The sequence below is a fragment of the Tsukamurella strandjordii genome, from assembly GCF_039525985.1.
Classification (GTDB): Bacteria; Actinomycetota; Actinomycetes; order Mycobacteriales; family Mycobacteriaceae; genus Tsukamurella; species Tsukamurella strandjordii.
The window spans coordinates 279,076-336,746 of sequence record NZ_BAAAII010000002.1 but is presented as its reverse complement, the minus strand read 5'-3'; the positions used below and the strand labels follow the sequence as shown (position 1 = coordinate 336,746).

At 70.1% G+C, this 57,671-nt stretch carries 49 protein-coding genes, 1 tRNA gene, 1 other RNA gene and 1 pseudogene (2 of these 52 only partly in view); 28 read left to right on the top strand and 24 right to left on the bottom strand.

Annotated features, from left to right (window positions below):
- The 3 genes in view from ABD108_RS02380 to ABD108_RS02370 are tightly spaced (at most 10 nt apart) and all read left to right on the top strand, a layout consistent with a single transcriptional unit that may run on beyond the window.
- Positions 1–400, top strand: partial view of a hypothetical protein gene (locus ABD108_RS02380; protein WP_343929138.1) — the end only. 956 nt of this gene lie to the left of the window's left edge; the window shows 400 of its 1,356 coding nt (coding positions 957–1,356); its start codon lies off the left edge, out of view; its stop codon occupies positions 398–400.
- 10 nt (positions 401–410) lie between these two features.
- On the top strand, positions 411–1,127 hold the full coding sequence (locus ABD108_RS02375; RefSeq protein WP_343929137.1) for a response regulator transcription factor: 717 nt from the start codon (positions 411–413) through the stop codon (positions 1,125–1,127).
- Positions 1,120–2,184 carry a sensor histidine kinase gene (locus ABD108_RS02370; protein WP_343929136.1) on the top strand — a complete coding sequence of 355 codons (1,065 nt, stop codon included), beginning with the start codon at positions 1,120–1,122 and terminating at the stop codon, positions 2,182–2,184. Before ABD108_RS02375 ends, ABD108_RS02370 begins: the two co-directional genes overlap by 8 nt.
- Here ABD108_RS02370 and ABD108_RS02365 read toward each other — a convergent pair.
- The 3 genes from ABD108_RS02365 to ABD108_RS02355 form a co-directional block, all read right to left on the bottom strand.
- Positions 2,135–3,169, bottom strand: a complete 1,035-nt coding sequence (locus tag ABD108_RS02365; RefSeq protein ID WP_343929135.1) for an NAD-dependent epimerase/dehydratase family protein — start codon at positions 3,167–3,169, stop codon at positions 2,135–2,137. The two genes, ABD108_RS02370 and ABD108_RS02365, sit on opposite strands and share 50 nt — an antisense overlap.
- Before the next feature lie 83 nt (positions 3,170–3,252).
- On the bottom strand, positions 3,253–4,779 hold the full coding sequence (locus ABD108_RS02360; RefSeq protein ID WP_343929134.1) for an acyl-CoA synthetase: 1,527 nt from the start codon (positions 4,777–4,779) through the stop codon (positions 3,253–3,255).
- A 124-nt stretch (positions 4,780–4,903) separates the two neighbouring features.
- Entirely contained in the window at positions 4,904–5,509 is a 606-nt protein-coding gene (locus tag ABD108_RS02355; RefSeq protein WP_343929133.1) for a hypothetical protein, read from the bottom strand.
- 38 nt (positions 5,510–5,547) lie between these two features.
- On the opposite strand from ABD108_RS02355, the gene ABD108_RS02350 reads away from it, so the two are divergent.
- From ABD108_RS02350 to ABD108_RS02340, 3 genes are read left to right on the top strand one after another with little or no spacing between them, the layout of a single operon-like run.
- Entirely contained in the window at positions 5,548–5,988 is a 441-nt protein-coding gene (locus ABD108_RS02350; protein WP_343929132.1) for a nitroreductase family deazaflavin-dependent oxidoreductase, read from the top strand.
- A gap of 35 nt (positions 5,989–6,023) precedes the next feature.
- Complete coding sequence (locus ABD108_RS02345; RefSeq protein ID WP_220656198.1) at positions 6,024–6,878, top strand: TIGR02569 family protein; 855 nt, start codon at positions 6,024–6,026, stop codon at positions 6,876–6,878.
- Positions 6,866–7,552: a sirohydrochlorin chelatase gene (locus tag ABD108_RS02340; protein ID WP_220656197.1), complete on the top strand. Its 687-nt coding sequence runs from the start codon at positions 6,866–6,868 to the stop codon at positions 7,550–7,552. The genes ABD108_RS02345 and ABD108_RS02340 overlap by 13 nt, the downstream gene beginning before the upstream one ends.
- 4 nt (positions 7,553–7,556) lie before the next feature.
- Here the strand turns inward: ABD108_RS02340 and ABD108_RS02335 are convergent, their stop codons facing one another.
- Positions 7,557–7,847 carry an MGMT family protein gene (locus ABD108_RS02335; protein ID WP_220656196.1) on the bottom strand — a complete coding sequence of 97 codons (291 nt, stop codon included), beginning with the start codon at positions 7,845–7,847 and terminating at the stop codon, positions 7,557–7,559.
- A gap of 3 nt (positions 7,848–7,850) precedes the next feature.
- Positions 7,851–8,615: an alpha/beta fold hydrolase gene (locus ABD108_RS02330; RefSeq protein WP_343929131.1), complete on the bottom strand. Its 765-nt coding sequence runs from the start codon at positions 8,613–8,615 to the stop codon at positions 7,851–7,853.
- An 85-nt stretch (positions 8,616–8,700) separates the two neighbouring features.
- On the opposite strand from ABD108_RS02330, the gene ABD108_RS02325 reads away from it, so the two are divergent.
- The 3 genes from ABD108_RS02325 to ABD108_RS02315 all read left to right on the top strand — a co-directional run bounded on the left by ABD108_RS02325 (position 8,701) and on the right by ABD108_RS02315 (position 17,523).
- A complete protein-coding gene (locus tag ABD108_RS02325; RefSeq protein ID WP_343929130.1) occupies positions 8,701–11,979 on the top strand; it encodes an ATP-dependent helicase in 3,279 nt (1,092 codons plus the stop codon).
- Positions 11,972–15,295 carry an ATP-dependent DNA helicase gene (locus ABD108_RS02320; protein WP_343929129.1) on the top strand — a complete coding sequence of 1,108 codons (3,324 nt, stop codon included), beginning with the start codon at positions 11,972–11,974 and terminating at the stop codon, positions 15,293–15,295. Before ABD108_RS02325 ends, ABD108_RS02320 begins: the two co-directional genes overlap by 8 nt.
- A gap of 122 nt (positions 15,296–15,417) precedes the next feature.
- Entirely contained in the window at positions 15,418–17,523 is a 2,106-nt protein-coding gene (locus ABD108_RS02315; RefSeq protein ID WP_343929128.1) for an alpha/beta fold hydrolase, read from the top strand.
- Between the two features lie 14 nt (positions 17,524–17,537).
- On the opposite strand, the gene ABD108_RS02310 is transcribed toward ABD108_RS02315, so the two are convergent.
- Positions 17,538–17,939: a DoxX family protein gene (locus ABD108_RS02310; RefSeq protein ID WP_343929127.1), complete on the bottom strand. Its 402-nt coding sequence runs from the start codon at positions 17,937–17,939 to the stop codon at positions 17,538–17,540.
- Positions 17,940–18,045: 106 nt separating this feature from the next.
- On the opposite strand from ABD108_RS02310, the gene ABD108_RS02305 reads away from it, so the two are divergent.
- Positions 18,046–19,146 (top strand): potassium channel family protein, encoded by a 1,101-nt coding sequence (locus ABD108_RS02305; RefSeq protein ID WP_220656190.1) that lies wholly within the window; start codon positions 18,046–18,048, stop codon positions 19,144–19,146.
- Here ABD108_RS02305 and ABD108_RS02300 read toward each other — a convergent pair.
- Entirely contained in the window at positions 19,143–20,015 is an 873-nt protein-coding gene (locus ABD108_RS02300) for a TIGR03621 family F420-dependent LLM class oxidoreductase (RefSeq protein WP_343929126.1), read from the bottom strand. The genes ABD108_RS02305 and ABD108_RS02300 overlap by 4 nt on opposite strands.
- 110 nt (positions 20,016–20,125) lie before the next feature.
- Between ABD108_RS02300 and ABD108_RS02295 the strand changes: the two genes are divergently transcribed.
- On the top strand, positions 20,126–21,364 hold the full coding sequence (locus tag ABD108_RS02295) for an HNH endonuclease (RefSeq protein WP_343929125.1): 1,239 nt from the start codon (positions 20,126–20,128) through the stop codon (positions 21,362–21,364).
- A gap of 4 nt (positions 21,365–21,368) precedes the next feature.
- Here ABD108_RS02295 and ABD108_RS02290 read toward each other — a convergent pair whose 3' ends face one another.
- A complete protein-coding gene (locus tag ABD108_RS02290; protein WP_343929124.1) occupies positions 21,369–22,187 on the bottom strand; it encodes a sulfurtransferase in 819 nt (272 codons plus the stop codon).
- Between the two features lie 14 nt (positions 22,188–22,201).
- On the opposite strand from ABD108_RS02290, the gene nudC reads away from it, so the two are divergent.
- Positions 22,202–23,107 carry an NAD(+) diphosphatase gene (nudC, locus tag ABD108_RS02285; protein ID WP_343929123.1) on the top strand — a complete coding sequence of 302 codons (906 nt, stop codon included), beginning with the start codon at positions 22,202–22,204 and terminating at the stop codon, positions 23,105–23,107.
- Here nudC and ABD108_RS02280 read toward each other — a convergent pair.
- Positions 23,104–23,343, bottom strand: a complete 240-nt coding sequence (locus ABD108_RS02280; protein ID WP_220656185.1) for a mycoredoxin — start codon at positions 23,341–23,343, stop codon at positions 23,104–23,106. The two genes, nudC and ABD108_RS02280, sit on opposite strands and share 4 nt — an antisense overlap.
- 94 nt (positions 23,344–23,437) lie before the next feature.
- Between ABD108_RS02280 and ABD108_RS02275 the strand changes: the two genes are divergently transcribed.
- Positions 23,438–25,531 carry an ATP-dependent DNA helicase UvrD2 gene (locus ABD108_RS02275; RefSeq protein WP_343929122.1) on the top strand — a complete coding sequence of 698 codons (2,094 nt, stop codon included), beginning with the start codon at positions 23,438–23,440 and terminating at the stop codon, positions 25,529–25,531.
- A gap of 609 nt (positions 25,532–26,140) precedes the next feature.
- Complete coding sequence (locus ABD108_RS02270) at positions 26,141–26,395, top strand: WhiB family transcriptional regulator (RefSeq protein WP_220658431.1); 255 nt, start codon at positions 26,141–26,143, stop codon at positions 26,393–26,395.
- Between the two features lie 51 nt (positions 26,396–26,446).
- Here the strand turns inward: ABD108_RS02270 and ABD108_RS02265 are convergent, their stop codons facing one another.
- From ABD108_RS02265 to ABD108_RS02255, 3 genes are all read right to left on the bottom strand, one after another.
- Positions 26,447–27,763 carry an ABC1 kinase family protein gene (locus ABD108_RS02265; protein ID WP_343929121.1) on the bottom strand — a complete coding sequence of 439 codons (1,317 nt, stop codon included), beginning with the start codon at positions 27,761–27,763 and terminating at the stop codon, positions 26,447–26,449.
- A 16-nt stretch (positions 27,764–27,779) separates the two neighbouring features.
- Positions 27,780–28,673, bottom strand: coding sequence for a hypothetical protein (locus ABD108_RS02260; protein ID WP_343929120.1), 894 nt, complete (start codon positions 28,671–28,673; stop codon positions 27,780–27,782).
- Positions 28,674–28,791: 118 nt separating this feature from the next.
- Positions 28,792–30,129, bottom strand: a complete 1,338-nt coding sequence (locus ABD108_RS02255; protein ID WP_220656181.1) for a zinc-dependent metalloprotease — start codon at positions 30,127–30,129, stop codon at positions 28,792–28,794.
- An 83-nt stretch (positions 30,130–30,212) separates the two neighbouring features.
- On the opposite strand from ABD108_RS02255, the gene ABD108_RS02250 reads away from it, so the two are divergent.
- Positions 30,213–31,229: a YlbL family protein gene (locus ABD108_RS02250; RefSeq protein ID WP_305111955.1), complete on the top strand. Its 1,017-nt coding sequence runs from the start codon at positions 30,213–30,215 to the stop codon at positions 31,227–31,229.
- Here the strand turns inward: ABD108_RS02250 and ABD108_RS02245 are convergent, their stop codons facing one another.
- Positions 31,230–31,832 carry a PPA1309 family protein gene (locus tag ABD108_RS02245; RefSeq protein ID WP_220656180.1) on the bottom strand — a complete coding sequence of 201 codons (603 nt, stop codon included), beginning with the start codon at positions 31,830–31,832 and terminating at the stop codon, positions 31,230–31,232. It lies immediately after the preceding gene.
- Positions 31,833–31,913: 81 nt separating this feature from the next.
- Between ABD108_RS02245 and ABD108_RS02240 the strand changes: the two genes are divergently transcribed.
- The 3 genes from ABD108_RS02240 (at position 31,914) to ABD108_RS02230 (ending at position 35,633) form a co-directional block, all read left to right on the top strand.
- The gene (locus ABD108_RS02240; protein WP_305111954.1) at positions 31,914–34,865 is read left to right on the top strand and encodes a UPF0182 family membrane protein; all 2,952 of its coding nucleotides are present in this window, start codon (positions 31,914–31,916) and stop codon (positions 34,863–34,865) included.
- Between the two features lie 111 nt (positions 34,866–34,976).
- Positions 34,977–35,050 (top strand) — tRNA-Met (locus ABD108_RS02235).
- A gap of 100 nt (positions 35,051–35,150) precedes the next feature.
- Entirely contained in the window at positions 35,151–35,633 is a 483-nt protein-coding gene (locus ABD108_RS02230; protein WP_343929687.1) for a sugar O-acetyltransferase, read from the top strand.
- 257 nt (positions 35,634–35,890) lie between these two features.
- Here the strand turns inward: ABD108_RS02230 and ABD108_RS02225 are convergent, their stop codons facing one another.
- The 7 genes and pseudogenes from ABD108_RS02225 to hisN form a co-directional block, all read right to left on the bottom strand.
- Positions 35,891–39,376, bottom strand: coding sequence for a tRNA-guanine transglycosylase (locus ABD108_RS02225; RefSeq protein WP_343929119.1), 3,486 nt, complete (start codon positions 39,374–39,376; stop codon positions 35,891–35,893).
- 162 nt (positions 39,377–39,538) lie between these two features.
- Positions 39,539–40,192 carry a response regulator gene (locus ABD108_RS02220; RefSeq protein ID WP_220656174.1) on the bottom strand — a complete coding sequence of 218 codons (654 nt, stop codon included), beginning with the start codon at positions 40,190–40,192 and terminating at the stop codon, positions 39,539–39,541.
- A 52-nt stretch (positions 40,193–40,244) separates the two neighbouring features.
- Complete coding sequence (locus ABD108_RS02215; RefSeq protein WP_343929118.1) at positions 40,245–41,399, bottom strand: sensor histidine kinase; 1,155 nt, start codon at positions 41,397–41,399, stop codon at positions 40,245–40,247.
- Between the two features lie 85 nt (positions 41,400–41,484).
- A pseudogene (locus ABD108_RS02210) lies at positions 41,485–42,847 on the bottom strand (cryptochrome/photolyase family protein).
- A gap of 93 nt (positions 42,848–42,940) precedes the next feature.
- Positions 42,941–44,179 carry an acyl-CoA dehydrogenase family protein gene (locus tag ABD108_RS02205; RefSeq protein WP_220656171.1) on the bottom strand — a complete coding sequence of 413 codons (1,239 nt, stop codon included), beginning with the start codon at positions 44,177–44,179 and terminating at the stop codon, positions 42,941–42,943.
- 33 nt (positions 44,180–44,212) lie between these two features.
- Positions 44,213–45,589, bottom strand: a complete 1,377-nt coding sequence (locus tag ABD108_RS02200; protein WP_220656170.1) for an acyl-CoA dehydrogenase family protein — start codon at positions 45,587–45,589, stop codon at positions 44,213–44,215.
- A gap of 134 nt (positions 45,590–45,723) precedes the next feature.
- Positions 45,724–46,521, bottom strand: a complete 798-nt coding sequence (hisN, locus tag ABD108_RS02195) for a histidinol-phosphatase (RefSeq protein ID WP_220656169.1) — start codon at positions 46,519–46,521, stop codon at positions 45,724–45,726.
- A 79-nt stretch (positions 46,522–46,600) separates the two neighbouring features.
- Between hisN and ABD108_RS02190 the strand changes: the two genes are divergently transcribed.
- From ABD108_RS02190 to ssrA, 8 genes are all read left to right on the top strand, one after another.
- Positions 46,601–46,993: a hypothetical protein gene (locus ABD108_RS02190; protein WP_220656168.1), complete on the top strand. Its 393-nt coding sequence runs from the start codon at positions 46,601–46,603 to the stop codon at positions 46,991–46,993.
- A 2-nt stretch (positions 46,994–46,995) separates the two neighbouring features.
- Positions 46,996–48,111: a peptide chain release factor 2 gene (gene prfB, locus ABD108_RS02185; RefSeq protein ID WP_220656167.1), complete on the top strand. Its 1,116-nt coding sequence runs from the start codon at positions 46,996–46,998 to the stop codon at positions 48,109–48,111.
- Positions 48,101–49,030, top strand: a complete 930-nt coding sequence (locus ABD108_RS02180; protein WP_343929117.1) for a mechanosensitive ion channel family protein — start codon at positions 48,101–48,103, stop codon at positions 49,028–49,030. The genes prfB and ABD108_RS02180 overlap by 11 nt, the downstream gene beginning before the upstream one ends.
- Positions 49,027–49,530, top strand: a complete 504-nt coding sequence (locus tag ABD108_RS02175) for an Rv3103c transmembrane domain-containing protein (RefSeq protein WP_343929116.1) — start codon at positions 49,027–49,029, stop codon at positions 49,528–49,530. Before ABD108_RS02180 ends, ABD108_RS02175 begins: the two co-directional genes overlap by 4 nt.
- Positions 49,531–49,557: 27 nt before the next feature.
- Positions 49,558–50,247: a cell division ATP-binding protein FtsE gene (gene ftsE / locus ABD108_RS02170; protein WP_220656164.1), complete on the top strand. Its 690-nt coding sequence runs from the start codon at positions 49,558–49,560 to the stop codon at positions 50,245–50,247.
- Between the two features lie 39 nt (positions 50,248–50,286).
- Positions 50,287–51,192, top strand: coding sequence for a permease-like cell division protein FtsX (ftsX, locus tag ABD108_RS02165; protein WP_220656163.1), 906 nt, complete (start codon positions 50,287–50,289; stop codon positions 51,190–51,192).
- 101 nt (positions 51,193–51,293) lie between these two features.
- On the top strand, positions 51,294–51,773 hold the full coding sequence (gene smpB / locus ABD108_RS02160) for an SsrA-binding protein SmpB (protein WP_220656162.1): 480 nt from the start codon (positions 51,294–51,296) through the stop codon (positions 51,771–51,773).
- A gap of 339 nt (positions 51,774–52,112) precedes the next feature.
- Positions 52,113–52,483, top strand: a transfer-messenger RNA (tmRNA) gene (gene ssrA, locus ABD108_RS02155).
- Between the two features lie 267 nt (positions 52,484–52,750).
- Here ssrA and ABD108_RS02150 read toward each other — a convergent pair.
- On the bottom strand, positions 52,751–53,107 hold the full coding sequence (locus ABD108_RS02150; RefSeq protein WP_343929115.1) for an ArsR/SmtB family transcription factor: 357 nt from the start codon (positions 53,105–53,107) through the stop codon (positions 52,751–52,753).
- Between the two features lie 127 nt (positions 53,108–53,234).
- Here ABD108_RS02150 and ABD108_RS02145 point away from each other — a divergent pair, with 127 nt between their 5' ends.
- A complete protein-coding gene (locus tag ABD108_RS02145; RefSeq protein ID WP_343929114.1) occupies positions 53,235–54,437 on the top strand; it encodes an MFS transporter in 1,203 nt (400 codons plus the stop codon).
- A 199-nt stretch (positions 54,438–54,636) separates the two neighbouring features.
- Complete coding sequence (locus ABD108_RS02140; protein ID WP_343929113.1) at positions 54,637–55,587, top strand: lipase family alpha/beta hydrolase; 951 nt, start codon at positions 54,637–54,639, stop codon at positions 55,585–55,587.
- Here ABD108_RS02140 and ABD108_RS02135 read toward each other — a convergent pair.
- The 3 genes from ABD108_RS02135 to ABD108_RS02125 all read right to left on the bottom strand — a co-directional run.
- Positions 55,557–56,609 (bottom strand): cation diffusion facilitator family transporter, encoded by a 1,053-nt coding sequence (locus ABD108_RS02135; protein WP_343929112.1) that lies wholly within the window; start codon positions 56,607–56,609, stop codon positions 55,557–55,559. The two genes, ABD108_RS02140 and ABD108_RS02135, sit on opposite strands and share 31 nt — an antisense overlap.
- Before the next feature lie 87 nt (positions 56,610–56,696).
- Positions 56,697–57,101, bottom strand: a complete 405-nt coding sequence (locus ABD108_RS02130; protein WP_220656159.1) for a RidA family protein — start codon at positions 57,099–57,101, stop codon at positions 56,697–56,699.
- Between the two features lie 54 nt (positions 57,102–57,155).
- Positions 57,156–57,671, bottom strand: partial view of an IclR family transcriptional regulator gene (locus ABD108_RS02125; RefSeq protein WP_305111937.1) — the 3' portion only. 231 nt of this gene lie beyond the right edge of the window; the window shows 516 of its 747 coding nt (coding positions 232–747); its start codon lies beyond the right edge, outside the window; the stop codon is at positions 57,156–57,158.

Below are 57,671 nucleotides of genomic sequence, written 5' to 3'. Positions count from 1 at the left end.
CGACGGCTACAACGCGGTGGTCGTCCGGTACTACCAGGGCATCGCCTCGTTCCGGCCCTTCGCGTACTGGGGATGGGCGAACCTCGCTGCGGCGGCGTGCGCATTCGGGCCCGCCGGGGCGGCCGCGATCGGCAGGATCCGGGACGGCCGGTGGCGAACGCCCCTGCTCGGACGGCCTGCGGCCCTGCTGGGGCTGGTGGCGGCCGCCGTGCTGATGATGCTGGCCGCCGATCTCTCGGCGCTGAGCAAAGCCGAGGTCGAGCGGATTTGGCTACCGTTCACAGTATGGATCGCGGCCGGAGCGGGACTCGTGCGGTCCGGCGGCGGTGCCCGGGCCTGGTTGGCGGTACAGGTCGCGGGTGCGCTGGTGATCGCGCACGTGCTGATGATCTACCAGTGAGAGGCGTGCAGTGACGGACGAGAGGTACGTGCTGATCGCGGACGATGATCCGGTGGTCAGCGATGTCGTGCGCCGGTATCTGGAACGCGAGGGCCTGGTGACCGAGGTGGTGGCCGACGGTGCGAGCGCGGCCGAGCGGCTCGCCGCCGGGCGGGTGCGGCTCGCGGTGCTCGATGTGATGATGCCGGGGCCCGATGGGATCGAGCTGTGCCACCGCGTCCGGGGCGGGGAGTCCGGCGCACCGTCGGACCTGCCTCTGATCCTGCTCACGGCGCTCGGTGAGGAGGACGATCGGATCACCGGCCTGGCCGCGGGCGCCGACGACTACGTGACCAAACCGTTCAGCCCGCGCGAGCTCGCGCTGCGCGTGGCCTCGGTGCTGCGCCGCTCGCATCGTGAGCCGGCGACGGCGGCCGTCAGTCACGAGGGCGTCACGGTCGACGCGTCCTCGTGCGCCGTGACGGTGCGCGGACGCGCGGTGGCCACCACCCGGCGGGAGTTCGACCTCCTCGTGCACTTCCTGGAGCATCCGGGTGAGGTGTTCAGCCGCGAGGACCTGCTCGAACAGGTGTGGGGCTGGCAGTTCGGGGATCTGTCCACCGTGACCGTGCACGTCAAACGGGTGCGCGCCAAGCTCGGTGACGACCACCGGATCGAGACGGTGTGGGGGCGCGGGTACCGCTGGGGACCGGGGGCCGGCGACGAGGAGGGGGCCGACGATGTCTGATGTACTGAAGATCGCGCTGCTGGCGCTGCTGTGGTCGGGCCCGGTGGTGCTCGCGGGTGGCTTGGTGGTGTGGCGGGCGCGGCGGATATCGCTGCAGATGTCGATGGTGATCCTGGTGCTGATCCCGGTGCTCGCCGTGCTGTCGGGCGTGATCGGCGTGAGCGGTTTCATGTTCACGGCCGACTTCGCCCGGACCTGCGCGGTGCTGGGCGTGGTGCTGGTGGTCACGGTCCCGGCGGCGGTGGCACTGGGGCGCCTCCAGGCCCGGCGCACGGTGTGGGAGAGGCAGATCCGGGAACAGGAGCGGGCGGCGGAGGCGGCCCGGCGTGATCTGGTGGCGTGGGTCAGCCACGACCTGCGCACGCCCCTGGCCGGGATCCGCGCCATGTCCGAGGCGCTGCGGGATTCGGTGGTCACCGAACCCGAGGAGGTGACCGAGTTCGCCGACCGGATCGATCGCGAGACCATCCGGCTGTCGTCGATGGTGGACGACCTGTTCGAGATGTCCCGCATCCATTCGGGTGCACTCACACTGGAACTCGAGACGATCGACCTGCGCGAGGTGGCCGACGAGGTACGCGCGGGTCTGGCGCAGGTGGCCGCCCGCTCGCAGGTGGAGCTGGAACTCGATGCCCCGGAACCGGTCCCGGCGCCCGTCGGGGTGTCGGCACTGGCGCGGGTGCTGCGGAACCTGGTGCTCAACGCGCTGGCGCACACCCCGGAGGGCGGGAGGGTGACCATCTCGGTGCTCCGCGACGGCACCGAGGCGGTACTGCGCGTCGACGATACGGGCACCGGGATCCCCGACGACGATCTGGACCGGATCTTCGATCTCGCCTTCCGCGGCACCGAGCACCGTTCACCCGCCGGTGCCGACGGGCTCCCCGCGGGGACGGGAATGGGGCTCGCGATCGCGCGCGGGCTGGTGGATGTGCACGGCGGCACGGTGGTCGCGGCGAATCTGCGGCCCGGCGCGCGCTTCGAGGTGCGCCTGCCGGTGGGAGAGATCAGCGTAGCGGAGCGGTCGCGAACTCGGCCAAGCCGCGCTGCGGAGTGATCTCGGCGCGGAATCCCAACTCCGCCGCGGCGCGCTGCGGTGAGGCAACGATGTGGCGCACGTCGGCGGCCCGGAACTCGCCGGTCACCTCCGGTGCGGGCGCGTCGCCGGGGGTGGCCCCGGCGACGGCGGCGGCCACCTCGCCGATGGTGACGGGCGTTCCCGAGCACACGTTGTAGGCGCGGAACGGTGCGCGCGGAGCCTGTTCGAGCGCAAGGAGATTGGCTCGCGCCACATCGCGGACATCCACGAAATCGCGGGTCTGCGCACCGTCCTCGTAGACCCGCGGTGCCCGGCCCGCCGCCAGCGCCGACCGGAAGATCGAGGCCACGCCCGCGTACGGGGTGTCGCGGGGCATGCGCGCGCCGTACACGTTGTGGTAGCGCAGGGCGGTCACGGAGCCGCCCGTGGCGCGTGCCCATCCGGCGCTGTAGAACTCCTGTGCCGCTTTGGAGGCCGCGTAGAATCCGGTGGGCCGGACGGGGGCGTCCTCGTGCGTCGGCGCCCAGTGCGCGGGTCCGCCGTCGGCTCGCCGGGGCTCGAATCGCCCCGCCCGCAGGTCCTCGACGGTCCGCGGTACCGGATGCACGGGCCTGCCCTCGTCATCGACGTAGGCACCGTCGCCGTACACCACCATCGACGAGGCCAGGATCAGTCGCCGGCAGTCCGCCCGGGCCATCGCCGACAGGAGCTCGGCGGTGCCGAGATCGTTGTTCGCCGCGAACAGTGGTGCGTCCGCGGCGTCCACGCCCGCGCCCACCGCCGCCGCCTGATGGCACACCGCGTCCACCCCGGCCAGGACGCGATCGAGGCCGTCCGCGTCCAGCAGGTCCAGGAGCTGCACCTCCGCCGGCGGCGTGACCTCGCCGTGCGCCTGCGGCAGCATCGCGTCGATCGCGATCACCTCGTGCTCCCCGCCCGCGCGCAGCAGATCGGCGATGTGCGAGCCGATGAACCCGGCTCCGCCCGTGAGAAGTACTCGCATACCTCGATCCTGCGCCGAACCCGGCCCGCCCGCGAGGGCTGGGGGCGGGACGTCACCGATTCGTCAGGAAGGCACCGGAGGATCTACAGACTGATCAGGCGCTTGACCAGCTTGCCGGTGGGGGTGCGCGGCAGCGACGGCACGAACCGCACCGAGCGGGGGAGCTTGTAGCGGGCCAGGTCCCGGCCCGCGTGCGCGATCAGCTGGGCCGCGAGTTCGTCGGAGGGCCGATACCCGGGCGCCAGCTGCACGCACGCCATCGCGACCTCGCCCAGCTCGTCGTCCGGTACGCCGATCACCGCCACATCGGTCACGGCCGGGTGCATCACCAGCGCGCTCTCGGACTCCTGCGGATACACGTTCACCCCGCCGGTGATGATGGTGAAGTCGCGGCGGTCGGTGAGGTAGAGGTAGCCGTCGGCGTCCACGTAACCGACGTCGCCGGTGGTGGCCCAGTTCGCGTGATCGGGATGCTGTGCGGCGCGGGTCTTCTCGGGAGCGTTGTGGTACTGGAAGGGCATCTGCTCGCGTTCGAAGTAGATCGTGCCCACCTCGCCCACGGGGAGCTCGGCACCGTCGTCGTCGCAGATCCGGATCACTCCGAGCCCGGCCTTGCCCACCGATCCCGGGCGCTCCAGCGCCTCCTGCGGCGTGATGAAGGTGGCGCCCGCCGCCTCGGTGGAGGCGTAGTACTCGTGGATCACCGGGCCCCACCACTCGATCATCGAGCGCTTCACCTCCGCCGGACACGGTGCGGCGGCGTGGATCGCCACCTTGAGGCTGCTGGTGTCGTACTTCGCCCGGACCTCCGGGTCGAGCTTGAGCATGCGCACGAACATGGTGGGAACCCACTGGCTGTGCGTCACGCGGTACTTCTCGATCAACGCGAGCGCGTCGACGGCGTCGAACCGGTGCATCATGATCACGGTGCCGCCCACCGACATCGTGACACCGCAGAAGCGCAGGGGCGCAGCGTGGTACAGCGGTGCGGGGGAGAGGTACACCGTGCCGGAGTCCATACCGTAGGTGGGGGCGAAGATCGCCGTGTAGGCATCGGGTGCCTCGTCCACCTGCCCCTCCGGGAGCGGGATCCGGATTCCCTTGGGGCGCCCGGTGGTGCCCGAGGAGTAGAGCATGTCGGTGCCGCGGGGCTGATCGGTGAGCGGCGACGGATCCGCCGCTGCCAGAACCTCGTCGAGATCGGCGAAGCCCTCGATCGGTCCGCCCCAGGCGATGGCCCGGCCGCGTGCGCGCAGATCGGGCAGGTCCAGCGCCTCGGCGACGGCCCCCGCCACATCGGCACCGGCGAACACGGCCTTCGCCTCGCAGTCCGCCAGGATGTAGTTCACCTCGGCGGGTGTGAGGTGGAAGTTCACCGCCGCCACGTACATTCCGCTGCGGATCGCCGCCCAGTAGGCCACGAAGATCCGCAGGTCGTTGCCCGCCACGATCGCCACGGTGTCGCCCCGCCCGAGTCCGGCGGCGCGCAGGTGGTTCGCCAGCCGGGTCGACTGCGCATCGAGCCGGGCGTAGCTGAGGATCTCCCCGGTATCGGCGTCGATCGCCGCAGGACAGTCCGGGGTGGTCTTTGCGAATGCACCGGGATACACGAGAACCTCCGCTTACTTGTGGTGATCCCACGGTAGCGGCGCCGCGGTGGCCTGGTGTCCGAATGAGGGCGATTCGCCCGCGAGCGCCCGCGAAAGCCCCTCGGACCGGGCGCGATGCGCCGCCTCAGTCGGCCGGGCGGCCGTTCGCGGGGTCGGAGAGCCACGTGGCGTAATCGTTGAGCAGAGCCAGTAGCGGCAGTGCGTCGACGGTGCCCACCGGCTCGCCCCGGAGCGCCGCGCGCAGGCCGGACAGCCGCGCCTGCACGGTGTGCCGGTCGGTCAGCTCGTGATGGCTGTGTCCGCGCTGCTCGCCGAGCACGATCCGCCGCGGGTGTTCGGCGCGCAGAGATTCCAGCAGCCCGGCGAACTCGCCCAGCTCCAGCGCGGGTAGGTGCACCGAGAAGGCGACCACGGGTCCGGGATCGGCGTCGTCGATATCGGCCGACTCCTCCAACCAGTCGGCGTACTCCTGGCTCAGATCGTCGAGCGCCTCCTCGTCGTCGAAGGACAGCTCGCGGGATTCGATCACCGCGCGCAGCGCGGCCACCAGGCCGCGCACCGTCTCCGGGTCCGATGCGGCGGCGTACCACCGGTGCGCCTCGTGGGGGACCACGATCCGGCCCGGTCGGCCCGCGGTCAGGCCCGTCCGGACCCGCTCGAACTCCGGCGGGGTGAGGTCGGGGAATTGGACGGAGACGGTGACCACGGGGGCGACGGAATCGGACTGCACGCCCTCCATCATCCCGGCGGGCGGCCTAGGGTGGAGTCATGGCCCTCGAAGGTGAGTACGCACAGGAGAAGGCCGGCTGGGTTGCGGACCAGCTGGCGAAGATCGACGAGACGGGCACCACCGCCTCGGTGGACGTCGCGGGAATGGCCGTCGTGCTGTTCACCTACCGCGGTCCCAAGACCGGCAAGCTGTACCGGCGCCCGCTGATGCGCGTGGAGCACGACGGCGCCTACGCCGCGGTCGCTTCCAAGGGCGGCGCCCCCGACAACCCCGTCTGGTACGCGTCGCTGCTGGCGAACGACGAGGTCGAGGTGCAGGACGGCACCACGGTGGTGTCCGGGCCGGTGCGCGAGATCCACGGCGCGGAGCGCGAGGAGTGGTGGGAGCGCGCCGTCGCCGCCTACCCGCCCTACGCCGAGTACCAGGAGAAGACCGACCGTGTGATCCCGGTCCTCCTCGTGGAGCCGGGCCGCGCCTAGCCCGGTCTCGGGCCGGTCGCGGGTAGATTCTTGGTGTGAGCCCCGTTGAACCTCCCGCCCACGTCCTCGCCACCTTCGGATTGGACGGCACCGAGCCGATCGCTCTGGGGGCGGACTGGGACGGCGGCTGGCGGTGCGGCGAGGTCGTCCTCTCGCTGATCGCCGATCACGCCCGCGCCGCCTGGTCGGCGAAGGTCCGCGAGGATCTGTACGTCGACGGTATGCGGCTGGCCCGCCCGTTCCGCGCCACCGACGGCCGCTACGTGGTCTCGGGCTGGCGCGCCGACACCTTCATCGCGGGCTCGCTGGAGCCGCGGTTCGACGAGATCATCTCGATGTCGAACCGGCTGCACGAGGTCACGAAGAAGCTGGAGCGGCCGCGGTTCCTCATCGCGCCGCCGGTGGCGCCCTTCACCGATGTCGACTACTTCCAGTTCGCCGATCGTGCGGCCTGGGAGGAGCATCCGCTGGCGATGGCCCGCAAGCTCGGCGTGCTCGACGACGCCACGGACGACCGCGAGCGCGCCCTCGAACTGGTCAACGAGCTGGCCGAACTGCGCCGGCCCGTCGAGTCCGAACCGCAGCTGGTGCACGGCGACCTGTCGGGCGCCGTGCTCTTCGCCGGTGCCGCGGCACCGGGCCTCACCGATTTCACGCCCTACTGGCGTCCCGCCACCTGGGCCGCCGCCGTGGTCGCGGTGGACGGCCTGGCCTGGGGCGGCGCCGACGACGGCCTGCTCCTGCGCTGGAAAGACCTGCCCGAGTGGCCGCAGATGGTGTTGCGGGCGCTCATCTTCCGGCTCGCCGTGCACGCCGTGCACCCGCGGTCGGAGGCCGATGCGCTGCCCGGTCTCGAGCACATCACCGAGATCGCCCGGTGGCTGCTCTGACCGAGCCGCCCCGGCGGATCCTGGTCGCGCACGGCACCCGTTCGGCGCCCGGCGTCGCGATGATCCGCGCCCTCGCGGAGGCGGTCGCCGCCCGCACCGGCCCGCTCGACGTGGCCTTCGTCGACGTGCTCGGACCGTCACCGTCGGACCTGTTGGCCGAGTCCGACCGGCCGACGGTGCTGATGCCCTGCTTCCTCGCCGCCGGGTACCACGTGCACACCGATGTCCCCGCGCACATCGCCGACAGCGGTCATCCCGCGGCGGTGCTCACGGCCCCGCTGGGGCCCGATCCCGCCCTCGTCGGGGCGTTGCTGCGCCGCCTGCGCGAGGCCGGCTGGCAACCCGGTGACCGGGTCGTGCTCGGCTCCACCGGTTCCTCCGATCCCCGTGCCCGCGACGATGTGCGCGCCATGGCCGCGCTCCTGGGTGATCGGATCGGGGACGACGTCCCGGCCGGCTTCCTCGCCGCCGGCAGCCCGACGGTGGCGGCCGAAGTGGCCCGCGTGCGCGAGCCCGGCCGCCGCCTGTTCCTCGCCGCGTATCAGCTGGCCGACGGCCTGTTCCACGCCCGGCTCGCCGAGGCCGGCGCCGACGGCGTCGCGGCGCCGCTCGGCCTGGCACCCGAGGTGATCGACCTGATCGTGCGCCGGTTCGCCGACGCCCGGAGCGGGTAGCCGCTCAGACCCGGTAGTCGCGCAGCGGTATCCGGTCACCGTCGGCGAGCACGCCCTCGGCGCGCAGGAGCTCCAACTGCCGGGTGGCGATGTGCGCCGCGGGCCGCCCGGACGCCGGGACCACGCGGTGCCAGGGCAGGTCGGAGGCGTCGGTGCGCATCACCCAGCCCACGATCCGGGGCGAGGAGAGTCCGACTTCGTCGGCGATGTCGCCGTAGGTGCGTACCCGGCCGGGCGGGATCGACGCGATCCGCTCGCGCACCGCCTCCACCTGCTCCTCGGTGACCTTGGCCATCGCCTACCGCTCCAGGAGGGCGCGGGCGTAGCTTCCGGCCACGTCCGGGATCTCCTGCGCCACCATGTGATCCGAATCCACCGTGTGCACCTCGGCGTGCGGCATGGTGGCGAGCTGCGCCTGCGTCACGTAGTCCGCCCGGCCCGCGCGCAGCACCACCGCAGGGATGCCCGACGGTACGCCGACCGGCGTCCGCGCGAGTTCGCCCCAGAGCGCGGTGACGGCCGCGCAGCTGATGTCCCACTCCCAGCGCCTGGAATCGCGGCGCACCAGGTGCTCGGCGATCTCGGCGTCCAGGACCGCATCGGGCACCCGGGCCCACGCGCCCGCCTTCTTCTCCTGCCGCGCCTCCTCGGGGGAGGTGAAGTCGAAGTAGCGGATGGTCTGATCGGCGATGGTGGCGCACAGCTCCGGTGCGAGGCCCTGCGCCGGGTCGAGCAGGAGCACCGCGCGCACGAGGTCGGGGCGGGCGGTGGCGAGGCGGCAGGCGAGGGCGCCGCCGAGCGAGTGCCCGATCACCAGCGCGGGTGCTTCCGCGTGCACGGCGTGCCGTTCCAGCACGCTCACCAGATCCGCCACGTGCTGTTCCAGGTGCCACGGCGGCGTCCAGGGGGAGCGGCCGTGCCCGCGCAGGTCGGGGGCCAGGACCCGGGCATCCGGCAACTCGGTGTCGGCGAACCGGCGCCATCGGGCTCCGTGCCCGGTGACCCCGTGGATCGCCAGGACCGCGGGCGCGTCGGGGGAGCCGTACTGGTGCACGTTCAGCATGAGCCCATTGTGCCGCGCCGCGCCGCGCGCGGAGGTGTCGGTGGTCTGTGATGGGATCGGATGTGACGGGCGCGAAGGAGGACACATGGCGGAGGCGAGTGGTGGTGCGGCGCGCAGCCGTCGCCCGCGCCTATCGCTGCAGTACACCGCGCCGCAGCCACCGGCCGCCCGCGAGTGGGGCGGGCCGATCGCGGAATTGGTGGCCCCCGCGGCGGGTGCCCTGCCGCTCGATGTGGGCGGCTGGGCGCCGTACCGCATCCGGGGCGGGCCGGGCACCGGGAAGACCTCCGCGCTCATCGACATCGCGGTCGCCAAGCTCACCGATCCGTTCGTCGAGCCCGAGTCGGTGCTCATCCTCACCGGCAGCAAGCGGTCGGCGGTGGCGTTGCGCCGCGAACTGTCGGCGCGGGTCCTGGCCGAGCACGGCCGCGCGGGTGTGCACGCCTCGGGGGAGCCCTTGGTGCGCACCGTGCACTCGCTGGCCTTCGCGGTGCTGCGGCTGCAGGCCGCACACACGGGTTCGCCGCCGCCGCGGCTGATCACGGGCTCGGAACAGGACGCAGTGGTGCGCGAGCTGCTGCGCGGCCACGTCGACGACGGTGGAGCCTTCTGGCCCGAGCGCTTGCGGCCGGCCCTCGTGACCGGTGGATTCGCCGGCGCCCTGCGCGATCTCTTCGCGCAGGCGGCGCAGCGCGGCGCGGGGCCCGAGGAGATCGATGCGCTCGCGGCCCGGCACCAGCGCCCGGAGTGGGCCGCCGCCGCGGCGGCGCTGCGCGAGTATCAGGAGACCACCTTGCTGCGCGGTTCGGTCGGGCTCGCCGGCCCGCAGGCGGTGGCCCCGGCGGTCGATGCCGCAGAGCTGATCGACGCCGCCGTCACCGCGCTCGCCACCGATGAGGCGCTGCTCGCGCAGCAGCGCGAACGCATCCGGTTCCTGCTGGTCGACGATGCGCAGAACCTCGATCCGCTGGCCTCCGCGCTGATCCGGCTACTGGGCACCGGCACCGAACTCACCGTGGTGGCGGGCGATCCCGATCAGGCGATCAACTCCTTCCGCGGCGCCAGCACCCGGTTCCTGCAGTCGCTCGATGTACCGGCCGCCCGGGACATCCTGCTGGAACGCAGTTTCCGGTTCGGGGAAGAGGTGGCGGGTGCCGTGAACCGGATCTCGTCGCGGCTGCCGAACCGGTTCACCGCCGTCGCACCCGAGCGGCCGCGCCCGGGATCGGCGGCGGTCCGGTTGTTCTCCACGCCGGCGAAGGAGGCCGACGCGATCGCGGCGATGCTGCGCCGCGAGCACGTGCACGGCGGGGTGCCCTGGGAGGACATGGCGATCGTGGTGCGGTCGGTATCGGCGGCGGTCGCCCCGCTGCGCCGCGCCCTCGCCTATGCCGGGGTGCCGGTCACCGTCGCTGCCGACGACGTACCGCTCGCACGGCAGCGGGCCGTGCACGCCCTGCTGTCGGTACTCCGCGCCGCCTGCGATCCCGATGCACTGGACCCGGCCGAGGCGGTGGCCCTGCTCTCCGGTCCCGTGGGCGGCGGAGACCCGCTCACCCTGCGCCGCGTCCGCCGGGGTGTGCGCCGCGCGGAGCCCTCCGACGAGCGCGGTTCGGCGGAGATCCTCGGCGCGGTGATCGCGGGGACCCTGGATTTCGCGCCCTACCGCGCCGCGCTCACCGAGTTGGAGGCCGAACCGGTCGAGCGGGTGCTCGCCGCGGTGCGGGCGGCGCGCGCCGCCGCCGCGGACGGCACCGTCGAGGAGGTGCTCTGGGCGGCGTGGGCGGTCACCGGCCTGGCCGGCCGGTGGGGCGCGCTCGCGCTCCGCGGCGGCGGAATGGGTGAACAGGCCGACCGCGATCTCGATGCGGTGATGGGATTGTTCGACGCCGCAGCCGATTTCACCGATACGCTGCCCACGGCCTCGCCGGCGCGGTTCATCGAGTACATGGAACAGCTGCAGATCCCACGATCGGGGATCCGGCGTGATGCGCCCACCACCCCCGGCGTCACGCTGCTGTCGGCGCACGGCGCCGCCGGCCGCGAATGGGACGTGGTGGCCGTCGCCGGGGTGCAGGAGGGCCGGTGGCCGAACCTGCGCCGCCGCGGCGGACTGCTGGGCACGGAGGAACTGCTCGACGCGCTCGACGGGATCGATCCGGTGGCGCTGCCCACCGTCTCGCGTTCGTTGCCGCTGCTCGCGGAGGAACGCCGGCTGCTGCTGGTGGCGTGCTCGCGGGCCCGCCGCACGCTGCTCATCACCGCAGTCGACACCGCCGACGGCGACGGTGACCTGGTGCCCTCCCGCTTCCTGCAGGGCATCGCACCGTCGGGCGACGAGGACCCCGAGACCTACACCCCCGCGGTGGAATCGGAGCCCGCCGCCGCTCTCGACCTGCGCACCCTGGTGGCCACCCTCCGCGCCGCGGTGTGCGATCCGGAGCGCGACGAAGCCGAGCGCGAGCACGCCGCGCGGCAGCTCGCCCGCCTTGCGGCGGACCGGGTGCCCGGCGCCCATCCGGACACCTGGTACGGCCTCGCCGGGGCGAGTACCGACGATCCGCTGTGGCAGCCCGACGACGGCCCGGTGGCGCTCTCGCCCTCGAACGTGGAGGCGCTGTCGGCCTGTGCGCTGCGGTGGATGCTGGAGCGGTTCGGCGGCAGCGACGGCGATTCCGCGAAGCAGGCCACGGGCAACCTGGTGCACACCCTGGTGCAGGCGGTGGCCGGCCGCATCCCGAAGGAGGAGGTCACCCGCTCGCTCGAGAAAGTCTGGGACCGGGTCGATCTGGAGGCGGACTGGTTCGCCCGGCGGGAGCTGGTGCGCACCGAGGAGATGCTCGAATCCTTCCGCGCGTGGCTCGCGGGCAGCCGGTCCGAGCTCACCGAGGCCGGGGTCGAGGTGCCCATCGATGCGGTGATCGAGGGGGACGGCGGTGCGCCGGACGTGCAGATCCGCGGCCGCGTCGACCGGCTGGAGCGGGACGCCCTGGGCCGCACTGTGGTCGTCGACGTCAAGACCGGGCGCACGCTGCCGAGCCAGGCGGACGGCCAGGCCCACGCGCAGTTGCGCACCTACCAGGTGGCCATCGCGCACGGCGGTCTCGGCGGCGTTCCGGAGACTCCGGGCGGCGGCAAACTGCTGTACGTCGCGAAGCCGCACAACAAGACCGGCTCCACCGTGCGCGAACAGGATGCCCTGTCACCGGCGGACGTCGACGAATGGCTCGGCGTGATCCGCGAGGCGGCGCGGCGCACCCGCGGGCCCGAGTTCGCCGCCACGCTCAACGCCTCCTGCCAGCACTGCGCTGTCTCTGCGTGCTGCCCCGTGGTCGACAAGGGTCGGAGCGTGACCGATGACTGAGACTGTGCCCCGGGGCTTCCCCCACGCGCCACTGATCTCCGCGGAGGATCTCGCCCACGAACTAGGGCAGGCCTTCGCGCCCACCGAGGAGCAGCGCGCGGTGATCGAGGCGCCGCTGGGCCCGTGTCTCGTGGTGGCCGGTGCCGGCGCCGGGAAGACCGAGACGATGGCGGGCCGCGTGGTGTGGCTCATCGCCAACCGGTACGTCACCCCCGACCAGGTGCTCGGCCTCACCTTCACCCGGAAGGCCGCGCAACAGCTGATGATCCGGGTGCGCAAGCGGCTCTCCCGGCTCGGCGCGGCCCCCGCGCTGGAGCGGATCGACCCCACCGGCGAGCTTCGGGTGCTGCTGCGCACCGTCGAGCCCGAGATCAGCACCTATCACGCCTACGCCGGGCGCCTGCTGGGCGATTACGGCATGCTGCTGCCGGTCGAGCCCACGGTGCGCCTGGTCTCGGAGACGGAGCGGTGGCAGATCGCCTTCGACGTGGTCACCGGCTGGGACGAGGCGCTGGAGACCGAGAAGAATCCGGCGACCCTCACCGAGCAGGTGCTGGGGCTGTCCGGGGCGCTCGCCGACCATCTGGTGACCCCCGATGTGCTGGAGGCGAGCGACGACGAGCTCGAGCGCCTCATCGGGCTGTTGCCGCCCGGCCCGCGACAACGGGCCACCCCGAACGCGACACTGCTCAAGGCGGCCGAGGTGCAGGAGCAGCGTCGCGCGCTGATCCCGCTGGTACGGGCGGTCGCGGCGGAGATGCGGGCGCGCGAGGTGCTCGACTTCGGCGGCCAGATGGGGCTCGCGGCGCAGCTCGCGCTCGCCAATCCCGATGTGGCGGCGCTGGAGCGGGCGCGGTTCGGCGCCGTCCTGCTCGACGAGTACCAGGACACGGGCCACGCGCAACGGATGCTGTTGGCCTCACTGTTCGGCGGGGAGCAGGGCGCCGCCGCCGTCACGGCGGTGGGCGATCCGATCCAGTCGATCTACGGCTGGCGCGGCGCTTCTGCGGCGAACCTGCCGCGCTTCGCCACGGATTTCCCGCAGTCCGATGGCGCCCCCGCCCCGCGCCGCGAACTGCTCACCAGTTGGCGCAATCCCACCGGGGCGCTGAGCCTGGCGAACGCCGTGTCCGAGGACCTGCGCAGCCGCGGTGTCCCGGTGTCCGAGCTCAAGGCCCGGCCGGATGCGCCCGTGGGCGATCTGCGGATCGCCCTCCACCCCACGGTGATCGATGAGCGCGCCTGGGTGGCCGATGCGATCGCAGCGCTATGGCGGGAACGGATCGACGCGCAGGAGCCGCCCCCCACCGTGGCGGTGCTGGTGCGGCGCAATGCCGATTCCGCGGGCTTGGCCGCGGCGCTGGGGGAGCGCGGCGTGCCCGTCGAGGTGGTGGGCCTGGGCGGCCTGCTGCACACGCCCGAGGTGCGCGATGTGGTCTCGCTGCTGCGGCTGGCGGTCGAGCCGCTCGCGGGCACGGCGGCCATGCGCCTGCTCACCGGGCCGCGCTGGCAGCTCGGCGCGGCCGACCTCCGGGCGTTGTGGAACCGGGCCCGGCGCATCGCGCACGGCACCGGCCGGGCGGCCACGGGCCTGGTCACCACGGCGGAACAGCTGGACGCGGCACTCGATGCCACGTTGCCCGCGGAGTTGTTGGACGCGGCGGGCCTCGGCGACGCCATCGCCGATCCCGGGCCGGATACCGACTACTCGGCCGCCGGCCTAGCGAAGATCCGCTCGCTGGACCGCGAGATCCGCAATGTCCGCGAGCGATTGGGGCATCCGCTGCCGGAGATCGTGGCCGAGGCGGAGCGGGTCCTGGGCGTGAGCATCGAGACCCGGATCCGGGCCGCGCGCCAACTGGGCGGCCGGGCCACCGGCCGCGAGCACCTCGACGCCTTCGCCGATGTGGTGGTCTCCTACGCGGAACGGCCCACCGCCACCCTGCCGGGCCTGCTGTCCTTCCTCGCGGCCGCCGAGGCGGTGGAGGGCGGCCTCACCCCGGGTGATGTGGAGGTGGCCACGGATCGGGTGCAGGTGCTCACGGTGCACTCCGCGAAGGGCCTGGAGTGGGACGTGGTGGCGGTCCCGCACCTGTCGGAGGGCATCTTCCCCTCGAATCGGGCCATGCCCACGTGGCTGTCGACGCCCGCGGAGCTGCCGCCGGACCTGCGCGGCGATGTCGCGGAACCCGGTGAGCCCGATGGTGTGCCGCGGCTCGACCTCGCGGACTGCAACAACCGCAAGGACCTCGAGGACGCGCTCGATCGCCATCGTGCGTCGCTCAAGGCGATGAACATGCACGAGGACGAGCGCCTGTTCTACGTCGCGGTCACCCGCACCCAGGGCACGCTGCTGCTGTCCGGCCATTACTGGAGCGAGGACGTCAAGACGCCGAAGGCGCCCTCGCGCTTCCTCGAACGCGCCCGGGAGCACGCCCCGGAGGCGGTGGGGCAGTGGGCGCAGACACCGGTCGAGGACGCGACGAACCCGTTGGAGGCCGAGCCGGTCCAGGCACCGTGGCCACGGGACTTCCTGGCCGCGCACCGCCCGGCCGCGGACGCCGGAGCTGCGCTGGTGCTCGCCGCGCTCGCGGAACCGGACGAGGTCGAGGCCGTAGATCCGGTGGCGGAGCACGATCCGCACGGCTGGGCGGAGGATGTCACGGCGCTGCTCGCCGAGCGCGAGCGGCAGGCGGCGCTCGATCTGGAAGTGGCTGTGCCGCGCGAGGTCTCGGTGAGTCAGCTCGTGGAGCTGCGGCGCAGCCCGGAGGCTTTCGCCCGGCGGTTGCGCCGGCCGGTGCCCTTCCGCCCGAACCCGTATGCGCGGCGCGGCACCGCTTTCCACGCCTGGCTGGAGCGGCGGTACGGGGCCTCGCGATTGCTCGATCTCGATGAACTGCCCGGCGCTGCTGATGGAGACGCCGGTGCCGACGAGAACCTCGCGCTGCTGCAGCGGATGTTCGAGGCCGGCGAGTGGGCGGCGCGCACACCCGTCGATATCGAGGTGCCCTTCGAGATCGCCGCGGCAGGCACCGTGGTTCGTGGCCGGATGGATGCCGTCTTCCGCGATCCCGGTGGTGGCTTCACCGTGGTGGACTGGAAGACCGGGGTGCGGCCGTCCGAACCGGCCGACGAGCGCGCTGCGGCGGTGCAGTTGGCGGCGTACCGTCTGGCCTGGGCCCGGTTGCGGGACGTGCCGGTCGACGAGGTGCGGGCCGCGTTCTTCTACGTCCGATCCGGCGAGACGGTCGCTCCTGCCGATCTGCTGGATCACGCCGGCCTGGAACTGCTCATCACGAGCGCGGGGCAGGAGTAGTAGCCGGCGGAATAATGTTTCGCTACGGTAATCGATTGTAACCTCGGCGTGATCGCCACTTTGGTTGAATACTGACGTTGTCAGTTTGCTATTCCATCGTGATGCCCGAGAGGTAGCGGAACATGAGTGGTCTCGAAATGCGCCGTCGTCGCCCGGAGACGGCGACTCTGATCCGGCGAGTGACCGCGGCGAGCGCGGCGGCGGCCGCACTGGTCGCCACCGGTGCGTACGGCGCCGTGCACGCGGCTGTGGAGGATCTGAGCTGGGGTGACTGCCCGGCGGCGGTGACGGCGGCGAATCCCGACGGTGAGCGCGCGCGATGCACCACCATCTCGGTTCCGCTCGACTACACGAATCCCGCGGCGGGGAAGATCGATCTGCTGGTGTCCGGCTTCCTCCCCAAGAGCGGGCCCGCGACCCGGGTGATCCTCGGCAACCCCGGCGGCCCGGGCGGCGACGCGTACAACTTCTGGGGCGCGGCGGGCCGGTCCGGGAAGTGGTTGTTCGACGACAACGCGCTCATCGCGATCCAGCCGCGCGGCCTGGAGTTCTCCACGCCGCTGAGCTGCTCGACCACCGCCCAGTGCGATGCGGTGATCGCCGCCAACCCGAACTACCTGCCGAACCTCACCACGGAGAACATCGCCCGGGACATGGAGGAGTTCCGCAAGGCGGCCGGGCTGGACACGGTGTCCTACTACGGCGCCTCCTGGGGGACCTCCCTGGGCGCGGCCTTCGCGAGCATGTTCCCCGGGTCCGTCGATCGCCTCATCCTCGACTCCAACATGAATCCGAAGACCATCGGCGTGGGCGGCGGCGCGCTCGGCGGTGCCGCGCAGAACGAGGCCTTCCGGGTGCGGCTGAGCCAGTACTTCGAGTGGGCCGCCGCGAACAACGACACGGTGCGGCTCGGCGCCACCCCGCTGCAGGTCTTCGAGAAGTGGAACACGGCCCGGCTCTCGGCCTCGCCCAAGGCCTATGCGGCCAACTACCTTCCGCCCGCGGCGGTCGCGGAGGACCTCCCGGAGAACCTGCGCCCCTTCGCCGCCGTGATCCTGCCCGCGTACAACACCGCGCGGTCGGTGTACGAGCGGATCGCCTACAACGTGCGGCTCACGGCCGGGCTCATCACGGGGGCGCTCACGCCGCTCGACGTGATCCAGGAGACCCGCGGACCGTCGAGCATCATGCAGAACTCCACCAGCAAGCTGTACAACCGCGCGCAGTGGACCACGCTGTCCGCGCAGGTCTACGGCATGGCGGTGCAGGGCAAGCCCGATTCCGACTATCCGGGTACCAGTGCCGCGATCGGCGCGAGCAACGGCAAGGTCACCATCTACGACCGGATGGGTCCGGCGGTGGTGGACGCGGACGCGAAGGCCGCGCAGACCGGCAAGGTGGACCTCAGCTACCTCCCCGCGGCCCTCGCGTCGGCGGGCACGTTCCTGTTCAACGCGGCGACCGGCGCCGACACCGCGTACACGCTCAGCGCGTTCATGCGGACGCTCGGCAACACGCTGGCCTTCGCCGGATCCAACCGGGCGCCCGACTACTCGGTGAAGCTCGCGACCGCCCCGCTGTTGCTGCAGAGCTACTTCGACCCGGCGACCCCGTACCCGGGTGCCGGGGCGATGCGGGATGCGGTGCGCGGCTACCTGATCTCCGTGGGCGGCGGCGATCACGGCCTGTTCCGCCGGGGCGAGGCGACGGTCGACAACGCGGTCAAGCAGTATCTGAAGGACGGCACCGTCTCAGTGACCACCGCCCCGGAGGCGAGCCTCGGCAAGGACGGGAAGTACGTGATCCCCGACGACCGGACGCCCGCGCCCACCGGTAGCCCCGCCGCCACGAAGGTTCCCGTCGCCGCGTCCGCGGGGACGCAGGCGGCGGCTGGATCGCCGGCTTCCTCGACCGCCACCACGTCTGCCGCAGCGGCCACGACGGCGGCTCCGACGACGTCCGGTGCGACGGCGTCGTCGAGTGCCACCTCGACCGCCACGTCGGGTGAGACCGCCACGTCGAGCGGGACCGCCACCGACACGCCGGCCGCCGGAGCCGGCGCGACGGACTCGGCCGCGTCCACGCCGACGGTGACCGAACCGGCCACTGAGAAGGCGTCCACGACCGAGAAGGCGTCCGCCGGGTCGAGCGCCGCATCGGAACCCGCTGCGAGCGAGCAGAAGGCGACGTCCGCGGAGCAGGAATCGACGTCGGCCACGAAGGACTGACCGGCGCCTGAGCGTCAGTCCTTGGCGCGGGCGATCTTCACCGCGGTCGCGATCATCGGCAACTGCAGCGGCAGCCGTCCGTAGGCGCCCAGGCGCAGCGGCAGGGGCTTATCGGACCACTGCCGCGCCATGTACACGTTGGCGGGGAAGACGGCGGTGAACAGGGCGGCCGCGGCCAGGCCGCCGAGCCGGCGCGTACGGGGCACCGCGAGCAGGCCGGCGGTGGCCAGTTCGGCGACGCCCGACAGGTGGGTCGCGCGACGGGGCGTGAGCCCGAACGGGAGGTTGGGCGGCACGATCGTGTCGAAGGGCTTCGGTGCGGCGAAGTGGGCCACTCCCATCCCGGCGAGCGAGAGCGCCATCGCGCGGGCCGCCTTGTCGGTTGTGTGGGCGGGTCGGTCAGCAGTGGACACCATTGTGAGATTGTGGCAGATTCCACGTCGGTTCCGGCAGCGTGCTAAACCGGACGTGTAGTCGCAAACCGCGGTACTCAAGGATCGACGAAGGATCGCCCAGGTAGGTATGTCCGCACGCAGCTCATTCCGGCGCCGGAGCAAATCCGAGCTCACGGACCTCCCCGACCACGCACTGGTCAACGTCCTGCGCATTCCCGCAGGCGACACCAACCCGTGGCGCGCCATCTGGGCGCGTGTCCTCGTGGCCCTCGGCGCGCTCTTCCTCGCAGTGTTCATCGTCTACCTCGAACGGGACGGTTACCGCGATACCGCCGTCGAGACCGGGTACCAGGGCAAGACCCAGCTCACCTTCCTGGACTGCCTCTACTACGCCACCGTCTCGCTCTCGACCACCGGCTACGGCGACATCACGCCGATCAGCCAGTCCGCGCGCCTGATCAACGTCCTGTTGGTCACGCCGCTGCGCATCCTGTTCCTCATCGTCTTGGTCGGTACCACGCTCCAGGTGCTCACGGAGCGGTCCCGCCAGGCGTTCAAAATCCAACGTTGGAGGTCTGCTGTGCACAACCACACGATCGTCGTGGGCTACGGCACCAAGGGTCGGACCGCGGTGAGCGCGATGATCAACGACGGTATCGAGCCCGGCAAGATCGTCGTGGTCGACACCGATCAGGCGGCCCTCGAGGTCGCCGAGATCGACGGCCTGGTCACGGTCCGCGGAGACGCGACCAAGGCCGATGTGCTGCGGCTCGCCGGCGCGCCGCGGGCGGAATCGATCATCATCGGCGCGAACCGCGACGATGCCGCGGTGATGGTCACGCTGACCGCGCGCGAGCTGGCGCCCAAGGCGAAGATCGTGGCCTCGGTCCGCGAGTCCGAGAACACGCACCTGCTGCGCCAGTCCGGCGCCGACTCCGTGGTGGTCTCGTCCGAGACCGCCGGCCGACTGCTGGGCATGGCGACCACCACCCCGTCGGTCGTGGAGATGATCGAGGACCTGCTCTCGCCCGGCGACGGCTTCAACATCGCCGAGCGCGAAGTGACCCGCGTCGAGGTGGGCCGCTCGCCGCGGCACCTGCCGAACATCGTGCTCGGCGTGGTCCGCAAGGGGCACCTGTACCGCGTCGATTCCCCGGCCGTCTCCGTGGTCGAGAACGGCGACCGCCTGCTGTACGTGCGCAACGCGGACGCGAAGGTCTCGAGCTAGCGCAGCAACGCGATCAGGGGCGCGAAGGCGTCCATGTTGTTGTCGAGCACGGTCACGTAGTTGATCCCGTACTCCGCGCGCAGCGTGCGGAGCCTGTCCGCCATGTCCCGCGGCGTGCCGACGAGCAGGCTGAGGTGATCCTCCGGCCGGTCGACGCCCCGCGCCAAGTGCGGCCGCACCTGATCGAGCTGCTCATCGCCCGCACCGGGGCCGAAGAGCGCCTGGACCAGGATGTTGATCTCGACGGTGTCCGCGCGCTCGCCGAGTGCCCCGCGTAGCCGGGCGATCCGCCGCGCCGCGTCGGTCTCGGTGGCCAGGGTGAGATGACCACTGTCGTCGGTGCTCGCGCCTGTGAGGGCGACGATATCGGCGTACCGCGCCGCCACATCCAGCATCCGGTCGCCCCAGCCCGCGATCAGGAGGGGTGGGCCGCCGGGTTGGTCGGTGCGTGGGCGGTGATCCGGATCGGCGAACCTTCGCCGCAGGGTTGCTGCGGTCTCGGCGACGCGGTCGACCCGCTGCCGCGCGGACGGGAATTCGATTCCGGCCTCGTCGAACTCGGCCTTGACGTATCCGGCACCCAACCCGAGTTCGATCCGCCCGTCGGTGAGCCGGTCGACGGTGGCCGCCTCTCGCGCCAGGAGGGTCGGGTTGTAGAACGGGGTGTTGAGGACGACGGTGCTGACCCGGACGCGGTCGGTCGCCTCCGCCGCGAGCACGACGGCCGGAAAGGGCGCCATCGTGCCCAGGTGATCGGGGACGCCGATCACGTCGTAGCCGAGGGCCTCCGCCCTGCGGCACTGCGCGATCCACTCCGCGCGAGAGCGGACCGATCGCATGGTGACGCCGAACCGGAAGTCCATGGCCATGCGTCCATTGAATCAGGTTGCGAACCGTGCTGTGGGGTGTCTCCGAATCGATTGACCCGGTTGAGGTTTCAAGTCAGAAACTTGTCAGTGAGTGGTCGTAGTGTGCGGGTATGGACGGGGAAGATGGAACTGATGCCGCCGTCGGCGGTGATGTCGGTGGTGACGTCGGCGGTGATGTGGTTGCGGGCCTGGGGGCGTTGGAGCGGGCTCGTGCGCGGGTGGTTTTCGATCAGTACCGGTTGATCGCGGAGTTGTTGCGGGTGCGGGTGTGTGAGCGGATCGCTGCCGGTGTTGCGCAGGATCGGTGGGAGGCCGGTGTCGCTGCCGAGGTGGGGTTGGCGTTGCGGGTCTCCCCGCATCGAGCCGCTTCCATGCTCAACCGCGCTCGGGTGTTGGCGGCGGATCTGCCCGCCACCTCCGCGCGGTTACGCGACGGGGATGTCTCGCCGGAGGCGGTGGAGGTGATCATCGCCGGTCTCTCGCATCTGGAACCGCGACTGCGCACTGAGGCTGATGCCGCCCTGTGCGGCGACCAGTTCAGTGCTGGCGGTGTGGGTTTGCGGCGATTGCAGGACACGGTCCGGCAGACGGCCTACAGGTTGGATGCGCGGGCCACGGTGGATCGGATCGGGCAGGCGGCGAAAGACCGGCGAGTCACGGTCCGTCCGGCACCGGACTGCATGGCGCGGGTATCGATCCTGCTGCCGGTCGCTCAGGCCGTCGGGGTGTACGCGGCACTGAAAACCACTGCGGATGCTGTCTTCGGTGCTCCGGGTGAGGCGCGGAGCCGGGCGCAGATCATGGCCGATACCGCATTCGCGCGCCTCACCGGCCGTGACGCCGCGGCCGGCCAACCGGTCACGGTGAACCTCACCGTCCCCGCGGCGGTCCTGCTCGGTGATCAGCCGGGCACCGCGCATCTCGCGAACGGCGGCACGCTGCCGGCGGAGATCGCCCGCCACCTGATCGGGAAAGCTACCGAGCACGCCGTGGCCTGGGTCAAACGGCTGTACGTGCAGCCGGAATCCGGAGCGGTGGTCGCATTGGATTCCCGGGCGAGGTTGTTCCCGGCCGGGTTGGCGGAGGTGATCGCCGCCCGCGACCGGTACTGCCGCACTCCGTACTGCGAGGCTCCGATCGCCCACACCGACCACATCGTCGCGCACGCGAAAGGTGGCCCCACGAGCCTGGCCAACGGGCAGGGACTGTGCGCGGCGTGCAACTACGCCAAAGAAGCCACCGGCTGGACCAGCCGCACCGTCACCGACCCGTCGGGGAGGCACACCGTCGAAACCCGCACGCCCACCGGGCATGTGCACCGATCCACGGCACCGCCCCAGGCGGCCTGAGATGTCAGTCGCCGGTCGCGACGGGGCGGGTCCCGTCCGCCGCGTACTGCGACCACGATCCGGGATACAGTCGCCCACCGGTGAATCCGGCATGCTCGGCGACGATCAGGTTGTGGCACGCGGTCACGCCGGAGCCGCAGTAGGCGACGTACTCGCCGTCGGGGGAGAGGCCCGCATCGGTGAATCGAGCCTGCAGCGCATCCACGGGGCGCAGCCGGCCGTCCACGAGGTGCTCACGGCAGGGCACACTCCGTGCGCCCGGGATGTGGCCGGCGCGGGCGTCGATGGGCTCCGTCTCGCCGCGGAACCGCTCGGCCGGCCGCGCGTCGATCACCGGTGCCGCACCGGTTTCCGCGAAACGCGCGGTCTCGTCGATCGAGGCGAGCCGATCGGCGGGCCACGGGCGCGGCGTGAACGCGGCGGGCTCCGGAATCACCGCCTCGGTGACCAGCGGCGCCACCGCCTCGGGCGGACCGTCGAGCAGCGCGGCGGATTCGCCCAGCACGCGCAGCAACCACACCAGGCGCGCGGCCATCACGCCGCCCTCGTCGTCGTACGCCACCACGGTGGCACCGTCGCCGATCCCCGCCGCGGAGAGCCCGGCGGCGAAGACCTCGGGGGTCGGCAGCGGGTGCCGCCCTTCGGCGGCAGAGGCGGGTGCGGCGAGATGGGCGTCGAGGTCCACGAAGACGGCCCCCGGCAGATGCCCGGCGTCGTAGGCCTCCCGCGTCGACCTGCCGTCCAGATAGCACCGGGTGTCCGCCAGGATCACCCGGTCTCGGTTGTTCCGGACCCAGTCCGCGTCCACGATCGGCTCGACCATGCGCACAGCCTACGATGGTGAGCGTGGCGAAGCTCAGCTTGACCGTGCCCCCGCTCCTCTCGCGCTATCACGTGGACCGCGCCGACGAACTGCGTGCCGACGCCGCCGCGCTCGATGCGGCCTGGCCCACCGCCAAGGTGATCCGGGTCGATCCGCGCGGCCGCTTCGATCTGGACGACACCGAGCTGGTGTTCGCGCGCGGCCACGAGGTCGCGGCGCAGCGGCCCGCCGGTGCCGTGCTGCTCGGCCGGGTGGACGGTGCGCTGATCTTCGCGCTGCGCGTCGAGAAGTTCGACGGTGCCGATCTGCGGATGCGTGGACACCTGCTGTCCGCCGTCGATTCGGCGCTGATCGCGGAGGCGCTGGGCATCCTCAATTGGCACGCGGCAGCGGGATTCTCGCCCGTCGACGGCGCGTCGACCGCAGCGGGCAAGGCCGGCTGGGTGCGTGCCACATCCGACGGCCGCGAGGAGTTCCCGCGCACCGATGCCGCCATGATCACCTTGGTGCACGACGGTGCCGATCAGATCCTGCTGGGCCGCCAGCACCAGTGGCCCGAGCGGCTGTTCTCGCTGTTCGCCGGTTTCGTGGAGCCGGGGGAGTCGCTGGAGCAGTGCGTGGCCCGCGAACTGCACGAGGAGATCGGCATCACGGCCGACGAGATCACCTACGTGGCCAGTCAGCCCTGGCCCTTCCCGCGGTCGCTGATGCTGGGCTTCACCGCCCGCGCCGACCGCGAAGTCGAACTCGACTTCCGCGACGGCGAGATCGCCGAGGCCCGGTGGTTCAGCCGCCGCGAGGTGCGGGACGCGCTGGCAGCGGGGGACTGGAGCACCGACGCTCCCGACGCGCCCCTCCTGCTACCCAACTCGATCTCCATCGCCCGTGCCATCGTCGAGGCGTGGGCGGGAGTCGACTAGACCCCGAGCTTGCGCTTGACGTCCGCGAGCGACGGGTTGGTGGCCGTGCTGCCGTCGGCGTACTTCACGGTGGGCACCGTTTGATTGCCGCCGTTCACGCCCTGCACGAACTCCGCGGCCGAGGGATCTTCCTCGATGTTGATCTCGGTCCACTCGATGCCGTTGGCCTTCAGGCCGGTCTTGAGGCGGTTGCAGTATCCGCACCACGACGTGGTGTACATGGTCAGCTGGCTCATACCGTTACTCAACCATGCACGGTTCGCAGTTCTTCCCACGGCGTCGGAGCCCGCGGACCGCGACCTGTCGGACCCGGCTGGAATACTCGACGATGTGATCGAAGCACTGGACCCGGAGCAGCAGGAAGCGGTACTCGCACCGCGCGGACCGGTGTGCGTGCTGGCGGGTGCGGGCACGGGCAAGACGCGCACGATCACCCACCGCATCGCACACCAGGTGGAAACCGGTCACGTCGCTGCGGGCCAGGTGCTCGCCGTCACCTTTACCTCCCGCGCGGCGGGGGAGATGCGCGCCCGGCTGCGCAACCTCGGCATCGGCGGGGGAGACGGGACGCCCGGTGTCCAGGCCGTCACCTTCCACGCCGCCGCCATGCGGCAGCTGCGCTACTTCTGGCCGCGTGCCATCGGCGACACCCGCTGGGAACTGCTGGACAACAAGTTCCCCATCATCGGCCGGGCGGCACGCGACTGCGACCTGCGCCCGGAGACCGACACGGTGCGCGATCTGCTCGCGGAGATCGACTGGGCCAAGGCCTCGCTGGTCACCCCGGAGACCTACGCGCTGGCCGTCGAACAGGCGGGCCGCACCGCGCCGCTGGCCCCGGCCACCGTCGCCGACGTGTACGCCGCCTACGAGCGCCGCAAGACCGACCAGGACGGCAACCGCCTCCTCGATTTCGACGACCTCATCCTGGTGACCGCCGCCATCCTGGAGGACAACGCCGTGGTGGCGGACGAGTTCCGCGATCGCTACCGCAGCTTCGTGGTCGACGAGTACCAGGACGTCACCCCGCTGCAGCAGCAGCTCCTCAACGCCTGGCTCGGCGACCGCGACGATCTCACCGTGGTGGGAGACGCGAACCAGACCATCTACTCCTTCACCGGCGCCACCCCGAACTACCTGCTCGACTTCACCCGCCGCTTCGAGGACGCCGTGATCGTGCGGCTGCAGCGCGACTACCGCTCCACACCGCAGGTGGTCTCGCTGGCCAACAAGGTGATCGGCGCGGCGCAGGGGCGCGTGGCCGGCACCCGGCTCGAACTCATCGGCCAGCGTCCCGACGGTCCGGCACCGATCTACGCCGAGGCCGACGACGAGCCCGCCGAGGCCAAACTGGTCGCCAAGCGGATCCGCGAGCTCATGGCCTCGGGCGTCCCCGCCAGCGAGATCGCCATCCTCTACCGGATCAACGCCCAATCGGCCGTCCACGAAGCCGCGCTCACGGAGGCCGGTATCCCGTACCAGGTGCGCGGCGGCAGCGCCTTCTTCGAGCGTCCCGAGATCGGCCAGGCCGTCCGTGAGCTCACCTCCCGCGCGGGGCAGTTCGGCGGCGTCTCCGGCGCCGAACTGATGTCGATGGTCGAGGGCGCGCTCGAACCGCTCGGCCGTACCGCGGAGCCGCCCGACGGTGCCCGTGCCCTGGAGCGCTGGCAGGCGCTCAACGCGCTCGTCGACCTCACGGCCGACCTGTCCGCTCAGCGTCCCGGGCTCACCCTCGCCGAACTGATCGGCGAGCTGCGTGCCCGCGCCGAGGCCAAGCACCCGCCCACCATGGAGGGGGTCACGCTCTCCTCGCTGCACGCCGCCAAGGGCCTGGAGTGGGACGCCGTCTTCCTGGTCGGCCTCACCGAGGGCTCGGTGCCGATCGCGCAGGCCATCGCGAAGGGCGATCCCGAGCCCATCGAGGAGGAACGCCGCCTGCTGTACGTGGGCGTCACCCGCGCCCGCGAGCACCTGCACCTGTCGTGGGCCCTGGCGCGCAACGAGGGCGGCCGCAAGACGCGCAAGCGCACCCGATTCCTCGACGTCGTCTCCGCGCAGGCCGATGCCGGCCGTCCACGGGTCGCGGATGCGGGACCGTCGAAGGGCAAGCGCCGCTCGTCGGACATCTGCCGGGTGTGCGGCGGCATCCTCGACACCCGCGAGGAGAAGCTGCGCTCGCGCTGCGAGGACTGCCCGTCCGACCTCAACGACGCACTGGTGGAGGCGCTCAAGATCTGGCGGACGGGGCAGGCCCGCGATCAGCAGATCCCGCCGTACACGATCTTCTCCAACGCCACCCTGTTCGCGATCGCCGAGCACCAGCCCCGCAGCCGCGCCCAGCTGGTGCGGATCAACGGCATCGGCGCCACCAAGGCGGAGAAGTACGGCGACGAGGTACTCGCCCTCGTCGCCGAACACGGCTGAGCCCGGTCGCGAAAGTCGGAAAACCGCAGGTCAAAAATAACTTGTGCTCGATCTTTCTTCGGCATACTGTGGATCTCGACCGCACGGGATGACGCGCGAGGGTACGCCTTCGCCAGTCGGAACGTGATTGACCATCGCGCGAAAGGAGGCAAACGAAATGAACAACGCAGTAATCAACGCAGACCAGTTCACCGCAGCAAAGGGTGGAGTGTTCGCTGCAACAGCGGTTCGTGACGGTGCCTCCCACACGCTGCCCGGAATGTCGCCTCGACTGTGGCGTCTCCGTGAGCAGCCGATCCGCGGCGTCGATCACGAACCGCTCCAGCGCCCCGTGTGTCACATGCGACGAGGTTAGGTCTCAGACCCACCTTCTTCACATTCACCACGGGACCCGCAGCCGCGCGGAACCCGTGGTTTCCCGGTACCTGAGCAGCCCCGCATCGTCGGGGTCTTCGCCAGGCCACCGCCACACACGGTCTCCGCACTCGACCAAGAACATCCCGAGCGCCCCATCGGGCGCCGCTACCGAGGCCACCTGAACAGCAGGTGGAATGGTGACCAGAAGTGCCGACCATCCTGGATGACAGACCCGTCTGCTCCGTAGAATCGATCAATGTCAACATCACCGGCAAGGGCCGCATCCCCTGCCGCGCAGGGGATCCCGACCTGTGGTTCGCCGAGACCCCGACGGATCTCGAGCGCGCCAAGCAGCTGTGCGAGACCTGCCCCCTCCAGCGTGCCTGCCTGGCCGCCGCGCTCGAGCGCGCCGAGCCCTGGGGCGTGTGGGGTGGACAGATCTTCGATCAGGGCGTCGTGATCGCCCGCAAGCGGCCCCGCGGCCGCCCGCGCAAGAATGCGGCCTGACGGCATTGAGCCCCGACCCGAAAGGGTCGGGGCTCATTCGTTTTCGGGGCGTCAGTCCTCGGAGTCGAGCAGCGGGACCCAGTGCTCGACGATGCCTCGGTACGGGGCCTCCGCCTCCATCTGCGAGCAGATGCCCACCATGCCCAAGAGCACGCGGAAGAGCATCACGTACTCCGGCGGCAGCGACAGCTTGCGTCCGGTCTGGAACTGCTCGCTGCGCACATCGGTGGAGGTGTTCGCCACCCGCATCAGCCACTTGCGGGTGAAGTGGAAGCTCTCCGACCGCAGCGGATCCACGTACGGCGCCAGGTAGCTGCGGATCTCCTCGGGCGTGATGTCCAGCCGCGGCGGGATGAAGCCCTGGCTGCGGAGTAGCGGGAACAGGGCCTCGTAGTCCTCGTCCCGCGCCAATCGCAGGATCTGGCCGACCGCCGGAGGAATGCCGCCGGGGTACTCGGCGACGGCACCGAAATCGAGGGCGATGAGGCGGCCGTCCGGCGCGATCATGAAGTTGCCGGGGTGCGGATCGCCGTGCAGCAGGCCGGTGCGGGCCGGCGCACTCACCTCGAACTCGGTGAGCTTCGCGGCGGCATCGTCCCGCTCCTGTTGGGTGCCATGGGCGATCACATCGCGCAGCGGCCGCCCGGTGACCCACTCGCTGATGATCACCTTGGGGGCGCTCGCGATCACCTTGGGCACCAGCACGTTCGGGTCGCCGTCGAAGGCCTTGGCGAACTTGCGCTGATTGGTGGCCTCGTACCGGTAGTCGAGCTCGGCCTCGGTGCGGTCGGTCAGCTCCTGCACCAGCGATTTGATGTCGGCTCCGGGTGTGAGCGGCTTGATCACCGAGCTGAGCCGGCCCAGCGCCTTGAGGTCGGCGCGCAGCGCCTCGTCGGCGCCCGGGTACTGCACCTTCACGGCCACCTCGCGGCCGTCGCCCCACACCCCGCGGTGCACCTGCCCGATCGACGCCGAGGCCGCGGCGGTGTCGTCGAAGGACTGGAAACGGTCGCCCCAGCCGGTGCCCAACTGCTGGCTGAGCACCTTGTGCACCGTCGCCGCGGGCATCGGCGGCGCCTCGTTCTGCAGCTTGGCGAGCGCCTCCCGGTACGGCTCGGAGAACTCCGGCGGCACCGCCGCCTCCATCACACTCATCGCCTGGCCGAGCTTCATCGCGCCGCCCTTGAGCTCGCCCAGCACCGCGAACAGCTGCTCCGCGGCCTTGGCCTGCAGCTCGGCGTTCACGTCGTCCTTATCGGCACCGGCCAGTCGCTTGCCCCAGCCGACCGCGGTGCGGCCGGCCATGCCCAGCGGCAGGCCGGCGAGCTTCGCGGTGCGCTTCGCGCCGCCACGGGTGATTTCGGACACCTGGCCTCCTGAGATGTCATCCGGTCGAGTCGGCCGCGGAGGCCCTGCCGCACCCGCAACTGGGGTGCATGAGCCATCGCCGGACGGCGATACCGCAGCGTTCGACCTCCAACGTACAGCCGAGAACCGCCGGACCGTCTCCCTGGACTGCGGTGTCGCCACCCGCGTCGGCGGGCGCGTCGGCGGGATCGGACGATCCGCCCACCGCGACGGCCTCCACCTGCAAGGCCGCCACCGCGGCCGTCATCCGCAGGACCTGGGGCGTCGCCCGCCCCGATCTGCCGAACAACTGACAGGCCAGCGTGGGCCAACCGGGGTCGGCGTCGGTGCGCGTGTGGTCGAGGCAGCGCAGGCAGGCGGTGGCGCCCGGCAGCACCAACGGCCCGATCACCCCGGCACCGTCGCGCACCACCACCGGCAGATGCGGCACCCGGCCGTGCATCAGCCGGCGCACCAGCACGGGGTCGGGGGAGAGGGCGTCGGTGAGCAGCACCAGGTCCACATCGCGGCCCTCGGGCGTCCAGCTCCGGGACGTACCCGCGCTCACCTGGACGCAGTCCAGGGAGGCGACCTCGTCGAGCAGGGCGTCGGTCACCTGCCCGCGACCGTGCAGGTGCACCCGCAGCGCGGCCGAGCGTGGCTCGGGTTGCAGCAGGCCGTGCTCGCGGAGGGCGTCCAGGAGCTCGGCCACGTCACCGTCGGTCAGCCCGGCATCCGCTGCCCGCCGGTGCACCTCGACGGGGGTGCGGTAGGTCTGCATCCATCGCAGCAGCCCGGCCGTGGCATCGGGGGTGAGCCACGGTGGGGGCCGCAGCACTGGCGCGCCCGTCGCGGAGGCGCCGAGCTGCACCAGGGTGGGTGGGCGCACCACCAGCGTGAGGTGCGGATCGAGCCGCAGCCGGTTCTCCATGCCCGGACTGTGCCATGCGCACTATCGCGCACGGCCCCCGAAAAGCGACTTATCCACAGGCCTTCATGCCTGCCGACCTGCGGAAACAGGCCGTCAAGCGATTCGCTGCGCGATCAGGCTAGTCCTGGTCCTTCTTGCCCTCGTCCGCGTCGCGCTGCATCTGGCGCTCCAGCGCGGCGATCGGATCGTCCAGATCCGAGGCGTCGCCGAGGAAGCGGTCGATGAACCCGGCGGGCGAGTCCAGATCAGAGGAGTCCGGCATGAGGTCCGGGTGCTCCCAGACCCCGTCGCGCTGCTCCATGGAGGTGGCCGCGAGCAGCTTCTCCCACAGCGCGGCGGCCTCCCGCACCTTGCGCGGGCGCAGTTCCAGGCCGACCAGCGTGGCGAAGGTCTGCTCCGCCGGACCGCCCGACGCGCGGCGACGACGCATCGTCTCCCGCAGGGCACCCGCGCTCGGAAGCCGATCGGCGATGGCGGCGTGCACCACCGTCTCGACCCAGCCCTCGATCAGCGCGAGCAGCGTCTCGAGCCGCTCCAGGGCGGCCTTCTGCTCCGGCGTGGCCTTCGGCTGCAGCGCGGAACTCTGCTGCGCCATGAGCTGTTCCAGCTGCGCCGGGTCCGACAGCGCCGAGGGGTCCAGATTGCGCGACATCTCCTCGATGCCCGACATGTCGAACTGGATACCGCGGGCGTACTGCTCGACGGTGTCGAGCACCCGGGCGCGCAGCCACGGCACGTGCGAGTACAGCCGCTGGTAGGCGGCCTCGCGGGCGGCGAGGAAGACCAGGATCTCCTGATCCTTCTGCTCCAGGTCCTTTCCGAAGGCCTCGATCGCCTCGGGCAGCAGGGCCGCGGTGTCGTCCGGGCCCAGGGGCAGGCCGATGTCGGTGCTGGTGAGCACCTCCTTCGACAGCGTGCCGAGGGCCTGGCCGAGCTGAGTGCCGAAGGACATCGAGCCGAGCTGGCTGAACATGCCCAGCATCGGCGCCGCGACCTCGCGGGCCTCCTCGGGCAGGCCGCTGAGCCATGCGCCGGAGACCTTCTCGGCCACGGGATTCACGAGCCGCTTCCAGGTGGGCAGGGTCTTCTCCTGCCAGTCCACGGGCGTCCACGCGGCCGTCTTCTGCGGACCGGCGGGCAGCACGGTGGCCTCGTCCAGCCAGAGCTGGGCGAGGTGCATGGACTCGTCGATCGCGCGACGCTGACCGTCGGAGACCGGCTCGTGCTTGCCGAGGGTCTGGCGGGCGAGCTGGGAGGCCACGGTGTAGTTCACCGGATCACCGCCGGTGGCACCGGGACCGGTCATCCCGGTCCCCATGCCGGAGATCATCTGGCCGAGCTGGCTCAGCATGTCGCCGAGCTGGCTCATGTCGAAGGGCTGATTGGCGCCGAACGGCTTGTCACGACCGTCGCCGTCGTCATCCCGCTGGGAGAAACCGAAGGGCACATCGTTCATAACCCCACGGTACTGCCCGGAGCGCCCCGCTGCCTCCGGCTCCGTCACGCTCTGCGCGAACAGCCGCGACTACTGTGTGCTGCGTGACGGAACGCAGGATCACCACGGTACTCGCGGCACTGATACCGCTGCTGGTGCTCGCGCTGCTCGGGATGTTCGTGACGGTGCCCTACGTGGCCGTGGGCCCCGGCGACACCGCCGACACCCTCGGCGACTACAAGGGCAAGCAGGTGGTCACCGTTAAGGGGCTGCCCGTGCACCGTCCGGCTGGGCAGTTGCGGTTCACCACCGTGGCGGTGACCGACGGGCTGAACCTGTACGGCGCGCTGGGCATGTGGCTCAAGGGGAATCAGCTCGCGCCGCGCGACGCCTACTACCGCCCGGGACAGTCGCGCGAGCAGATCGAGGAGGGCAACCGGGAGCAGTTCGTGGGCTCCGAGTCGTCCGCCACGGTGGCCGCGCTGCGCTATCTCAAGGTGCCCACCGCGATCGGCGTGACCGGCCTCGTCAAGGGCGGGCCGTCCGACGGCAAGCTGCGCAGCGGCGACGTGCTCCAGGCCGTCGACGGTGCGCCCGTCGCCGCCCCCGACACCGTCTCGAAGGCGATCGAGGGCAAGAAGGCCGGCGACACCGTGACCCTCTCGGTGCTCCGCGCCGACGGCCCGGCCCAGGTTCCTGTCGTCCTCGCTGACAAGGACGGTAAGCCGCGGTTGGGTGTTCTGGTGGGCCAGGTGCCCGCCGACCCGAAGGTGGAGGTCGGCTTCGGCGTCGATCAGGTGGGCGGCCCGTCGGCCGGCCTCATGCTGACCCTCGGGATCATCGACATGGTCGAACCGGGCGATCTCACCGGTGGGCGCGTCGTGGCCGGCACGGGCGAGATCGGGTCCGACGGTGCCGTGGGCCCGATCGGCGGGATCAGCCACAAGCTCGAGGGCGCCAAGCGCGACGGTGCCACGGTCTTCCTCGTGCCCGCGCGCAACTGCGCCGAGGCGAAGACCTCCCCGCCCGCGGACCTGCAGTTGGTGAAGGTGGACAACCTCGACGGCGCGATCACCGCGCTGTCGGACGTCCGCGAGGGGCGTCCCGCCCCGTCCTGCTGATCAGTCCTCGTCGAAGGTCGCCAGTAGGCCCTGGATCAGGCCGGGCGCCAACTGATCGGCGCGCAGCAGTTCGTTCGCGGCGAAGGGGTCGTCGTCCTCGTCGTCCGGGCGCAGCGTGAGCAGCGTGATCCGGTGGCCGTCGCGCAGCACCGCGGCCACCATCCGCGCCGTGCGGCGCTCGGGATGACTCTCGGCGGCGGCCCGTCCGGCCCGGTCCGAGGCCTCCTTATCGGCGAGGTGCGGTTCGAGCGCACCGTCGAGATCGGACTCGGCGTTCGGCGGGAGCACGATGATCTCCTGCACCAGGGCGCAGCCGACCACCTCCTCCGGCCAGGTGGTGGTGGCGAGCACGTGGTCGAGTTCGGCGCTGCCGCCGGTGGGGTCACCGGGGAGCGGTTCCTGTTCGATCACGGTGAGTGTGGCACCGTCGTCCAGCATGTCCGCCCACTCGGGCTGGCTGGTCGCGAGCAGGCTGGTGGGGACCAGGCCGAACAGTTGCGGCGGCTGGCCCCATCCCTGCGGCTCCACGAACTCGATCGCCTCCTGCGCCGCGCGCCCCAGAGCCGCCTCGCCGAATACCTGGTCCGTCTCGTCGCCCGTCACGTCCCCATGATCGCATCCTGACGCCGATGGGGCCCGGAGCCGCCCCTTCTTCAATTCCGTCAAATCCGTACAGTGGAGCCCGTGACGACTCCTCGTGCTGCGGGCATCCCCTCCTTGTCGAGGCGGGCCAAAATCCTCATCGGGATCGCGGTGGCGCTGCTGGCGCTGCTGCTGATCGGGCCCCGAGTGGTGGATGTGTACACCGGCTTCCTCTGGTTCTCCTCCCTCGGACATGCGGGCGTGCTGCGCACCGTGCTGCTCACCAGGATCGCCTTGTTCCTGGTCACGGGCCTGATCATGGCGGCCTTCACGTTCGCCGGGCTGTGGCTGGCGTACCGGGTGCGCCCCGCCTTCCTGCCCTCGTCCACCGACGATCCGGTGGTCCGCTACCGCGCGGTGGTCACCAGCAAGCTGAAGACCTTCGCGATCGTCCCGCCGCTGCTGGTGGGATTGATCAGCGGCATCTTCGGGCAGGCGTCCTGGAAGGAGGTGCTGCTGTTCTTCAACCGGCAGCCCTTCGGCAGCACCGACGCCGAGTTCGGCAAGGACATCGGCTTCTACGCCTTCACCCTGCCCTTCATCGAGTTCGTGCTCGGTTTCGTCTTCGCCGGCCTGGTGGTGATGTTCCTGGCGAACATCCTGGCGCAGTACGTTTTCGGCGGTATCCGCCTGGCCGGGCGCGACGGTTCGCTCTCGCGGGGAGCCCGTATCCAGCTGGCGTCGATCGCCGGCGTCTTCCTGCTCGCGAAGGCCGTGGCCTACTGGTTCGACCGGTACGCGCTGGTCTACTCGGAGCGGTCGAACATGTTCACCGGTGCCGGCTACACCGACATCAACGCCATGCTCCCGGCGAAGGCGATCCTCACGGGCATCGCGATCATCTGCGCCGCCGCCTTCTTCGCCGGCATCGTGATGCGCGATCTGCGGGTGCCCGCCATCGCCACGGTGCTCATGCTGTTCTCCTCGCTGGTGGTGGGTGTCGGTTGGCCGAAGGCCGTACAGACCTTCACCGTGGGCCCCAACACCGAGCGGGAGCTGCCGTACATCGCGCGCAACCTCGAGGCCACGAAACAGGCCTACGGGCTCACCGACGCCAAGTACGAGAAGACCGACGCGAAGGTCTCCGACGAGGTGCTGCAGACGCTGACGGCGAAGGACGCGCCCTCGCTGCAGAACGTGCGCCTGCTCGATCCGAACGTGGTCTCGCGGGCCTTCTCCACGCTGAACCAGCTCAAGGAGTACTACAAGCTGCCCGATCAGCTGGCGGTGGACCGGTACGACGTGGGCGGTCGCCAGACCAACGTGCTGATGGCGCCGATCGAGCTGAATCCCGATAAGACGCCCACGGACTGGACGTCGCGGCACATGGTCTACACCCACGGCAACGGCCTCATCACCGCGCCCGCGGGCGAGGTCGATCAGGTGGTCACCGAGGGCAATCGCGATGCGGTGAACAACACCGCGGGCGGCCAGCCGGTGTTCACCCGCGACGGCGTCGGCAAGCAGCAGACCGTCAAGCAGAACCGCATCTACTACGGCGAGATCATCGGGTCGGACCCGAACTTCTACTCGATCGTCGGCAGCAAGGGCGAGCCGCGCGAGTACGACAGTGACACCGCGAAGTCCCGGTACGACGGTGACGGCGGCGTGAACGTCGGATCGTGGCTGCCGCGTCTGGCGTACGCGATCAAGTTCACCGAGCGGAACATCCTGCTGAACCCGAACATCGGCGAGGACTCCAAGATCATCTACCAGCGCGATCCGCGCGACCGGATCAAGCAGATCGCTCCCTTCCTCACGGTCGACACCAAGACCTACCCGGTGGTCGATTCGAAGTCGGGCCGCATCGTCTGGGTGGTCGACGGTTACACCACGCTGCCGAAGTACCCGTACGCGCAGCAGACCTCGCTGTCGGACGCTACGGGCTCGCGCCAGCAGGTGGCGCCGGGGCAGCCGCAGCAGCGCCGGCAGCCCGACGAGAAGGTGGGCTACATCCGGAACTCGGTGAAGGCCACCGTCGACGCCTACGACGGTTCGGTGCGCCTGTACCAGGTGGACAACGACGATCCGGTGCTCAACGCCTGGAAGAAGATCTTCCCCGGCGTGATCGAGAACGGCGACGCGGTGCCCTCGGAGATCCGCCAGCACTTCCGTTACCCGCAGGACCTGTTCGAGGTGCAGCGATTCCTGCTGCAGAAGTACCACACCAGCGATCCGAACACCTACCGCCAGCAGAACGACGTGTGGCAGGTGGCGGGCGCTCCGGCCGATACCCCGGACAAGGACGGCCTGCAGGCGCCCTACTACTCGGTGGCCGCGGCCCCGGGCGGCGGTGCCACGCAGTTCCAGCTCGCCACGCTGCTGCAGCCGCGTGATCAGCCGTACGTGGCGGCGCGTGTCTCGGTGTCCTCCGACGGCGAGGACGCCGGCCGGATCATCGTGCGGGACATGCCCCGTCGTACGCCCGGACCGAGCCAGGCGGCCGACCTGATCAAGGGTTCGCCGCCGTACACGGCCGATAACGCCAACATCAGCGCGCTCAACCCGAAGTTCGGCAATCTCCAGGCGCTGGGCCTGTCGAACGGCGGCCAGGTGTACGTGTGGCCCATGTACGCGCAGAGCAGCGAGCGGAACACTCCGCCGAAGCTGATCAAGGTGCTCACGCTGAACCCGGTCACCTCCGGTGCCGGCTACCAGCCGACGGTGGCGGCCTCGCTCACGCAGGCCGGTTTCCGCGGCGTCGAGACCGCGCTCGCCGCGGCCGCGCCGGGTGTCTCCGGTGGGCCGAACGAGGCGACGGTGCCGGGCGGCACCCCCGCTGGGCCCGGAGCGCCGCCGGTTCCCGCGATCGTCCCGGGCGGCGACACCCCGGAGATCCAGGCCGCCGTGAAGGCCGTCTCGGACGCCTGGGGCGCGGTGCTCACCGCGCAGCGCAACGGCGATCAGGTGGCCGTGGGCCAGGCCATGCAGCGGCTCGGTGACTCCGTCAAGAAGCTGCAGGACGCCGAGGCGAAGTCGCGGGGCGGCAACTGATTCCGGTTCCCGGTCCGGCGTGCGCATCGGCACGCCGGCCGGGGAGACGGGCATCACGTTCAAACGATTTGCACTTCGCGAGCAGGTTCCAGTAACGTGGTGTTCACCCAACGCGGGGTGGAGCAGCTCGGTAGCTCGCTGGGCTCATAACCCAGAGGTCGCAGGTTCAAATCCTGTCCCCGCTACTAGGTCGAAGACCCCCGGAGAAATCCGGGGGTCTTCGCGTTTCTCGGGATGCTGGGCGCCGTGGGTATCGTCGGGCGGGTGACCAGCGAACTGCAGCGGATGCTGGGTGGTGAGCTCTACCGGGACGGCGATCCGGAACTCGTGGCCATGCGGAAGGCCTGTGGGCGCCTCCTGGACCGGTTCAATGCGACATCCGCCGATGACGACGCCGAACGCGGCCAGATCCTCCACGAGCTCCTCGGCGGCATCGGCGAGGGATCGTGGATCATGCCGCGCTTCCAATGCGACTACGGCACGAACATCACCATCGGAGCCAACAGCTTCCTGAACTACGACGCGATCCTCATGGACTGTGCACCGATCACGATCGGCGACGACGTCTCCATCGGGCCTCGCACGCAGCTGCTCACCGCGCTGCATCCGATCGACGACCACGCCGCGCGCCGCGCCCGCTGGGAGACCGCCCGGCCGATCGTGATCGGCGACAACGTGTGGTTCGGCGGGGGAGTGATCGTGTGCCCCGGCGTGCGCATCGGCCGCAATACGGTGGTCGGGGCGGGCAGTGTGGTGACCCGTGATTGACTGTGATTCCCCTTAGGTCCTGGTCAGATCGAGGAAACGCAGCACACTTTCGCACATGCAATGACCTGCGTAAAGTGATGCGACTCACAGGGAAAACGTGTCGGCGGTCACACCTTCTGGTAGGTCACGAACAGGTGAACGACGGTGCGCCGGACTGCGCGGCGGCCTCCCCTCCGCACGCGCAGCCCGACGCAGCGTCTGCGACGTCATCCCTCCACGTCCATCAATTGGACGCACCAGCCGTCCGGACGGTTCCCTCAGGCGTGTGAATCCGCATCGGTCCGCGCCGGGATCGCCGGTGCGGGGATCCGCCGGGGTGCCGGGGTTCCCGGCGCTGCCGCGCCGTACCGGCCCAGGAAATCCTCCTGGAACGCCGGGTAGCGGCCCGCGATCAGGGCGTCCCGCATCCGCGCGACCAGGGTCGTGAGAAACCAGGTGTTGTGTCGAGCGGCGATGGCGGTCGCGGCTACCGGGTCGACCCGGTAGAGGTGGTGCAGATAGGCGCGCATCGGAGTCGTGCCGGGCGCGGGCCACGCCTCCGGGGCGGGATCGAGCGGGCGGGTGTCGCCGCGGTGCTGCGGTGCGGACACCGCCAGCGGGCCCGTCGTGGTCAGGACGATCCCGTGCCGCGCGAGTTCGAGCGGCGCTGCGGAATCGACCAGGTCGACTCCGGCGTCGACCGCGGCGAACAGGTCCGCGGGGCCGCGCGCACCACTGAGGTATCGCGGCCGACTGGAATCCAGTTCGCCGATCAGGCTCGCCGGAGCGGTGCCGGCGGCACCCAGGATGCGGTATCCGCCGAATCCCAGACCGCCGGAGGCGCGGTCCTCGTCGTGCTGCTGCTGCAACTCGCGAACGGCAGAGGCGTCGGCGTCCGAGCCGAGCGTGGGCCACAGCGAGGTACCGGCGCTGCGCGTCGAACTGAGCCAATTGTGTTCCGCCAGTGCGCGCCGGGCGATCGCGGCGCCCGCGGGCCCGAAGGCGATGTCGCCGCCGAGCCGGTGCGCCGCGGCGAGCGCGGCCGCGGGATCGGCGACCCCGGAGACGTCCACGAACAGCGGGACGTCCCACCGGGCGAAGCCGTGCAATCCGCCCGCCTCGTCGATCAGTTCGGCGCCGGTGGTGCGGTCGATGAGCACCCCGTCGACCGTGATCGCCTGTGCGCCCACGGATCCGATCGATGCCGGATCGATGCCGGGAGCGGCGGCGAGTGGCGCGAGGGCGACGAACGCGGGCGTCTCGACGGTCCCGTGCGGGGTGTGCAGGGTGCCCGTGCGGGGCCCGGGGCCCGCGGTGCCGGACGATTCGAAGCGAACCGGATCGACGACGGATCCCGCCTGCAGCCGGGTGTGCGCGGCGATCGAGCGGTAGTCCGAGCGCAGTTCCGAGAGCTCGGCGACCAATGCCCGATTGCTGGCGCGGAGCTCGTCGAGAACGGACTGGTTCCGGGAACCCTGCAGCGCCGGAGCGGGTTTGCGTGGTGCCGGTGCCGGTGCCGGTGCCGGGGGCGCAGCGGCGGCGACGCGTGCGGGCGCCGCGATCTCCTCGGTCTCGTGCTCCGCGACGGGCGCATCGGCATCGGCGGTGCGCAGCGCATCGCCCTCCACATCGATCCGGGGCAGGATCCGGTCCAGCCAGCGCGGCATCCACCAGGCCTTCTCGCCCAGGAGCGACATCGTGGTGGGCATGATGATCATCCGCACCAGGAAGGCGTCGAAGACGATCGCCGCGGCCATGGAGAAGCCCATGAGCTTGAGGAAGGTCTCCGTGGACAGGGTGAACCCGGCGAACACCGAGATCATGATGATCGCCGCTGCGGTGACCACGCGGGCCCCCGAGCTGTAGCCGATGCGGATCGCCTCCTGCGCTTCGGCGCCGTGGTGGTGCTCCTCGCGCATCCGACTGACGAGGAAGACCTGATAGTCCATCGCGAGCCCGAAGACGATGCCGATCAGGAAGATCGGCATGAACACCAGGATCGGGCCGCCCTCCTCGGGGCTGATCCAGCCGAGCCAGCCCTCCTGGAAGAAGCCGACCGTCACACCGAAGGTCGCCGCGATCGACAGCAGGAAGCCCAGCGAGGCGATCACCGGGATGATCACCGACCGGAAGACGATCATCAGCAGGATGATCGCCAGTCCCACCACCACAATGAGGTACAGGGGCAGCTTGGAGGTCAGTGCGTCGGAGAAGTCGGCGTTGATCGCCGCCGCACCGCCGATGCCGACGTACGTCCCGGTGGCCGTGCCGATGGCGTCGGCGTGATCGCGGACCTCCGCGAGCAGGTCCGCCGTCTGCTTCGTCGACGGCCCGGAGGCCGGGACGATGATGAACTGGGAGGCGTTGCCGGTCGCGTTCGGCACGGGTCCGATGATCCCGCCCGGGCCGAGGCCGTCGAGCTTGCGCACCTCGTCCGCGAAGCGCGTCTCCGCGGCCTTCCGATCGCCCTTGCCCTCATCGTCGATCACCGCGACGAGCGGGGAGGACTTGCCCGCGCCGAAGGCCTCGCTCTGAATCGACGTGGCGGCCTTGTCCGAGGGCGAGGTCACGTCCAGGCCGAGCTCGATCTTGCCGATCGGGATCGCCGCCACCGCGAGTACCGCGACGGCGCCGATGAGGAAGGGGAGCGGACGCTTGGTGAGCAGCTCGCCGATGCGCTGTCCCATCGGGCGGCGCTCGGTCTGATCCGGTGTCCACAGAAAGGGAAGTCGCGGTGTGAAGACCGCGGACTTGAACACACCGAGCAGCGCGGGCAGCACCGTGAGTGCCACCAGCACCGCCAGCGCGACGGTCACCGCGGCGCCGAGCCCCATCTGGCTGAGGAAGGACATGCCGGTGATGGACAGGCCGCACAGCGCGATGATCACCGTCGCACCGGCGAAGACCACGGCGCTGCCGGCCGTCCCCACCGCGAGGCCGGCGGCGTGCGCCCGGTCGTCGGTGCGCAGCAGTTCCTGCCGGTATCGCGAGATCACGAACAGTGAGTAGTCGATACCGACGGCGAGCCCGATCATCATCGACAGTCCGGTGGTCGAGGTGCCCAGCGTGAGGAAGGACGTACCGATCGCGATCACCGAGGTCGACAGCGCGATGCCGATCAGCGCGGAGACGAGTGGCATGAGCGCCGCGAGCAGCGCCGCGAAGGTGATGATCATGACGATGACCGCCACGACGATGCCGATCATTTCGGCGGGCGGTTCGGCCGGATGCTCGTTCGCCGCGCCCGCCGTTTCCACGGTGAGCCCGGCGTCGGCACCCGCCTGCTTCGCCGCGGCGACCGCGTCCTTGGATTCCTGGGAGACCGTCTTGACGCCGTCGAAGGTGAGGCGGAGCTGGGCGACCCGGCCGTCACCGCTGAGGTTCTCCGCGGCCGCCGCGCCGACGGCGGGGTTGGTGAGCGCGGCGCGCTCGGCCTCGGGGAGTTGGGGTACCTCGCGCAGCTTCGCCACGACCGTGTTGATCGCGGTGGCGTTGTGCCCCTGATCGAGGCGTTGCCCGTCCTTCGACTGGAAGACGACGGTGGCGGTGGGGGCCTGTGTCTCGGCGGTCTGCGGGAAGTTCTTCTGCAGTACCTCCTGCGCCTTCACCGCCTGGCTGCCGGGCAGGTTGAAATCGTCCTTGAAGGGTTCCGACAGTGATGATCCCGCGATCCCGATGCCCACGAGCGCGACGATCCACAGCGAGAGGACCATCCACCACTTGCGGTAGCAGAAGCTGCCGACCTTGTACAGAAACGATGCCATGCTCCCAGTGTGGCCCGCTCCGAAGCGCGGATGGGCACGCTGAAAGAGGTTGTGGACGAGCGTTATCGGAGGAGTAGACGAAGGTCGCGGCACTCGCCAGCCGGGGTCATACGAAAGTCGTACCGCGCCCGCCGCGGAGGGGGACTGAAGGCGGGGAGTGCGTCAGTTCGTGAGGCCGGCGTCGTGCGCGAGAATCGCGAGCTGCACCCGGTTCGCGGCATCGAGCTTGTCCAGGAGGCGGGAGACGTGCGTCTTGACGGTGGCCTCGCTCATGAACAGCTCGCGGCCGATCTGCGCATTGGACGAACCGGCGGCCACGCCGAGGAAGACCTCACGCTCTCGGTCGGTGAGCCCGGCGATGCGGTCCACGGCCGCCTTGCGGCGGTCCTCCCGCGGATCGGCGGCGAACCGGTCGATCAGCTTGCGGGTGACGCTGGGGGAGAGCATCGCCTCACCCGAGGCGACCACCCGGACACCGTCGAGCAACTGCCGGGGTGGGGTGTCCTTGAGCATGAAGCCCGCGGCCCCGGCCTGCAGGGCGCGCATCACGTAGTCGTCGAGGTCGAAGGTGGTGAGCACGATGACCTGCGGCGGAGAGGGCTCGGCGCGCACCGCGGCTGTTGCGGTCAGCCCGTCGGTGGAGGGCATCCGGATGTCCATCAGGACCACATCGGGGTGCAGGGCGCGCACCAGGCCGACCGCCTCGTCGCCGTCGCCGCCCTCGCCCACGATCTCCAGATCCTCCGCGGATTCGATGATCATCCGGAGTCCGGAACGCACGAGCGGGTCGTCGTCGATGATCACGATGCGGGTCACGCGGCCTCCTGACAGGATCGGCCTTCATCCTGCCACGGCCGGGGAAGGCCGATCAGTCCGATTCCGGGACGGGCAGTTCGGCGTACACCCGCCAGCCACCGTCGGGCGTGCCGGAGGAGGTCATCCACCCGCCCGCGAGTTGCACCCGCTCCGAGAGGCCGATCAGGCCGGCGCCCGAACCGGGGAGCGGATGTGCGGCCCCGCCCAGGGACGGGCCGTTGGTCACCTCCACGGAGAGCACCCGCCGCACCAACCGGACAGCGACCACCGTCACGGCCGGCCCGGCGTGCTTGCGCACGTTCGTCAGGCTCTCCTGGACGATGCGATAGGCCGTGCGGCCCAGGGCGTCCGGCACCTGCCCGCCGTCGAGCTCGGTCTCCAACGCGATCTCGGCGCCGGCCACCCGGGACTGCTCCACGAGCCGCGGGAGATCGTCGATTCCGGGCTGCGGGACCAGGGGCTCGCTCTCCGAGCCGCGCAACACCCCCAGGACGCCGCGCAGGTCCTCGAGGGTCTGGTGCGCGGTACTGCGGATTTCGGCGGCGGCGAGCTCGACCCTCGGCGCGGCGGCTCCCGCGTTCACCTCGAGCGCGCCCGCCTGCAGTGCGATCAGCGAGACCTTGTGGGCCAGAACGTCGTGCATCTCCCGCGCGATGCGCGAGCGCTCCGCCGTCCGCGCCTGCGCGGCGCGCAGCTCACGTTCCTCCTCCGCCCGGATCGCGCGCTCGCGCAGCGATTCCAGCAGGTCGCGGCGGGCGCCCACGTAGGAGCCCCAGAGCGCGAAGACCACGGTGAAGGCCGCTCCGGCCAACAGGTCTCGCGGTGCCCAGGACGCACTCGTCCACGGGTGGGGAAGGCCGATGCACGCCGTGATGAACAGCGTCGCGAAGATCAGGACCCGGTCCCGCCTGCGGACCGCGAGTGTGAACAGGCCCAGCAGGGAGGCGGCGCAGAATCCGATCGCCACCGTCAGCAGGCCGCCGAGCACGGTGACCTCCAGGGGCCACCGACGGCGCCACCACAGCGCGATCGAGCCCGCCAACCCGAGTACGAGGTACACCGCGCCCGCGAACGAGCCCCGCGTCCGCCATTCCGTCACGGCGATGGCCACGGCCACCGCGGCGGACAGCGCGACGAAACCCGCGTCTCGCAGGGCGGGGGCGGTCCACCACCGCTGCAGCCGCTGCGTCGAGACGCTCATACCCATGCCGATCACGGTACTGCGCGACCCGAGCGCGGGGCATGCCCCGAAGGTCGCGGCGATGCGCCCGCGGCGTACGACTTTCGTCGCGTTACTTCCCGCGGGCCCTGCGGTACCGCAGCAGCGTCTCCTCGCGTTCCTGCGCATGGTCGACGATGCGGGTGGGATAGCCGTGCGCGTACCCGTCCGGATGCTTCCACGGGTGCAGGGCCGCGGAGCCGTCCAGGTGGCGCAGCTCCGGCACGTAGCGGCGCACGTAATCGCCCCGCGGATCGAACTTCTCCGCCTGCGCGGTGGGGTTGAACACCCGGAAGTAGGGTGCGGCATCGGTGCCGGTGCCCGACACCCACTGCCAGCCGTGGGCGTTCGACGCCGGATCGCCGTCGATCAACAGATCGAGGAAATGCGCTGCGCCGTGCGGCCACCAGTGGTGCAGGTCCTTGCCGAGGAAGCTCGCCACCACCATCCGCACCCGGTTGTGCATCCAGCCCTCGGCGCGCAGCTGTCGCATGCCGGCGTCGACCAGGGGGAAGCCGGTCTCGCCCCGCTGCCAGGCGGCGAAGTCGTCACCCGGGGCGTCGTACTCCAGCCCGGCGAGGGCATCGGTCAGATCGTGGCGCAGCGACCGCGGATGGTGGTGCAGGACATCGGCGTAGAACTCGCGCCAGCACAGCTCGGAGACGAACTTCGCGGCGCCCTCGCCGCCGGTGTCCCGCAGGTCCGCGAGTAGCGTGCGCGGATGTACCGCTCCCACCTTGAGATAGGGCGACAGGCGCGACGAGGTGTCCAGATCCGGGCGGTCGCGGTCGTCGGCGTAGCGCGGCAGGTCGTCCGCGCGGAAGCGGTCCCAGGATCGCGCGGCGGCGTCCTCACCCGCGGGTGGGAGGGGCCACCGTGCAGGCGTCCACCGCCTCTCGCAGCGATCGCCGCACCGGCTCCGCGGCGCCGGCGGGCGCTGCCCAGCGCAGCGGAGTCCCGGGCCGCGCGGGCGCCGGCCACCGGTGCTCGTGCCAGGCGCGCTGGAAGGCGCCGAAGACGCGGTAGGGGCTGCCGTCGGCCTTGGTCACCCGGCCCGGAGTCACCGCGTACGGCGACCCGGTCTCCACCCAGTCGATGCCGTGCTCGGCCAGCCGGGACCGCACGGCGGCATCGCGGCGCCGCCCGAACGGGGTGGTCTCCCGGCTCACGTGCACCGCGGTGGCTCCGGCCTCCCGGGCGGCATCGAGGACCGCGTCGGCGGGGGTGCCGGTCCGCAGGTGCAGGCCGCCGTCCAGCTGCTCGTCGAGTGCGAGGACCGAGGCGGCGTACCAGGCGTCGCGTGGGCGGGCACCGTCGCCGAAGAGGGCGGGGTCGATCACGACCAGGGGGACCACCGGGCCGTCCGCGGCCGCGGCGCACAGCGCGGGATTGTCGCGCAGTCGCAGGTCGCGTCGGGCCCACCAGAGCACCGTCATCGGGTCGAGTTCCGTGTGCGCATGACGGCCACGCTACCGACGACGAACGGGGCGCCGCCATCCGGCGACGCCCCGTAGGTCCTCCACCCCGGTCTACTTCAGCTGCGAGCTGTTCAGATCCAAGTGGCGGCGGGCGATGATCAACTGCTGGATCTGCTGGGTGCCCTCGAAGATGTCCAGGATCTTCGAATCGCGCGCCCACTTCTCCAGCAGGGTGCGCTCCGAGTAGCCCAGCGCCCCCGCGAGTTCCACGGCCTTGAGGGTGACATCCGATCCCACCCGGCCGGCCTTGGCCTTGGCCATCGACGCGTTCTTCGAGTTGGGGATCTTGTTATCGGCCATCCAGCCCGACTTCAGCGTCAGCTGGTAGGCGGCCTCCCAATCGGACTCCAGGCGGATGAACTCGGCTGCCGCGTGCGGGACCGTGTTCACCGGGGCGTCGTAATCGATGGTGATGCCGGCGTCCTCGAGAACGGTGCGCAGTTCCTCGAGCGACGCCCGCGCCACACCGATGGCCATGGCGGCCACCAGGGGGCGGGTGTTGTCGAAGGTCTGCATGACCCCCGCGAAACCCTTCTCGACGTTCACCTCGGGGCTGCCGAGGATGTTCTCGAAGGGGATGCGGCAGTCCTCGAACCGGATCTCCGCGGTATCGGAGGCACGGATGCCCAGCTTGTGCTCGAGGCGCGCCACGGTGACGCCCGGGTGCTCGCGCGGCACCACGAAGGACTTGATCGCCGCGCGGCCCGCGCTCTTGTCCACCGTCGCCCACACCACGATGTGGTCGGCGCGCGAGCCCGAGGTGACGAAGATCTTGGTGCCGTTGAGGACCCACTCGTCGCCGTCGCGGGTGGCGGTGGCGGTCACGGCCGCCGAGTCCGAGCCGAAGGAGGGCTCGGTGATCGCCATCGACGCCCACACCTTGCCGAAGCGCTCCAGCTGCTCGTCGGTGGCCACCGCGGCGATCGCGGCGTTACCGAGGCCCTGGTACGGGAAGGCGAGCATGAGGCCCGCATCGCCCCAGCACATCTCGATCGCGTTGATGATCGATTCCATGGTGCCGCCGTTGCGGGTGCCCAGCGGCAGTTCGGGCTCGGGCTTGGGGGCCTCGTCGCCCTCACCCTTCTTGCGGTCGCCGCTCGCCGCCGACGGTGCCTGGCCGGCGTCGGCCAGCCCGTCGTACAGCGCCGCGATGGTGTCGAGCTCCTTGGGGTACTCGTGCTCGGCGAGGTCGTACTTGCGCGAGATGGGGCGGAAGATCTCGGCCGCACCCTGGTGCGACATCTCGGCCGACGCCTTCAGCTTCTTGGGAAGTTCCAGATTGATTGCCATGATGGTTCTTTCGTCTGTCAGAAGTCGATTGGCCTAGAGGACGACGACGCCCTCGGCGATGCCCACACCGCGCAGGTCGCGGTACCAGCGCTCCACCGGATGCTCCTTGGTGAAGCCGTGGCCGCCGAGCAGCTGCACACCGTCGAGGCCGATGCGCATGCCCTTGTCGGTGGCGAACTTCCGTGCCAGCGCGGCCTCCCGGCCGAACGAGAGGCCCTGCTCGGCGCGCGAGGCGCCGCGCCACACCAGCAGCTCCAGGCCGTCCACCTCGGTCGCCATATCGGCCACCGCGAAGGCCACGGCCTGACGGTGCGCGATCGGCTCACCGAAGGCCTCGCGCTCCTTGACGTACGGGGTCACGTAGTCGAGCACGGCGCGCGAGGTGCCCAGCGCCAGCGCTGACCAGCCGAGGCGGGCCAGGCGCACCACGTCGGTGTAGTTCTGCACGGCGGTGTCGAGGTCGACCTCACCCAGCAGTGCTGTCGACGGGACCTTGACGTTGTTGAGGTTCAGCCGGCCCAGTGCGGCGGCGCGCAGGCCCATGCTGGGATCGCCCTCGACGATCACGCCGTTGGTGCCGGACTCCACGATGAACAGGGCGGGCTTGCCGTCCAGCTCGGCGCCCACCACGAAGAGCTCGGCGGTGGCGGCCTGGGGGACCAGCGACTTCACGCCGGTCAGCACGTAGCCGCCCGAGGTGCGAGTGGCCTTGGTGGACAGCGCGAACGGGTCGAACAGCGCACCCGGCTCGGCGATCACCACGGAGGACTGCGGCACCTGCTCGCCCGCGTACTCCTTGAGGTAGGTCTGCTGCTGGCCGTCGGAGCCGTACTGCGCCAGCGTGACCGCCACGCCGCTCGGAGCCAGGATCGGCAGTGCGAGGCCCATATCGCCGTAGGCGAGTGCCTCCGCGACCAGGGCGTTGGTCACGGCACCGCGGTCGCTGCCGGCACCGTCGAGCTCCTCCGGCACGTTGATCATTGTGATGCCCAGCTCGGTGGCGCGCTCGAGGAGCGAATCCGGGGCGGCGGTGGCCGCATCGGCCTCGAAGGCCGCGGGACGGATGATCTCGGCGGCGAAGTCCTTGACCGTGTCCACGATCATCTTCTGCTCATCGTCGGGCGTGAGGTCGTAGTTCGACTTCGACGAGGAGCCGAGGCGCTTGGGCTTGCCGGTGCTGGTGACCACCTGGAAGGTGCGGTTGGCGGCGCCGAGTGCCTTGAAGCCGGTCTTGGTGCCCTCGTAGGCGACGCGGTTCACGAGGCCCTGGAGGCCGCGGTTCTGCACGAACGGGGTCTGGACCACGGCCATCAGGGCGCGGATCAGCTGTCCGGTCGGGTTCCGCCGGATCGGGTTCTTCCCGACGGCGCTGGTGTCCCGGGGGTCGGTTGACGTGCTCATCTCCACCATCTTGTCGTCGTGGCGACCTCGCTGCGCGGAGAGATTCCGGGCCCGTCGATCGCCAACTTACTCTTGAGTCAGGAGCGACCTTACTCCGCAGTAAGATCGGTGCCAAGAGGTGGGACGAAATGTGTCTCGTTGTGTCAGGGGGTGAGACGCGCGAGCACCTGGGGATGCAGCGCGGGGTTGGCCGCGACGGCGGACCCCGCGTGCGGCCCGGGCGTACCGTCGGTGCCCGTGAACAGGCCGCCGGCCTCGCGCACCAGGATCTCCACCGCGGCCAGATCCCACAGGGAGACTTCGGGTTCCACGGCGACGTCCACCGATCCCTCGGCCACCAGGCAGTAGCTCCAGAAGTCGCCGTAGCCCCGCAGCCGCCAGGCATCATCGGCCAGGGCCAGGAAACGGTCGCGCCCGGCGCGGTCCGCGAAATACGACAGGTCGGAGAAGGAGATGCTCGCGTCCGCGATCTCCCGGACCGCCGAGACCGAGATCCGCACCGGCTCGCCACCGTCGAACTGGACGAACGCACCCGAGCCGGCCGAGGCGAACCAGCGGCGGCGCAGCGCGGGCGCCGAGACCACGCCCACTGTGGGCACGCCGTCCTCTAACAGCGCGATGAGCGTGGACCACACCGGGACCGCACGGACGAAGTTCTTGGTGCCGTCGATCGGATCGAGCACCCACTGCCGCCCGGAGAAGACGGGCTCGCCGCCGAACTCCTCGCCGAGTACCGCATCGCCGGGGCGCTCGGCGGCCAGACGCTCGCGGATCAGGGTCTCGGTGGCGAGATCGGCATCGGAGACCGGGGTCAGGTCCGGCTTGGCGTCCACCTTCAGGTCCAGCGCGCCGAACCGCGCCATGGTCAGCTCGTCCGCGGCATCGGCGAGGCTCAGGGCCAGCTGGAGGTCGGGATTCGGGTTCGACGGTGCGCTCGACATAGCTGCACGGTAATCGAGCCCGCGGCCCCGGTTCGTCGCACGCCCCACAGCAGTGCCCACCGTCGGTAATCTGGACATCATGGAGTTCATCTGGATCGCGTTCCTGGCCGTGGTGGTCGCCGCGCTGATCATCGGTTGGCAGCGCTCGAAGAAGACGGCGGTGGGCACCGCCCCCGCCGGCCCGGGCCTCGAGGACGGCGTCCTCACCCTCAGCGGCGTCAGCCCGCGGCCCCTGGAGGCGGATCAGAAGGGACAGGCCTTCGTCACCGTGTCCGGCAGCATCGCCGGCCCCACCACCGCACCCACCGCCGTGTACCGGCAACTCGTGGTGGACTTCTCGCAGCGCTGGCCCGAGGTGGGTGACCAGTGGCCCGTCTACTACAAGGTGGGCAAGGTCGACAGCTCCTGGCAGCTCGGCAGCCTTACCCCGCCGCCGGACTCCGCCGGGCCGCCCGAGCAGTATCCTGGATAACTGTGCAACCTGACGTGATCGCAGACATCGAGAGCCTCGAGACCACCCTCCAGACGGTGGAGAAGGTGATCGACCTCGACGAGCTGCGCCGCCGCGTCGACGAGCTGGAGCACAAGGCCTCGGATCCGGAGCTGTGGAACGACCAGGCCAATGCCCAGCAGGTCACCAGCCAGCTCTCGCACGCCCAGTCCGAGCTGCGCCGGGTCACCGACCTGCGGCAGCGGCTCGACGATCTGCCGGTGCTCTATGAGCTCGCCGAGGCCGAGGAGGGCGACGACCTGGCCGCCGCCCTGGAGGACGCCGACGCCGATCGCGCGAAGCTGCGCACCGAGATCGAGGCGATGGAAGTCAAGACCATGCTCTCGGGCGAGTACGACAGCCGCGACGCGCTGATCAACATCCGCTCCGGCGCCGGTGGTGTGGACGCTGCGGACTGGGCCGAGATGCTCATGCGCATGTACATCCGCTGGGCCGAGAAGCACGGCTACGGCGTGGAGGTCTACGACACCAGCTACGCCGAGGAGGCGGGCCTGAAGTCCGCGACCTTCGCCGTGAAGACCGACTACGCCTACGGCACCCTCTCCGTGGAGATGGGCACCCACCGCCTCGTGCGGATCAGCCCGTTCGACAACCAGGGCCGCCGCCAGACCTCCTTCGCCGAGGTCGAGGTGCTGCCCGTGGTGGAGACCACCGACCACATCGACGTCGACGAGAACGAGGTGCGGGTGGACGTGTACCGCTCGTCCGGCCCGGGCGGCCAGTCGGTCAACACCACCGACTCCGCGGTCCGCCTCACGCACATCCCGACCGGCATCGTGGTCACCTGTCAGAACGAGAAGAGCCAGCTGCAGAACAAGGTCTCCGCCATGAAGGTGCTGCAGGCCAAGCTGCTGGAGCGCAAGCGCCAGGAGGAGCGGGCCCAGATGGACGCGCTCAAGACCAACGAGGGCGCGTCGTGGGGCAATCAGATGCGCTCCTACGTGCTGCATCCGTACCAGATGGTCAAGGACCTGCGGACGAACTACGAGGTCAACAACCCGTCGGCCGTGCTCGACGGTGACCTGGACGGCTTCATCGAGGCCGGCATCCGCTGGCGGATGCGCGGCGATGACGAGTAGCACGCTCGCACTCTCGTTCACCTCGTTCGATACGACGGGGTGGCGACTGCTGATGTTCGAGCGGGTGCTGCCGATCGCCCTCTGGTCGATCGCCGCCGTCCTGGCCAACCGGTTCGTCAACTGGGCCTCCGCGCGCGTCACCCGCCGGATCGACGCCGAGTTCAAGAACAGCGATTCGCTGGTGCGCTCGGAGTCGGCGAAGCACCAGCACGCCGTGATCCAGGTGATCAGCTGGGTGGCCATCGCCGCGATCTACCTGTTCGCCGGCTACCAGATCATCGTGGCGCTGGGCGTCCCGATCACCGCGCTGGTCGCACCCGCCACCGTGATCGGTGCGGCGCTGGGCTTCGGCGCGCAGCGCGTGGTGCAGGACCTACTGGCCGGGTTCTTCCTGATCACCGAGCGGCAGTACGGCTTCGGCGACGTCGTCTCGCTCACGCTGACCGGCGGCTCGACGGCGGAGGGCACCGTCGAGGACGTCACCCTGCGCGTCACCAAGCTCCGCAACACCGACGGCGAGGTGATCACCGTCCCGAACGGGCAGGTGGTCAAGGCCACCAACCTGTCGAAGGACTGGGCCCGCGCCGTCGTCGACATCCCGCTGCCCACCACCGTGGACATCGGCAAGGTGAACGCGCTCCTGCACACCGTGGGGGAGCGGGCGTACCAGGACCCGTACATGTCCACGCTGCTGCTCGACGAGCCCAGCGTGATGGGCGTCGAATCGATCGACCTCGACCAGGTGAACATGCGGATGGTGGCGCGCACCCTCCCGGGTAAGCAGTTCGAGGTGGGCCGCAACCTGCGCGAACGCATCGTGCGCAGCCTCGCCACCGCCGGCATCTCGGTCGATCCGCGCACCGACACCGTCGACCCGCGGACCGAGACCGCCCAGAGTGACGACAAGGCGGCCACATGACCGACGACAAGCCCGTCTCCCCACCCCTCTGGGATCGACTGCCGAAGTACATCCGCGGCACCCGCATCCGCACCAGCACCGCGATCCTGGTCGTGCTGTTCGTGGTGCTGATGGCCTGGTACCAGGACCTGCGGCAGCAGTTCGTGCCGCAGGAGGAGCGCAGGTACGGCCCGACCGCCGGACCGACGGAGACGACGCCGCCCGCGGCCAATCAGCCCTGGGTGTCCGGTACCACCACGCTCACTCGGCCGCCCAGTTCGACGACCATGCCGTCCACGACGCCCTCGGGATCGTCCGGCGCACCGTCGTCCGGGCCGTCCGTATCGGGCAGCGCTGCGCCCCGCCCCGGGCAGCCGACGGCGAGCGGACAGGTCCCGTCGGGCACCACGACGGTGACCATCCCGAGCCCGACCGCCCCCACGGTGCCGCAGCCGGGAGGGTCGGAAACCGGCACTACAGCGCCCGGCGGCGCACCGACAACGACAGTTGCACCGGGTTAGGCCGGGGCGTCAGTACACTGGGCGACCGTGATCACGCTCCAGAACGTCACGATGAAATACAAGGCGTCGGCCCGGCCTGCGCTGAACGACCTGTCGCTGAGCATCGGCAAGGGTGAGTTCGCCTTTCTGATCGGTCCCTCGGGATCGGGCAAATCGACGTTCTTCCGGCTGCTCCTCAAGGAGGACAAGCCCACCAGCGGCGATGTCTACGTGGGCGACTTCCACGTCAACAAGCTGTCCGGGCGGAAGGTGCCGCAGCTGCGGCAGTCGCTGGGCTGCGTCTTCCAGGACTTCCGGCTGCTGCAGCAGAAGTCCGTGGCGGAGAACGTGGCCTTCGCTCTCGAGGTGATCGGCAAGCCGAGCAACGTGATCGACCGCACCGTGCCGCAGGTCCTCGATTACGTGGGGCTGGGCGGCAAGGCCAACCGGATGCCCAACGAGCTCTCCGGCGGCGAGAAGCAGCGCGTCGCGATCGCCCGCGCGATCGCCAACCGGCCGCTGCTGCTGCTGGCCGATGAGCCCACCGGCAACCTCGATCCCGATACCTCCGCCGAGATCGTGGACGTGCTCGACCGCATCAACCGGTCCGGGACCACCGTGGTCATGGCCACGCACGACCGGCACATCGTGGACTCGATGCGCCGCCGCGTGATCGAGTTCCGCATGGGCGACATCGTGCGCGACGACGCCACCGGTGTGTACGGCCTCGGCCGCTGACCGCCCGCTGATCGAGACGAATCCGAAGGACTGATTACCGTGCGTGCCAGCTTCATCACCAGCGAGGTCGCCACCGGCCTGCGCCGGAACGTGAGCATGACCATCGCCATGATCCTCACCACCGCCATCTCGCTGGGCATGTTCGGCGGCGGCCTGCTCGTGGTGCGAATGGCCGACAAGAGCCAGGATATCTTCCTGCAGCGCGTCGAGATCCAGGTGTTCGTCGACGACAAGGTCGCGGCCGACGATCCGAACTGCCAGAAGGCGGTGTGCCAGGCGATCGAGACCACGCTCAAGCAGCAGGCGGGCGTCGACTCCGTGGACTTCATCTCCCAGGAGCAGGCGCTGAACACGGCGAAGACGAAGACCTTCGCCGAGCAGCCCGATCTCGCCGAACTGGTGCGCCCCGGCGTGCTCCCCGCCTCGTTCAAGGTGCGGGTGAACGACGATTCCAAGTTCGCGTCCGTGATCGACGTGGCCAAGGCGCAGCCCGGCGTGACCGATGTGCAGGATCAGCGCAAGCTGGTCGAACGCGTCTTCTCGGTGCTCAACGGCGCCCGCAACGCGGCCTTCTTCATCGCGCTGATCCAGGCTGTCGCCGCGGTGCTGCTGATCGCGAACATGGTGCAGGTGGCGGCGTACACCCGCCGAACCGAGGTGTCGATCATGCGGTTGGTGGGCGCGAGCCGCTGGTACACACAGCTGCCCTTCCTGCTGGAGGCGATGTTCGCCGCGGTGATCGGCGCCGTGCTCGCCATCGGCGGCCTGTTCGCCGGGAAGACCTTCTTCTTCGACCGGGCGCTGCGTGAGTTCTACGGGGTCAACATCCTGGCCCGGATCACCAACACCGACGTGTGGCTGGTGTCGCCGTGGCTCATCCTGACCGGTGCCGTGGGTGCCGGCCTCACCGCGTACCTCACGCTCCGCTTCTACGTCCGCGAATAGCCGCGCGCGAAACTCGCTTTCCCGCCGTTATCGGCCGCCCGTAGAATGGACTGGTTGTCCGCTGTGGGACACATCCGTGTGAGATCGAAAGGAAAGACGAGATGGCGAAGGAGAAGGGGCGCTCGGTGATCGCGAGCAACCGCAAGGCGCGCCACAACTACGCCATCCTCGACACCTTCGAGGCGGGTGTGGTGCTGGTGGGCACCGAGGTGAAGGCGCTCCGGGAGGGCAAGGCCTCGCTGGTCGACGCGTACGCCACCATCGACGACGGCGAGGTGTGGCTGCGCGGGCTGCACATTCCGGAGTACGGCAACGGCTCGTGGACCAACCACACCCCGCGCCGTACTCGCAAGCTGCTGATGCACCGTCGCGAGATCGATTCGCTCACCGGCAAGATCCGCGAGGGCAACCAGACCCTGGTGCCGCTGTCGATGTACTTCAACGACGGCCGCGTGAAGGTGGAGCTGGCGCTGGCCAAGGGTAAGCAGGACTACGACAAGCGACACGACATCGCCCGCCGCACCGCCGAGCGTGAGCTGGTGCGTGAGCTGGGCCGGCGCGTCAAGGGAATGCGCGGATAAATATTCAGCGCCCGCCGTTGGGCGTGGCGCGTTGCTCCGGCACCCGGACCGGCGTTCACTTGAATCAGAGTTACTGATGTGGCTCCTGTGACTCGGGTGGAGGTGTCCGATGAGCGTTGAGAACAAGGCCAAGATGAAGTCGTGGGCGCGACGCGCCGGGACGGTGCTGCTCACCGTGCTGGCCAACATGAGCGCCTCGTCGACGGGGACGAGAGTGCGCCTGACCTAGGCCGCCCGGTGTTCGCCGGCGGGAAAACCGGTGGACGGGCGGCCCCCGGGGTGGGGTACTCTGGAGTCTCCACCCCGTAAGGGATGGGCTTCTGCTGAGGCAGACGATAAGGGGCCGATCGGTTTCGACTTCGTTTGTTGACGCGGGGGAAGCGTGCCGGTGCAGGCTGGAGACCACCGTAAGCGTCGCGGCAACCAATTAAGCGCCGATTCCAATCAGCGCGACTTCGCTCTTGCTGCCTAAGTAGCAAAGCGAGTCTGTCAGCCCGGGTTCGCCCTCGGCCCGGTTCCTGGCATCAGCTAGAGGGATTCACCTCACGGTGCGGTCGCGGCATCGTGAGGGACATCAAACAGCGACTGGGATCGTCATCCTGGCTTGTTCGCGAGACTAGGAGATCCGAGTAGAGACACAGCGGACTGCGCACGGAGAAGCCCCGTAGAAATGACGGAGGACCCGGGTTCAATTCCCGGCGGCTCCACGGAAAGTGCCCCCGACCCCAGGTCGGGGGCACTCTCATGTCGGGCCTCAGAGCAGGGCACTCCGTCGCGGTCCAGCTTCGGTCGGAGGCGACAGCCTGGGCGGGCATTTTCCCGGCGTGTACATCGTTGTATTCGTGGGTGAGCTCAGTCCGAATGGCATGGCAATGGGATTCGCTCACGAGGCGGCCGTGCCGCGACGGCGGACGATCGCCGGGCTGAGACGACCGACGGTGAGGCCTGGTGCAGCGCGGCCGCCCGGTCTCGACGAGTCAGGCGTCCCGGTCCGAGCGGGTAGCGAGAGCGATTTCGCCCTGTTCGGCGCTGCTCACCTTGAGCACGCTGTCGAGCAGCCCGGGGAATCGGTCGTCGAACTCTGCTCGTCGTAACGATGCGCTCTGCTGCTGCCCGGTGTGGGTCCGTCGAATCAGGCCGCACTCGCGCAGCACGCGGAAGTGGTGCGAGGCATTGGACTTGCTGATGCCCAAGGTTTCGTAGATCCGCCAGCATTCCATCTCGCCCTGATCGCCGAGCAGTGTGACGATTCGGAGCCGGAGGGGGTCGCTCAGGCCGTTCATGACCTGGGCGAGCGACACCTCGCTGAGTTCTGCGTGGAACGGATCTCTCACATGTACTAACCTAGCACTCGGAAGACAGTTCAAAAACGTTTGAACTACCTTTGCTCGATGACGTTGCATGATCGGCATCACAATACTCCGTATTTCAATGGTTCAACGACTGTCGTACCGTTGGCTCATGAACCCTAGAATCTATCTCCTCGCCTTCGGTACCTTCACCGTCGGCACCGAGGGCTATGTGATTGCCGGAATCCTGCCTGAAGTCGCCGCCGACGTTCATGCCTCGGTGGCGCTGTGTGGTCAGCTCGTGACCGTGTTCGCCTTGGTGTACGCACTCGCGGGGCCGCCGCTGATCGCGCTCTTCCATCGTGTTCCGCCGAAGACGCTGCTTGTGGGAGCGGCGATCGGCTTCGCCTTGTCGAATGTTCTCGCGGCAGTCGCGAGCAATTTCGCCGTGCTCACCGTCGCCCGCGTGGCGGCTGCGGTGACCGCGGCGCTCTTTGCCGCTCCGGCGGCCAGCGCGGCCGCCGCCCTGAGCAAACCGGAGGACCTGCCGCGAGCCATCGCGGTCACCGCGAGCGGGAACGCTCTGGCGCTCACCGTCGGCGCCCCGATCGGAACGGTGATCGGCGCGCTCGTTGGCTGGCGTGGCGCCTTCTTGTTCGTTGCTGGATTGGCCGTGGTGTCGGCAGTCGGGGTGTTCCTCTGGTTGCCGGCGGTGCCGGTCCCGGCAGCTTCGACCGGGCGGCTCAATCTCCTGCGGAGTGCCCCGATCAGGTGGGGTCTCGTTACCACGTTCGGACTGTTCTTGGCCGCGTACTGCACGTATACATACCTCGCGCCCATCGTGGGGGCCGCCGCAGGAATGGGAAGCCACGGCGTCGCGGCCCTGATGATCGTGTTCGGTGCTGGCGGATTCCTGGCGGGACGCACCATCGGACGGGTCCTGCAGTCGGTTCCGATCAAGCGGGTCCTGATCGTCGTGTTGTCGACGATGACCGTTCTGCTCGGGATTCTGGCGTGGCTCACGGCGATCGAGGTTCACCCGCTTGCCGCGATCGTTCTCTTCCCGCTGCTGTTCGCGTTGGGCGGTGCGTGGTGGTCGGGTGGGATCTCGCAGCAGACGCGTATCGCCGGACATGCTCCGGCACAGCGCTCCCAGGCGATCGGCCTGCACTTCTCCGCGCAGTTCTTGGGCGTTGCTGTGGGCGGTGCGCTCGGAGGCCTGGCGCTGGACAACTCCGGTCCTGTGGCCGTGCCGGTGGTCAGCGCGCTAATCGCAGCGGCCACGATCCTTTCGGTGCGAATGGTGGCGCCCGTCGCCGGTATCGGCGCTCCGGGGGCCGCGGACGCCCGGCCTACCGCCTCCGCGCCGTCATAGGTTACGGCGGCCGCGTTCTTCGCTCTGCGACAGCGAAGACGGTACGTCGTTCTAACGAAAACGCTAAGACCGCACGGCCGGGCCTGCAACTCGGATGAGGTGTGATCCGAGTCACTTCGAGGCGACCTCTCCGGGTACATATAGAACAAGTTCTATAAATTGGTCTGCGAAACCGTGGCCTCGGTTACCGTGCGAACGCATGAAGCTTCGTTCACTTCGTCGCAGCGCATCCGCCGCCGTCGCGGCCATCGCGCTCCTGGTCGCCGCGACTCCGGCGCAGGCCGCACCGCAGCCGGAGAACTTCAATTTCTTCGGCGGCATCCCGTTCGAGCTGACCAACCCGAACGGCTCGCTCCCCGGAACCAACGACTACGCCTGCAAACCCACGGCGCGGCACCCCAACCCCGTCGTCCTGGTGCACGGCACGGGTGGCGGCTCGCAGACCAACTGGGGCGCCTACGCCCCGCTGCTGAAGAACAACGGCTACTGCGTCTTCAGCTTCACCTACGGGGCGCTCCCCGGCGCCCCGTGGCCGGTGAATCAGATCGGCGGCACCAGACCGTTGGCGGCGAGCGCCGAACAGCTCAAGTCGGTCGTGGAACGTGTTCTGCGATCGACCGGTGCGAGCAAGGTCGACCTGATCGGCCACTCGCAGGGCACACTGATGCCGTCGTACTTCGTGAAGTACCTCGGCGGCGCCGCGAAGGTGGGCCGGTACGTCTCCCTCGCCCCGCTGTGGCGCGGGACGAGTGCGGACGTGGGGCGCGCGGTCTCAGCGTTCGTGCGCGGGCTGAACGTGCGCGACCCGTACTTCCCGGTCTTCGAGTCGATCGACGACATGCTGCCGGGATCTCGTTTCCTCGACAAGATCTGGACCGGCGGAACGCCTTACGCCGCCGGCATCGAGTACACCAACATCTCCACCCGCTACGACGAACTCGTGCTCCCGTACACCAGTGGACAGCTTGAGGGTCCTGCCGGAACCAAGGTCACCAACATCGTCGTCCAGGACACGTGCGGGCAGGACTTCTCCGACCACCTCGCGATCGCCGGTTCCCGCCGCGCCGCCTACTTCGTACTCAACGCCCTCGACCCGCAGCATCCGCGGGCGGTGCCGTGCTACGTGGTGCCGCCGTTCTTCGGCGCGTGATCATCGGCCTTCGCGACCGGTGCGGGGGCGGCGGGAGTGGGCGTTCCGGCCGGTGCGGACACCGTCGGCACGTCTGACGCGGCCTGATCGGCCGACCGGTACGCCTCGCCGTGCGGCTCATCGCAGTGATCCTCGTCGCCGACGTGATCCACCTGCAGGGTCGCGTGCTCGATGTCGTAATCGTCGTGCAGTCGCTTGGCCACCGTCGCCCGGACCGCGTGGCAGTCCGCTCCCGGCGTCACCAGGATGTGTGCCGACATCGCGGCCTGGCCGGAGGTGATCTCCCAGATGTGCAGGTCGTGGACCTCTTCCACCGACGGGACGGAGGCGATGTCGGCGCCCACGGCCGAGGGATCGACGCCCTCGGGCGCCGCCTCGAGGAAGATGCGCCCGGAGGCCTTCACCAATCCCCAGCCCGCCTTGAACATGAGCGCGGCCACGACCAGCGCGGCGATCGCGTCGGCCTGGCCCCAGCCGGTGGCCCAGATGATGGCGCCCGCGATCGCCGTGGCGATGAAGGCGTAGAGGTCGTTGAGGATGTGCTGGTACGCACCCTCCACGTTGAGGCTCTCCCGGTTCGCGCGGCGGATGCACATCGTGGCCGCGATGTTCACCGCGCAGCCGGCGAGCGCGGTGAAGAACACCAGCTTGCCGTCCACGTTCGGCGGATCGATGATGCGGGTGATGCCCTCGTAGACGAAGTACACCGCCAGGAGCAGCAGCGTGATGCCGTTGGCCTGCGCCGAGAGGATCTCGGCCCGCTTGAGGCCGTAGGTGTAGCCGCCCTGGGCGGGCTTGGCCGCGATCTTGATCGCGAACAGTGCCAGGACGATCGCCGCAGCGTCGGTGAGCATGTGCGCGGCGTCGGTGATCAGCGCCAGCGAGCTGGCCATGATGCCGATCGTCACCTCGATCGCCATGAAGGCGACGATGAGTGCCAGCGCCAGGCTCAGCCAGCGCTTATCCGCGTCCGCCGAGACTCCATGATCGTGCCCAGCGTGTGAGTGTCCGTCCGCGCCCATGTCACGCCCCCTTCCGGTCCGAGCGGAAGGTTACATCCAAACATGCGCATATATCAATAGAGCGCGGACGGAGCAGTGGCGGATCTCTCAGTCGAGCGCGGCGAGCGCGTCGATCTCGACGAGCATCACCTCGTGCGGCAGGTCGACGAAGACGGTGGTGCGGCAGGGGAGGGCCACGCCCTCCGGCACGTTCTCGGCGATGAAGGCGCCGTACACCTCGTTCATCGCCGCGAAATCGTCGCGGGTGGTGAGGTACACGCGGAACATCATGACGTCGGCGATGGAGGCTCCGCCGGCCTCGAGGATGGCCTTGACGTTCTGCAGTGTGCGCAGCGTCTGCGCCTTCACGTCGCCCTCGGCGATGTACTGGTTGGTGGCCGGGTCCATCGGCCCCTGGCCCGACACCTGCAGCAGGTTGCCGCGGCGCACGCCCTGGCTGAAGAAGTGGGCGGGGGCCGGTGCGTCGGTGGTCGAGACGGCGGTGGCGGGCATTGTTCTCCTCATTCGTTGTCGAGTGATTCGGTTTCCCCGGGGTGTCCGGGAGGTTCAGCGCGGGCGGTACCCGCAGTCCGCCGAGATCGCGGCGCAGGTCTCGCGCAGCGGTCCCAGCAGGCCCAGTAGCTCGTCGAAGGGCAGCACCACGTCGGGAACCGAGACGGACACGGCCGCCACGGTCGCGCCGGTGGCATCCCGGATCGGCGCCCCGATGCAGTTGATCGACGGCTCGTTCTCCTCGCGGTCGGTGGCCCAGTCCTGGGCGCGGACGACGGCGATCTCGTCGAGATACGCCTCCGGCGTGACGATGGTGTTCGGGGTGCGGCGGGTGTAGTCCATGGTGGCCACGATCGGCTTCAGCTCCGCGTCGGGGAGCGAGGCGAGCAGGAGTTTGCCCACCGCACTCGAATTCAGGTTGGCCTCCATGCCCACCCGTGAGTACATCCGGATGAGGTCGCGCGATTCGAGCTTGTCGATGTACACCACGGCATCGCCCTCCCGCGCCGCCAGGTGCGTGGTGCGCCCGTACTCGCGGTTGAAGGCGATCAGGTGCGGGGCTGCGATGGT

Bases quoted from the DNA above. Each gene is read 5' to 3' on its own strand.
- ABD108_RS02200 (WP_220656170.1), bottom strand. From the start codon at position 45,589: ATGGTGGAGATGAGCACGTCAACCGACCCCCGGGACACCAGCGCCGTC.
- smpB (WP_220656162.1), top strand. From the start codon at position 51,294: ATGGCGAAGGAGAAGGGGCGCTCGGTGATCGCGAGCAACCGCAAGGCG.
- ABD108_RS02320 (WP_343929129.1), top strand. From the start codon at position 11,972: ATGACTGAGACTGTGCCCCGGGGCTTCCCCCACGCGCCACTGATCTCC.
- ABD108_RS02225 (WP_343929119.1), bottom strand. From the start codon at position 39,376: ATGGCATCGTTTCTGTACAAGGTCGGCAGCTTCTGCTACCGCAAGTGG.
- ABD108_RS02330 (WP_343929131.1), bottom strand. From the start codon at position 8,615: ATGCTGAACGTGCACCAGTACGGCTCCCCCGACGCGCCCGCGGTCCTG.
- ABD108_RS02130 (WP_220656159.1), bottom strand. From the start codon at position 57,101: ATGCCCGCCACCGCCGTCTCGACCACCGACGCACCGGCCCCCGCCCAC.
- ABD108_RS02145 (WP_343929114.1), top strand. From the start codon at position 53,235: ATGAACCCTAGAATCTATCTCCTCGCCTTCGGTACCTTCACCGTCGGC.
- ABD108_RS02135 (WP_343929112.1), bottom strand. From the start codon at position 56,609: ATGGGCGCGGACGGACACTCACACGCTGGGCACGATCATGGAGTCTCG.
- ABD108_RS02325 (WP_343929130.1), top strand. From the start codon at position 8,701: ATGGCGGAGGCGAGTGGTGGTGCGGCGCGCAGCCGTCGCCCGCGCCTA.
- ABD108_RS02175 (WP_343929116.1), top strand. From the start codon at position 49,027: ATGACCGACGACAAGCCCGTCTCCCCACCCCTCTGGGATCGACTGCCG.
- ABD108_RS02205 (WP_220656171.1), bottom strand. From the start codon at position 44,179: ATGGCAATCAATCTGGAACTTCCCAAGAAGCTGAAGGCGTCGGCCGAG.
- ABD108_RS02260 (WP_343929120.1), bottom strand. From the start codon at position 28,673: ATGGAGAACCGGCTGCGGCTCGATCCGCACCTCACGCTGGTGGTGCGC.
- ABD108_RS02295 (WP_343929125.1), top strand. From the start codon at position 20,126: ATGGACGGGGAAGATGGAACTGATGCCGCCGTCGGCGGTGATGTCGGT.
- ABD108_RS02310 (WP_343929127.1), bottom strand. From the start codon at position 17,939: ATGGTGTCCACTGCTGACCGACCCGCCCACACAACCGACAAGGCGGCC.
- ABD108_RS02190 (WP_220656168.1), top strand. From the start codon at position 46,601: ATGGAGTTCATCTGGATCGCGTTCCTGGCCGTGGTGGTCGCCGCGCTG.
- ABD108_RS02215 (WP_343929118.1), bottom strand. From the start codon at position 41,399: ATGGGTATGAGCGTCTCGACGCAGCGGCTGCAGCGGTGGTGGACCGCC.
- ABD108_RS02335 (WP_220656196.1), bottom strand. From the start codon at position 7,847: ATGGCCAAGGTCACCGAGGAGCAGGTGGAGGCGGTGCGCGAGCGGATC.
- ABD108_RS02370 (WP_343929136.1), top strand. From the start codon at position 1,120: ATGTCTGATGTACTGAAGATCGCGCTGCTGGCGCTGCTGTGGTCGGGC.
- ABD108_RS02180 (WP_343929117.1), top strand. From the start codon at position 48,101: ATGACGAGTAGCACGCTCGCACTCTCGTTCACCTCGTTCGATACGACG.
- ABD108_RS02140 (WP_343929113.1), top strand. From the start codon at position 54,637: ATGAAGCTTCGTTCACTTCGTCGCAGCGCATCCGCCGCCGTCGCGGCC.
- ABD108_RS02290 (WP_343929124.1), bottom strand. From the start codon at position 22,187: ATGGTCGAGCCGATCGTGGACGCGGACTGGGTCCGGAACAACCGAGAC.
- ABD108_RS02305 (WP_220656190.1), top strand. From the start codon at position 18,046: ATGTCCGCACGCAGCTCATTCCGGCGCCGGAGCAAATCCGAGCTCACG.
- ABD108_RS02280 (WP_220656185.1), bottom strand. From the start codon at position 23,343: ATGAGCCAGCTGACCATGTACACCACGTCGTGGTGCGGATACTGCAAC.
- nudC (WP_343929123.1), top strand. From the start codon at position 22,202: ATGGTGAGCGTGGCGAAGCTCAGCTTGACCGTGCCCCCGCTCCTCTCG.
- ABD108_RS02315 (WP_343929128.1), top strand. From the start codon at position 15,418: ATGAGTGGTCTCGAAATGCGCCGTCGTCGCCCGGAGACGGCGACTCTG.
- ABD108_RS02365 (WP_343929135.1), bottom strand. From the start codon at position 3,169: ATGCGAGTACTTCTCACGGGCGGAGCCGGGTTCATCGGCTCGCACATC.
- ABD108_RS02300 (WP_343929126.1), bottom strand. From the start codon at position 20,015: ATGGCCATGGACTTCCGGTTCGGCGTCACCATGCGATCGGTCCGCTCT.
- hisN (WP_220656169.1), bottom strand. From the start codon at position 46,521: ATGTCGAGCGCACCGTCGAACCCGAATCCCGACCTCCAGCTGGCCCTG.
- ABD108_RS02255 (WP_220656181.1), bottom strand. From the start codon at position 30,129: ATGAACGATGTGCCCTTCGGTTTCTCCCAGCGGGATGACGACGGCGAC.
- ABD108_RS02230 (WP_343929687.1), top strand. From the start codon at position 35,151: ATGCTGGGTGGTGAGCTCTACCGGGACGGCGATCCGGAACTCGTGGCC.
- ABD108_RS02350 (WP_343929132.1), top strand. From the start codon at position 5,548: ATGGCCCTCGAAGGTGAGTACGCACAGGAGAAGGCCGGCTGGGTTGCG.